The organism is Streptomyces sp. NPDC058195 (genome assembly GCF_042883525.1).
Lineage (GTDB): Bacteria > Actinomycetota > Actinomycetes > Streptomycetales > Streptomycetaceae > Streptomyces.
This window is the reverse complement of record NZ_JBHVVM010000036.1, coordinates 1-56,934: the sequence shown is the minus strand read 5'-3', so window position 1 is coordinate 56,934 and position 56,934 is coordinate 1. Positions and strand designations below refer to the sequence as shown.

Annotated in this window: 45 protein-coding genes (1 of these 45 only partly in view); 20 read left to right on the top strand and 25 right to left on the bottom strand. The window is 72.6% G+C overall.

Annotated elements, in window-relative coordinates; all coding sequences use genetic code 11:
- A protein-coding gene (locus ACFVWY_RS31660) for a CPBP family intramembrane glutamic endopeptidase (RefSeq protein ID WP_389878345.1) crosses the window boundary here: on the top strand, window positions 1–412 show its 3' portion. The gene continues 368 nt to the left of window position 1, outside the view; the window shows 412 of its 780 coding nt (coding positions 369–780); its start codon lies off the left edge, out of view; the stop codon is at window positions 410–412.
- Window positions 413–433: 21 nt separating this feature from the next.
- Here ACFVWY_RS31660 and ACFVWY_RS31655 read toward each other — a convergent pair whose 3' ends face one another.
- The gene (locus ACFVWY_RS31655) at window positions 434–1,255 is read right to left on the bottom strand and encodes a PhzF family phenazine biosynthesis protein (protein ID WP_389878344.1); all 822 of its coding nucleotides are present in this window, start codon (window positions 1,253–1,255) and stop codon (window positions 434–436) included.
- Window positions 1,256–1,379: 124 nt separating this feature from the next.
- Here ACFVWY_RS31655 and ACFVWY_RS31650 point away from each other — a divergent pair, with 124 nt between their 5' ends.
- A complete protein-coding gene (locus ACFVWY_RS31650) occupies window positions 1,380–2,036 on the top strand; it encodes a maleylpyruvate isomerase N-terminal domain-containing protein (protein WP_389878343.1) in 657 nt (218 codons plus the stop codon).
- Here the strand turns inward: ACFVWY_RS31650 and ACFVWY_RS31645 are convergent.
- Window positions 1,954–2,874: a maleylpyruvate isomerase N-terminal domain-containing protein gene (locus ACFVWY_RS31645; RefSeq protein ID WP_389878342.1), complete on the bottom strand. Its 921-nt coding sequence runs from the start codon at window positions 2,872–2,874 to the stop codon at window positions 1,954–1,956. The genes ACFVWY_RS31650 and ACFVWY_RS31645 overlap by 83 nt on opposite strands.
- Window positions 2,875–3,040: 166 nt before the next feature.
- On the opposite strand from ACFVWY_RS31645, the gene ACFVWY_RS31640 reads away from it, so the two are divergent.
- On the top strand, window positions 3,041–3,574 hold the full coding sequence (locus ACFVWY_RS31640; RefSeq protein WP_389878341.1) for a GNAT family N-acetyltransferase: 534 nt from the start codon (window positions 3,041–3,043) through the stop codon (window positions 3,572–3,574).
- A gap of 147 nt (window positions 3,575–3,721) precedes the next feature.
- Here ACFVWY_RS31640 and ACFVWY_RS31635 read toward each other — a convergent pair whose 3' ends face one another.
- Window positions 3,722–4,780 carry a phosphotransferase gene (locus ACFVWY_RS31635; protein WP_389878340.1) on the bottom strand — a complete coding sequence of 353 codons (1,059 nt, stop codon included), beginning with the start codon at window positions 4,778–4,780 and terminating at the stop codon, window positions 3,722–3,724.
- 851 nt (window positions 4,781–5,631) lie between these two features.
- A complete protein-coding gene (locus ACFVWY_RS31630) occupies window positions 5,632–6,210 on the bottom strand; it encodes a DUF4240 domain-containing protein (RefSeq protein WP_389878339.1) in 579 nt (192 codons plus the stop codon).
- Window positions 6,211–6,578: 368 nt separating this feature from the next.
- On the opposite strand from ACFVWY_RS31630, the gene ACFVWY_RS31625 reads away from it, so the two are divergent.
- Complete coding sequence (locus ACFVWY_RS31625; protein WP_389878338.1) at window positions 6,579–7,205, top strand: PadR family transcriptional regulator; 627 nt, start codon at window positions 6,579–6,581, stop codon at window positions 7,203–7,205.
- Between the two features lie 71 nt (window positions 7,206–7,276).
- Here ACFVWY_RS31625 and ACFVWY_RS31620 read toward each other — a convergent pair whose 3' ends face one another.
- Window positions 7,277–7,708: an SRPBCC family protein gene (locus ACFVWY_RS31620; RefSeq protein ID WP_389878337.1), complete on the bottom strand. Its 432-nt coding sequence runs from the start codon at window positions 7,706–7,708 to the stop codon at window positions 7,277–7,279.
- 61 nt (window positions 7,709–7,769) lie between these two features.
- Window positions 7,770–7,991, bottom strand: a complete 222-nt coding sequence (locus ACFVWY_RS31615; protein ID WP_389878336.1) for a hypothetical protein — start codon at window positions 7,989–7,991, stop codon at window positions 7,770–7,772.
- 245 nt (window positions 7,992–8,236) lie between these two features.
- Here ACFVWY_RS31615 and ACFVWY_RS31610 point away from each other — a divergent pair, with 245 nt between their 5' ends.
- Both ACFVWY_RS31610 and ACFVWY_RS31605 read left to right on the top strand, forming a co-directional pair.
- Window positions 8,237–8,806: a Clp protease N-terminal domain-containing protein gene (locus ACFVWY_RS31610; RefSeq protein WP_389878335.1), complete on the top strand. Its 570-nt coding sequence runs from the start codon at window positions 8,237–8,239 to the stop codon at window positions 8,804–8,806.
- A gap of 120 nt (window positions 8,807–8,926) precedes the next feature.
- Window positions 8,927–9,937 (top strand): DMT family transporter, encoded by a 1,011-nt coding sequence (locus tag ACFVWY_RS31605; RefSeq protein WP_389878334.1) that lies wholly within the window; start codon window positions 8,927–8,929, stop codon window positions 9,935–9,937.
- Between the two features lie 88 nt (window positions 9,938–10,025).
- Here ACFVWY_RS31605 and ACFVWY_RS31600 read toward each other — a convergent pair whose 3' ends face one another.
- Window positions 10,026–10,718 (bottom strand): pyridoxamine 5'-phosphate oxidase family protein, encoded by a 693-nt coding sequence (locus tag ACFVWY_RS31600; protein ID WP_389878361.1) that lies wholly within the window; start codon window positions 10,716–10,718, stop codon window positions 10,026–10,028.
- Between the two features lie 35 nt (window positions 10,719–10,753).
- Here ACFVWY_RS31600 and ACFVWY_RS31595 point away from each other — a divergent pair, with 35 nt between their 5' ends.
- Window positions 10,754–12,085 (top strand): aminotransferase class I/II-fold pyridoxal phosphate-dependent enzyme, encoded by a 1,332-nt coding sequence (locus ACFVWY_RS31595; protein ID WP_389878333.1) that lies wholly within the window; start codon window positions 10,754–10,756, stop codon window positions 12,083–12,085.
- Here the strand turns inward: ACFVWY_RS31595 and ACFVWY_RS31590 are convergent.
- Complete coding sequence (locus ACFVWY_RS31590; protein WP_389878332.1) at window positions 12,076–13,125, bottom strand: DMT family transporter; 1,050 nt, start codon at window positions 13,123–13,125, stop codon at window positions 12,076–12,078. The genes ACFVWY_RS31595 and ACFVWY_RS31590 overlap by 10 nt on opposite strands.
- Window positions 13,126–13,198: 73 nt before the next feature.
- Between ACFVWY_RS31590 and ACFVWY_RS31585 the strand changes: the two genes are divergently transcribed.
- The gene (locus ACFVWY_RS31585; RefSeq protein WP_389878331.1) at window positions 13,199–14,107 is read left to right on the top strand and encodes a LysR family transcriptional regulator; all 909 of its coding nucleotides are present in this window, start codon (window positions 13,199–13,201) and stop codon (window positions 14,105–14,107) included.
- A gap of 247 nt (window positions 14,108–14,354) precedes the next feature.
- Here the strand turns inward: ACFVWY_RS31585 and ACFVWY_RS31580 are convergent, their stop codons facing one another.
- Entirely contained in the window at window positions 14,355–14,813 is a 459-nt protein-coding gene (locus tag ACFVWY_RS31580; RefSeq protein WP_389878330.1) for a pyridoxamine 5'-phosphate oxidase family protein, read from the bottom strand.
- Between the two features lie 111 nt (window positions 14,814–14,924).
- Here ACFVWY_RS31580 and ACFVWY_RS31575 point away from each other — a divergent pair, with 111 nt between their 5' ends.
- Window positions 14,925–15,569: a cysteine hydrolase gene (locus tag ACFVWY_RS31575; RefSeq protein ID WP_389878329.1), complete on the top strand. Its 645-nt coding sequence runs from the start codon at window positions 14,925–14,927 to the stop codon at window positions 15,567–15,569.
- On the opposite strand, the gene ACFVWY_RS31570 is transcribed toward ACFVWY_RS31575, so the two are convergent.
- A complete protein-coding gene (locus ACFVWY_RS31570; protein ID WP_389878328.1) occupies window positions 15,559–16,044 on the bottom strand; it encodes a Rieske (2Fe-2S) protein in 486 nt (161 codons plus the stop codon). The genes ACFVWY_RS31575 and ACFVWY_RS31570 overlap by 11 nt on opposite strands.
- Window positions 16,045–16,165: 121 nt before the next feature.
- Between ACFVWY_RS31570 and ACFVWY_RS31565 the strand changes: the two genes are divergently transcribed.
- Window positions 16,166–16,603 carry a hypothetical protein gene (locus ACFVWY_RS31565; RefSeq protein ID WP_389878327.1) on the top strand — a complete coding sequence of 146 codons (438 nt, stop codon included), beginning with the start codon at window positions 16,166–16,168 and terminating at the stop codon, window positions 16,601–16,603.
- 1,018 nt (window positions 16,604–17,621) lie between these two features.
- Here ACFVWY_RS31565 and ACFVWY_RS31560 read toward each other — a convergent pair.
- From ACFVWY_RS31560 to ACFVWY_RS31550, 3 genes are all read right to left on the bottom strand, one after another.
- Window positions 17,622–18,614: an ABC transporter permease subunit gene (locus ACFVWY_RS31560; RefSeq protein WP_389878326.1), complete on the bottom strand. Its 993-nt coding sequence runs from the start codon at window positions 18,612–18,614 to the stop codon at window positions 17,622–17,624.
- Window positions 18,611–19,513: an ABC transporter ATP-binding protein gene (locus tag ACFVWY_RS31555; RefSeq protein ID WP_389878325.1), complete on the bottom strand. Its 903-nt coding sequence runs from the start codon at window positions 19,511–19,513 to the stop codon at window positions 18,611–18,613. Before ACFVWY_RS31555 ends, ACFVWY_RS31560 begins: the two co-directional genes overlap by 4 nt.
- Window positions 19,514–19,591: 78 nt before the next feature.
- Window positions 19,592–19,774, bottom strand: a complete 183-nt coding sequence (locus ACFVWY_RS31550) for a hypothetical protein (RefSeq protein ID WP_389878324.1) — start codon at window positions 19,772–19,774, stop codon at window positions 19,592–19,594.
- Between the two features lie 110 nt (window positions 19,775–19,884).
- Here ACFVWY_RS31550 and ACFVWY_RS31545 point away from each other — a divergent pair, with 110 nt between their 5' ends.
- Both ACFVWY_RS31545 and ACFVWY_RS31540 read left to right on the top strand, forming a co-directional pair.
- Window positions 19,885–21,027: a sensor histidine kinase gene (locus ACFVWY_RS31545; RefSeq protein WP_389878323.1), complete on the top strand. Its 1,143-nt coding sequence runs from the start codon at window positions 19,885–19,887 to the stop codon at window positions 21,025–21,027.
- 11 nt (window positions 21,028–21,038) lie between these two features.
- Window positions 21,039–21,692, top strand: a complete 654-nt coding sequence (locus ACFVWY_RS31540) for a response regulator (protein WP_389878360.1) — start codon at window positions 21,039–21,041, stop codon at window positions 21,690–21,692.
- 261 nt (window positions 21,693–21,953) lie between these two features.
- On the opposite strand, the gene ACFVWY_RS31535 is transcribed toward ACFVWY_RS31540, so the two are convergent.
- The gene (locus ACFVWY_RS31535) at window positions 21,954–22,505 is read right to left on the bottom strand and encodes a hypothetical protein (RefSeq protein ID WP_389878322.1); all 552 of its coding nucleotides are present in this window, start codon (window positions 22,503–22,505) and stop codon (window positions 21,954–21,956) included.
- 283 nt (window positions 22,506–22,788) lie between these two features.
- On the opposite strand from ACFVWY_RS31535, the gene ACFVWY_RS31530 reads away from it, so the two are divergent.
- Entirely contained in the window at window positions 22,789–23,061 is a 273-nt protein-coding gene (locus ACFVWY_RS31530; protein WP_389878321.1) for a DUF6225 family protein, read from the top strand.
- 479 nt (window positions 23,062–23,540) lie between these two features.
- Here ACFVWY_RS31530 and ACFVWY_RS31525 read toward each other — a convergent pair whose 3' ends face one another.
- The 3 genes from ACFVWY_RS31525 to ACFVWY_RS31515 all read right to left on the bottom strand — a co-directional run bounded on the left by ACFVWY_RS31525 (window position 23,541) and on the right by ACFVWY_RS31515 (window position 27,850).
- Window positions 23,541–25,541, bottom strand: coding sequence for an alkyl/aryl-sulfatase (locus tag ACFVWY_RS31525; protein WP_389878320.1), 2,001 nt, complete (start codon window positions 25,539–25,541; stop codon window positions 23,541–23,543).
- Between the two features lie 390 nt (window positions 25,542–25,931).
- A complete protein-coding gene (locus ACFVWY_RS31520) occupies window positions 25,932–26,579 on the bottom strand; it encodes a DCL family protein (protein WP_389878319.1) in 648 nt (215 codons plus the stop codon).
- Between the two features lie 644 nt (window positions 26,580–27,223).
- A complete protein-coding gene (locus tag ACFVWY_RS31515; RefSeq protein WP_389878318.1) occupies window positions 27,224–27,850 on the bottom strand; it encodes a TetR/AcrR family transcriptional regulator in 627 nt (208 codons plus the stop codon).
- A 122-nt stretch (window positions 27,851–27,972) separates the two neighbouring features.
- On the opposite strand from ACFVWY_RS31515, the gene ACFVWY_RS31510 reads away from it, so the two are divergent.
- Genes ACFVWY_RS31510 through ACFVWY_RS31500 form a run of 3 tightly spaced genes read left to right on the top strand, consistent with a single transcriptional unit; the run spans window position 27,973 to window position 29,533 of the window.
- Complete coding sequence (locus tag ACFVWY_RS31510; RefSeq protein WP_389878317.1) at window positions 27,973–28,212, top strand: hypothetical protein; 240 nt, start codon at window positions 27,973–27,975, stop codon at window positions 28,210–28,212.
- Between the two features lie 19 nt (window positions 28,213–28,231).
- Window positions 28,232–28,720 (top strand): hypothetical protein, encoded by a 489-nt coding sequence (locus ACFVWY_RS31505; RefSeq protein WP_389878316.1) that lies wholly within the window; start codon window positions 28,232–28,234, stop codon window positions 28,718–28,720.
- A gap of 60 nt (window positions 28,721–28,780) precedes the next feature.
- Window positions 28,781–29,533 carry a thioesterase II family protein gene (locus ACFVWY_RS31500; RefSeq protein ID WP_389878315.1) on the top strand — a complete coding sequence of 251 codons (753 nt, stop codon included), beginning with the start codon at window positions 28,781–28,783 and terminating at the stop codon, window positions 29,531–29,533.
- Window positions 29,534–29,607: 74 nt separating this feature from the next.
- Here the strand turns inward: ACFVWY_RS31500 and ACFVWY_RS31495 are convergent, their stop codons facing one another.
- The 7 genes from ACFVWY_RS31495 to ACFVWY_RS31465 are packed head-to-tail and all read right to left on the bottom strand — an operon-like array spanning window position 29,608 to window position 49,550.
- Complete coding sequence (locus tag ACFVWY_RS31495; RefSeq protein WP_389878314.1) at window positions 29,608–31,653, bottom strand: beta-ketoacyl synthase N-terminal-like domain-containing protein; 2,046 nt, start codon at window positions 31,651–31,653, stop codon at window positions 29,608–29,610.
- Window positions 31,650–34,958 (bottom strand): amino acid adenylation domain-containing protein, encoded by a 3,309-nt coding sequence (locus ACFVWY_RS31490; RefSeq protein WP_389878313.1) that lies wholly within the window; start codon window positions 34,956–34,958, stop codon window positions 31,650–31,652. Before ACFVWY_RS31490 ends, ACFVWY_RS31495 begins: the two co-directional genes overlap by 4 nt.
- A gap of 5 nt (window positions 34,959–34,963) precedes the next feature.
- Window positions 34,964–38,914 carry an amino acid adenylation domain-containing protein gene (locus ACFVWY_RS31485; RefSeq protein WP_389878312.1) on the bottom strand — a complete coding sequence of 1,317 codons (3,951 nt, stop codon included), beginning with the start codon at window positions 38,912–38,914 and terminating at the stop codon, window positions 34,964–34,966.
- Window positions 38,911–43,647, bottom strand: coding sequence for an amino acid adenylation domain-containing protein (locus ACFVWY_RS31480; RefSeq protein WP_389878311.1), 4,737 nt, complete (start codon window positions 43,645–43,647; stop codon window positions 38,911–38,913). Before ACFVWY_RS31480 ends, ACFVWY_RS31485 begins: the two co-directional genes overlap by 4 nt.
- Complete coding sequence (locus tag ACFVWY_RS31475) at window positions 43,647–44,696, bottom strand: MupA/Atu3671 family FMN-dependent luciferase-like monooxygenase (RefSeq protein ID WP_389878310.1); 1,050 nt, start codon at window positions 44,694–44,696, stop codon at window positions 43,647–43,649. The genes ACFVWY_RS31480 and ACFVWY_RS31475 overlap by 1 nt, the downstream gene beginning before the upstream one ends.
- Window positions 44,681–48,217, bottom strand: a complete 3,537-nt coding sequence (locus ACFVWY_RS31470; protein WP_389878309.1) for an amino acid adenylation domain-containing protein — start codon at window positions 48,215–48,217, stop codon at window positions 44,681–44,683. Before ACFVWY_RS31470 ends, ACFVWY_RS31475 begins: the two co-directional genes overlap by 16 nt.
- Window positions 48,201–49,550, bottom strand: coding sequence for an MFS transporter (locus ACFVWY_RS31465; protein ID WP_389878308.1), 1,350 nt, complete (start codon window positions 49,548–49,550; stop codon window positions 48,201–48,203). The genes ACFVWY_RS31470 and ACFVWY_RS31465 overlap by 17 nt, the downstream gene beginning before the upstream one ends.
- A 323-nt stretch (window positions 49,551–49,873) precedes the next feature.
- Between ACFVWY_RS31465 and ACFVWY_RS31460 the strand changes: the two genes are divergently transcribed.
- Both ACFVWY_RS31460 and ACFVWY_RS31455 read left to right on the top strand, forming a co-directional pair.
- Window positions 49,874–50,260, top strand: coding sequence for a hypothetical protein (locus tag ACFVWY_RS31460; protein WP_389878307.1), 387 nt, complete (start codon window positions 49,874–49,876; stop codon window positions 50,258–50,260).
- Window positions 50,261–50,584: 324 nt separating this feature from the next.
- Window positions 50,585–50,956, top strand: a complete 372-nt coding sequence (locus ACFVWY_RS31455) for a hypothetical protein (protein ID WP_389878306.1) — start codon at window positions 50,585–50,587, stop codon at window positions 50,954–50,956.
- Between the two features lie 86 nt (window positions 50,957–51,042).
- Here the strand turns inward: ACFVWY_RS31455 and ACFVWY_RS31450 are convergent, their stop codons facing one another.
- Window positions 51,043–53,946, bottom strand: a complete 2,904-nt coding sequence (locus tag ACFVWY_RS31450) for a BTAD domain-containing putative transcriptional regulator (RefSeq protein ID WP_389878305.1) — start codon at window positions 53,944–53,946, stop codon at window positions 51,043–51,045.
- Between the two features lie 392 nt (window positions 53,947–54,338).
- Here ACFVWY_RS31450 and ACFVWY_RS31445 point away from each other — a divergent pair, with 392 nt between their 5' ends.
- Both ACFVWY_RS31445 and ACFVWY_RS31440 read left to right on the top strand, forming a co-directional pair.
- Window positions 54,339–55,700, top strand: coding sequence for a helix-turn-helix domain-containing protein (locus ACFVWY_RS31445; protein ID WP_389878304.1), 1,362 nt, complete (start codon window positions 54,339–54,341; stop codon window positions 55,698–55,700).
- A gap of 100 nt (window positions 55,701–55,800) precedes the next feature.
- The gene (locus tag ACFVWY_RS31440; protein ID WP_389878303.1) at window positions 55,801–56,727 is read left to right on the top strand and encodes an ornithine carbamoyltransferase; all 927 of its coding nucleotides are present in this window, start codon (window positions 55,801–55,803) and stop codon (window positions 56,725–56,727) included.
- Window positions 56,728–56,934: the final 207 nt, after the last annotated feature.

Sequence of the window (56,934 nt, the reverse complement as noted above, 5' to 3'; positions counted from 1 at the left end):
GGGCCTGGCCTTCTACCTGGCGGCACGCGCCACCGGATTCAACCTGACCGTGGTCCCGGAGTCCCTGCCCGACGTGTGGTGGAAGTTCCCGGTGCTGATCCTGTCCGCGATCCAGAACTCCGTCGTGGAGGAAGTGATCGTCGTCGGGTACCTGCTCCGCAGACTGGGGCAGTTGGACTGGTCACCGATGGCCGCGCTGGCCGCGAGTTCGGTGCTGCGCGGCTCGTATCACCTGTACCAGGGGATCGGCGGCTTCATCGGCAACATGGTGATGGGCGTGGTGTTCGTCCTGCTGTACCGGCGCTGGGGCCGGGTCGGACCGCTCGTCGTGGCGCACACGCTGCTCGACGTCGGTGCCTTCGTCGGCTACGCGCTGCTGGCCGGGAAGGTGGGATGGCTGCCCACGCCGTGAGGCCGGCCCGGTGTGCGACGGTCAGAGCGCCGTGAGCAGTTCGCCGTCGATGACCGTCACGGCGTCGCCGGTCAGCAGCGTACGGCCGCCGCGCAGGGCGGTGCGGACCAGACCGGAACGGGCGGACGCCTGGAGCCCGGTCAGTTCGTCGCGGCCGAACCGGGCCGCCCAGAAGGGGGCCAGCGCGGTGTGTGCGCTGCCGGTCACCGGGTCCTCGTCGATTCCGACACGCGGGAAGAAGCCGCGCGAGACGAAGTCGTAGCCGAGCGAGGGGTCCGCAGCCGCGGCGGTGACGATGACCCCGCGCCGGGAGACCTCGGCCAGGACGGCCAGATCGGGCGTCAGTGCCCGCACGGTCGCCTCGTCGGACAGTTCGACGAGCAGGTCGCCGACGTGCGGGCCGGTGTCGTGGACGCAGAGCGGTTCGGCGCCCAGCGCGGCGGCCAGACCCGCCGGGACCGGTTCCGGGGCCAGCGGGGACGTGGGGAAGTCCAGGGTGATGGCGCCGTCCGGATGGGCCGCCGCGGTGAGGACGCCGCACCGCGCTGAGAAGCGCACCGTGCCGCTCGCCGCTCCCGTGGTGTGCAGCACGTGTGCGGTGGCGAGCGTGGCGTGCCCGCACATGTCGACCTCCATGGCCGGGGTGAACCAGCGAAGCGCCCAGTCGGCCTCGCCGCCCGGGGGCAGGGGGTGGGTGAAGGCGGTCTCCGAGAGGTTCAGCTCCATGGCGATGTGCTGGAGGCGGTCGTCCCCGGGAAAGGCGGCGGAGTCCAGTACCAGGACTCCCGCCGGATTGCCGGTGAAGGGGCGGTCGGTGAACGTGTCGACGATGCGGATCCTCATGCCGCGACCCTACGAGCGGTACGGCGCCCGGGGCCAAGGCCAATCCGGGCCCACTGGCCCCTGAGGCGCCGCCGGTGCCGCCGGGTGCTTGTCCGGCTCCGCGACAGCGCACTAAATTGCCGGAGTGGATCTCTTCTCGCGCTCCTGGACCGCCCTGCGCACGGCTGTCGCGGGCCTTGGCGACGAGGATTTCGCCCAGCCGTCCGGCTGCGCCGGCTGGCTCGTACGGGACCTGGTGTGCCACCTGGTCATCGACGCCCAGGACATCCTGATCACGCTCGCCACCCCCGCCGACGCGGAGCCCACACGCGACGCGGTCACGTACTGGGAGACGGCCGGGGAACCACCGGCCGGTGACGATCCGCTGGACGCGCTGACCGTCCGGCTGGCCGCCGCGTACGAGGACCCCCGGCTGCTCCTCTTCCATCTGGACGACGTCGGCTCCGCCGCGGGCCGCGCCGCCGCCCTCGCGGACGTGGACCTCCGTGTCGCTACCCGCGGCCAGGTGCTCACGGCGGGCGACTACCTCGGCGCGTACGTCCTGGAGTGGACGCTCCATCACCTCGACCTGGTCGCGCACCTCCCCGGCGTGCCGGGGCCGCCCGCGGAGGGACTCGCCCGCACCCGCGAGATCCTGGAGCGCATCGCCGGTACGCCGCTGCCCTCCTCGATTCCGGACCGGGACGCCCTGCTGGTCGCTACCGGGCGCCGTGCCCCGACCAGCACCGAGCGGGCCGCGCTCGGTGGCCCGGCCGCGAGGTTCCCGCTCCACGTCGGCTGAGCCGGGGCTCGCCGGAGAGTGACCGGCTCACACCCGCGGCATTGCCCGCACTCATGTGCCGGAGCTTCCTCGTCCTCCGGCTCCCGCTCCTGGAGCCGGTGGAGGACGCGCTGGTCTCCGTCGATCGCCAGGGAGCCCACCGGAACCCGGCCGTACAGGGTGAGGACCAGCGCACCGGCCGTGCCACGGGCCGAGACGGCCGGGAGGCGGCAGAGCCCCGCCGGGAGCGGGAAGGCGGGTGACCCGTGCGCCGTCGGCGCTGAGCGAGAGGCGCCAGGAACGGCCCTCGGCGGTGTGGAAGCCGGCGTCGGCGGGCTCGTGGGGCCAGACACTCGTCGTCGCGCAGCAGGTGTGCGGGAACTCGTCCACACCGTCGAGTGCCGCTAGTCCGGCAGCGGCTGCGGGGCGCCCGCGGCGAGCTGGGCGTCGTAGGTGTGCGCCGAGCCTCCTGGAGCTGGTGCCGGGCGACGGCACCGGACGTCTGCGGCGACTGCGACGCGCCCCACCAGGTCCAGCACCCGCGATCCGGCCCGGTCTCGCGCAGCGCGTGCAACAGGAGCCTCGTCGGCTCGGCCGACGAGGCCAGCAGCGCCGCGTGCTCGCGCGGAGGGGGGCGGGGCGGACTGGGCCTGGGGCGCGGAGGCGGGCCCCGCGGCGACCTTGGCTGCCCAGTGGCGGTGTACCCCGCCCGGTGGTGCACCAGGTCGGCCCGTGTGCACCCGGGGCAGGTCGGTACCGGTACGTCGAGGCTGGGCGCGGAGTCGGCCGCGGCCCGGAACGCGACCGGACGTTCGTCGAACAGCCGGAGCAGGGTGGCGCATTCCTGTGCGAAGGCCACCGCGCATCCCTATCAGCACGCCCCGGCGGCCGGGCACCGGTTCTCCCGGCCGGTACGCATCCCGTGGAACGTACGGCGGCCGAAAAATCCGTGGAGGGTCCGGCCACCCCATGTGATACCTCTCCCTGCCATGAGTGATTCCATGCGTGACTCCACGAGCGATGCCATGAGTGATTCCGTGCGCGATCTGGTGACAGCCCGGCTCGCGCTTCATCCGATGACCGCCGCCGACGCCGGGCGAGTGGTGGCGGGCGAGCCGGACAGCGACACCCGATGGGCGCCCGGATACCCCGGCACGGGCGATGTGTTCGCCGCCCGGAGACTCCTGGAGACCTGCGCGCACACCGGGGATCCCCGGCCGTTCGGCAACTTCGAGATCCGCCGTCGCGAGGACGGCCTGGCGATCGGCGGCATAGGCTTCCACGGCCCGCCGGACGAGTCCGGCGACGTCACGATCGGCTACGGCCTCATCCCGTCGGCGAGGGGCAGGGGGTACGCCACCGAAGCCCTCCGCGCCCTGCTGCTGTTCGCGCGCTCGTGCGGCGTCGCCCGGGTGAAGGGCGACGCCGACCACGACAACATCGCCTCCCAGCGCGTCATGACGGCGGCGGGCATGCGACCGGCCGGACAGGGCGAGCACGTCCGGTACTTCGAGATCACCTGGACCAGTACCCCGGACGAGACCGGCCCGCGGCCCTGACCGTTCATTCGCTGATCTGTCCCAGCGGGGTTCCGCGCATCGCCGCGAAGAGGAGCGGATGCCCGCTCGTCTCGCCGAAGGCTGGGAGCCTGCCCGGCCTTCGGGCCCGGGGGCGCGGCGGAAGCTGCTGTCACGCGCTTGCGGCGATCAGTACCAGGGGCGGGCGTCGGGTGCGGGCAGTGGGCGCAGCGTCGGCCAGCGTTCGAGGAGGCGGTCGGCCAGGGCGGAGCTGAGGCGGCCGACGGCGTGCAGGTGATCGTGGTCGCGGGTCATGCCCGCGACCACGCCCAGGCGGTGGACGAGCCGCTCACGAGCGGAGATGTAGCCCCACTCGAAGTCCTCGGCGGGCACCCGGGCGAACTGGTCGACCGTCCTGCGGTGGGCCCGCTCGACGAGCGCGTCCCCTTGGATCAGCCAGCCCGCGCACGCGTCGGCGAGGTCACCCGGCACGTCCTTCCCGGTGAGGTCGCGCCAGGTGGTCCGGTAGATGTCCTCGACCTCCTTGAGCGGGGCCGCGGTGACCGACATGGCACACCAGCAGGTGGGGAAGCCGATGCGGAAGTAGGCGAGTTCGATCAGTCCGTTGCCGAGCGAGGCCCCTTCGAAGTCGACGAAGCGGACGCCTTCGGCGGTGCGCAGATCATTGCCGGGGCAGGGGTCGCCGTGCAGCAGCGCATGGTGCGCGGTGGGGTCCAACCGCTCCAGGAGACCGGCGAGTTCATGGGAAACCGTGGGCGGTACGGGCACGTCGAGCGCCCTGGCCAGGGTGAGGAAGGACTCCGCGTCGGTGGCGGTGGGCCCCGACCAGACCGGCAGCGCGCCCGCGTCGGCGGGCCCGGTCAGGGAATGCAGCCGGGCGAGCGACTCGGCGTACCCCGGCATCCAGTCGCTCGTCTCGCCGAGGTCGTCCACGTGCTCAAGGACCAACACCCGCGAGGAGGGGTCCGTGGCGAGCACCGCGGGGGCCACGGCGGGACCGGAGGCCCGCCCCGCCAGGCGCAGTCCGGCGACCTCCCGCGCGAAGCGCGTGTTCGCGTCGGCGCTCGTGTCCCCGTCGTCGGTGATCTGCTTGACGATCACCAGCCGCTGGTCGGCCAGTTGCACCCGCCACACCCGTGACCGCGGGCTGCTGTCGAGGAGTCTGGTCAGCTCGGGAATGCCTACGGTGGAGAGAAGCGCCTCATTGAACGGAACACGGTTCGGCATGCCGACCAGCGTAGCCATCACTTCGCGTGAGCGCCCCGTCAGCCGGTCATCGAGCCACGGGGCCCCGGACGACTGGTACCACGTCCCCGGATGACCGGCGCCGAGACCGTCAGCGTGCACTGAGACAGACCGTCACGCACCAGACTCCGCTGATGCGGGTCATTCGCCACTGACCTGTGACAGTGCTCGTTGATCGGTTGCCGGGAATGGTTGGTCAAAGCTGCGCTGCGTCAGAGAAGGCGACTCATCGGCCGTCTGCGTAAGAGAAGGCCGACCCCTCGGCCATCTGTGTCCGCGAAGGCTGACCGTTGTGTGGTGCCATCCTGCGATGGCTGGTCTGTCTCGATGCAGGTCGGCTGCCTTCAGCGAGGGGGTGTACGTGCCGGAGCCGCTGGAGTGCCCAGGCACGTAGGGGTGAACGGGCTCTGGCGCTGACCTCGTGGCCGGGCTGGATCCCGGTGCTCTCGCACGGGGTGCGTGGTCGTCCGTGTCTCCCGAACGCGCGGCCGTGAAGAGCTGGTCGCCTTCCTGCGTGACCCGCACAAAGAGTTCTGTGTCCGGGGCCACGAGTCAGGAGAGCGGCACCCTGGACGACTTCCCGGAAGCGCTTGCCGCACGGGTGCACGACTCACCGGGCGCGTACCGGAACGCAGGTGAGCAGATCCCGCCCGACGGCGATGGGACCTTCATGGCCCGAGCCCTCCGCGCGGCCACCCGCTCCGCGTAGGGCAGAGCCCTGCACCGCTCTGGTGCGGTACAGGACCAGCGGCAGAGCCGGTGAACGTGCTCACGCGGATGGCAGGCCCGAATCCCAGGCTCTCCGGTCATGGACGCCGACATCGCGTCACTGATCAGGAGCTGGCTCCTGCAGGGAAGAGGGCGTCGAGCCGGGGCGTCCCGGTTCTCACCGCGGCCTCTGGGGTGTCGGTCTCCTCTTCGGGCGTCGCCCACGTCTCCTGAACGGCTTCCAGGGCCTCGTAGAACGCGTCCCCGCAGTCCCCCTCCTGGCCCGTCAGCTCGTCGAATACCTCCTGGGCCACATAGTCGAGTTCCTCCCATTCCGGCCAGTCGTCGTCACGCCACTCCCGTGTATGCCGTCCTGCCAGGGCCCGCACTTCAGCAACGTCGGCGAGGGCGTCCGGATCAGCGAGCACCGCCCTGTACGTTCCCTGCCCCTGGGACACCAGCCAGAGCGCGAAGTAGTCGAAGCCGTCGTCGGAGCACAAGCCGCCCTCGATCCGGCTCACCGCCCGCCACAGTGCGTCCGTGGCGACCGCCTCGCACGCGGCCTCCAGGCGTGCCTGAAACTCCACCCACTCCGCAGCCGGCCGGCACCGCAACTCCCCGCGCAGCCACTCCAGCCGTTCGTGCCGGTCACCGGGGCGACGGTTCAGCTCGTCCATGAGTACCCAGAAGGTCCTGTCGTCCATGCCGCACAGGATCGCAGCCAGCACTGACAGGCCCGAGAGACGGGGATCGGCGAGCGGCTTGGCTTCTACCGGGATGCCGCGGAAGACGCATGCTGTCGGCCAGCGGCGTGCTCCGGGCGAGAGCGACCGCTCGATGCAGGCCACTCTCCGGCAGGCAGAGGAACAGAGCTGGTGACCTCGTCGGCGCCGGTGAGGACGGCGTCCCCGCCAGCTCCGAGGAGCTGGCGGGCGTTGAGCGCCCTTCAGCGGCAACCGGCCAGCGGTCACTGTCACAGGGCAGCCACGCTCGATCGAAGGGGTTGTTGGGCGATCGGTTCCGATATATCGTTGACGCATCGCGACAGATCAATGATGAGAGGAGCGCGTCGATGCGTTCGCATGGGTACGAGCAGGGATTCGGGCACGGGCGTGGGCACTGCGGGCCCGGTCAGCAGGAGCACGGGGACTTCGAGGGGCGGCGGGCGGCCTTCGGGCCGTTCGGCCCGCCGTTCGGGGGCGGACCGTTCGGGGGCGGGCCCCTCGGCGGGGGGCGCGGCCGGGGTGGCGGCAGGGGGAGGGCGCGGCGCGGTGATGTGCGCGCGTCGATCCTGGCGCTGCTGAAGGACCGGCCGATGCACGGCTACGAGATGATCCAGGAGATCGGCGAGCGCAGCTCAGGGGCCTGGCGGCCCAGCCCGGGCTCGGTCTATCCGACCCTCCAGATGCTGGAGGACGAGGGGCTGATCGTCAGTGCGAGCGAGGGTGGCAAGAAGCTGTTCACGCTCACCGGCAGCGGCCGCGCCGAAGCGGAATCGGGGCCCGAGGCGCCCTGGGAGGATGCCGGTCGCGGCGTCGACTGGGAGGGTCTCAATGAGGTCCGGCAGGCGGGCTTCGGCCTGATGGAGGCGTTCGGTCAGGTCTGGAAGACCGGTTCGGCCGAGCAGCGCCAAAAAGCCCTCGCGGTCGTTGGCGAGGCCAGGAAGAAGATGTATCTGATCCTCGCCGAAGAGGGCTGAGGCCCGTGACGGTGGGCGGTCCAGGGCCTCGCGGTTGTGCCGCGAGGCCCTTTCCCGTGTGCGGGGTGAGGTCAGGCGGTGACGAGCCCCTCCAGTTTGCGCAGTGATTCGACGAGCGCGGCCGTCGCCGAGTCCTTGAGCTTTCCCGCCATCAGGGAGACCGCGGCTCCGGTGAACTCGCCGTCGATGCGGACCGTGGTGGCCTCCCCGTCAGGGGTGAGTGAATACCGCATGGCCAGGTTGACGCCCATCGGGCCCTTGCCTTTGGTGGTCAGGAGCCGGGCGGTCTCCAGTTCCGCCACCGTCCAGGTCACCTCGGCGGGGAAGCCCATCAGCTTCATGTTCTCCTCGTAGGTGGCCGCGAGCTCCAGTGCCGTCGGACCTCCCTTGGGGAAGCTGGTGTGCGTGGCGTTCCATTCGCCGTACGCGGTGAAGTCCGTCAGCTGGGCCCACACCTTCTCGGCCGGTGCTTCGATGCGTGCCTCTGCACTGACTTCGGCCATGCGACCACCCCTTCTCGACGGGTTCCGGTGTCGCGGAACGTAGCCGCAGTGACTGGAACATTCAATACTGATGAACCGTCAGGTCCATGGGACCGGGGTCGCCCGTGCCCGCGCGCCAGATCAGTGCGCCGTCGAACCTGTCGAAGGCGCGCGGGTGCGGACCGTCGTCGTGGCAGTGGAAGGCGGACCAGAAGAGATCGGCGCGCAGTGCGTCGGGCGGTGCGTGGACCCGGTACACGTATTCGCGTCCGTCAAGCGCGGGCAGGGCGACTAGCCAGGACATGACCGCGCACTCCCTTCCGGCCTGTCGGGTGGGGTATGGCCTGTGGGACGTAAGGACCAAGGATTCCGGTTGCTTGGGGAGCGCGTGGCAAGGCGGCGCGCGCCCTTTTTCCGATCGGATCCGGAATGGGCGGAATCTCATCCGCAAGGAGGAGGAACCGTTCGGGTGTGCCCACCTTGCGCGGGATGACTGGATGGGCCCCTCCGGGGATGTATCGCCGCCGCAGGGCTGATGAGGTGGGAAGCGTGCGATATCGGATGCCGCGGATTCCCCAGCAGCCCGTCCCCGGTCCTGCCGGGCGCCACGCCACGCTCACCCTGGAGCTGGCGGACGTGGTGGCGGGCGCCCGCAGGCGTGCGCTGCGGGACGCCGACCGGCAGATCGACACGGCGCATCTGCTGCACTCCCTGATCGAATCGGACCCTGCGGTGCGGGCGGTCTTCGAGGGCGACTCCCAGCTCGCCAGGGTGCTCGGCTACCTCGTCCAGCGCAGTATCGGCTACGGGCTCCGCTGGCAGGGTTCGGTGGAGGACTCCGGGGCGCTCCCGGTCGTCTCGCGACGGGACCTCGCGGTGCGGGATTCCGGGATGGGCGGCTGGTCGCCCTCGGCTGCCGCGGCGATGTCCGGAGCGCTGGACCGGTCGGCGGGGCGCGGTGACGTACGGACCGGCGGGCTCGACCTGCTCGCGGTACTGGCCGTGGACCGCGAGTGCCGGGCCGTCGAAGTACTGACACGGGCCGGCGTCGACGCGGGCCGACTGGCCGCCCGGATCGCTGACGTGCGCGACCGGGGAGTGCGTGAGGCGAAGGGCTGACCGTCAGGCGTCCCCGCCTTCCGGCCGCCCGGGAGGCGGGAGCGGAACATCATGGTCCGCTGCGCTCATGTCAGGGGTGACCGGGGTGGCGCTGCTGACCCCGGCTGTCATGATGGGCCGATGCACGCGTCTCAGGGGAGAAGCGCCAGCCTGGGACTAGCCCTGGTCTCGGCGTTCGCATTCGGCGGTTCGGGAGTGGCGGCCAAGCCGCTGATCGAGGCGGGGCTCGACCCGCTCCATGTGGTGTGGCTGCGCGTGACAGGTGCGGCGCTCGTCATGCTGCCGGTGGCCTGGCGCCACAGGGGCCTGGTGCGCAGCCGCCCCTTCCTGCTGCTCGGCTTCGGGCTGCTCGCCGTCGCGGGTGTGCAGGCCTTCTACTTCGCGGCGATCTCCCGCGTCCCGGTCGGGGTCGCGCTGCTGGTCGAGTATCTGGCGCCCGCGCTGGTGCTCGGCTGGGTCCGGTTCGTCCAGCGCAGGCCGGTGACCCGGCGGGCCGCGGCCGGGGTGGTGCTCGCGGTGGGCGGACTGGCGTGCGTGGTCGAGGTCTGGTCCGGGCTGAGCTTCGACGCGGTGGGGCTGCTGCTCGCGCTCGGAGCCGCCTGCTGCCAGGTCGGCTACTTCGTCCTGTCGGACCAGGGGAGCGGCGACCGGGCGGAGGGCGAGGAGCCGCCGCACCCGGTGGGCGTCATCTCCTACGGGCTGCTGACTGGCGCGCTGGTGCTCACCGTGGTCGCCCGGCCCTGGGGCATGGACTGGTCGCTGCTGGCCGGTACCGCCAGCATGGACGGCCGTGGCGTTCCGGCCTGGTTGCTGCTCGGCTGGATCGTGCTGCTGGCCACCGTGATCGCGTACGTCACCGGGGTGATCTCGGTGCGGCTGCTGTCTCCGGCCGTGGCGGGCGTGGTCGCCTGCCTGGAGGCGGTCATCGCCACCGTGCTCGCCTGGGTGATGCTCGGTGAGCACCTGTCGGCCCCCCAGCTCCTCGGCGGTGCCATCGTGCTGTCCGGTGCCTTCATCGCCCAGTCGTCGACACCGCGGACGCCCTCGGGCCCCGTCGCGTCGGGCGCCGGGGCTGGTGAGGCCGCTGTGCTTGCCGGAGGGGAACTCTCCGCGGGTCGCACCGTGGGGTGACTGCCGCTCGTGGCCCCGCCGCCCGCTGCCCGCTGCCCGCTGCCCGCTGCCCGGTGATCCGGAGCGGCGGGCGGTTGCCGTTGTCCGCTCAGAGCGCCGTGACGTAGTCCGGCACCGCGATCGCGGGGTCGAGATCGTCCGCGGGGAGCGGCTCTGCGTATCCACGGGCCAGCGGGACGACACCCGCCCAGTGGGGGAGCGCGAGGTCGCGGGCTTCGTCGTTGGGCCCGCCCGTGCGGAGCTTGGCGGACACCTCCCGCAGGTCCAGCCGGATGACCGCCGTGGCGGCCAGTTCCTTCTCGTCGGCCGGCCGTGAGTCGGCGGACCGGCCCGGCACCACATGGTCGACGATGGCGTCGAGGGCCATGCGCCGCTCCTCCCGGTCGGTCACCGTTCTTGCGATGCCGTGGACCACCACGGAGCGGTAGTTGACCGAGTGGTGGAAGGCCGAGCGGGCCAGAACCAGGCCGTCGACGTGCGTCACCGTCAGGCACACGGGGAGTCCGGGGTCGGTCCGGCCCGCTTCGCGCAGCGGCCGGGAGCCCGTCGAGCCATGCACGTAGAGCCGGTCGCCGACGCGGCCGAAGAGCGTCGGCAGGACGACGGGCGCACCGTCGCGGACGAATCCGAGGTGGCAGACGTAGGCCTCGTCGAGTATCGCGTGGACCATCTCGTGGTCGTAGGCCGCGCGCTCGCGGGAGCGGGTCGGGACCGTGCGCTCGGTCGGCTCGTATGCAGCGGCCTCCGGGGCTGCGGTCTGCGGTGAGGAGGTGTCCGGCATTGCGTACTCCATTGCACTAGTGCATAATCTTGTTTGTGCTAGGAGAGTATCTGATTGTGGGGCGGCGCGCATCGGAAATCGCCGCCAGCGTGGAGAGCGGGGTCGGGTCCGGTGCGCTCGAACCCGGCCAAGTGCTGCCTCCGATACGAGAGCTGGCCGAGCGGTTGGGCGTGAATCCCAACACCGTGTCGGCCGCCTATCGCATCCTGCGGGAGCGCGGGGTGATCGAGACGGCCGGGCGCCGTGGCAGCCGGGTACGGCCGCGCCCCGCGAGCACGGCACGCGGTTCGCTGCGGGTCGACGCGCCTGAGGGGGTGCGGGATCTGGGGGCGGGCAACCCTGATCCGGCCCTGCTGCCCGCGCTGGGTGAGGTGTTCGCGGCGGTCGCGGCGGAGTACGACCGGGAGCCCGGGATGTACGGACAGCCTCCGGTGGACCCGGAGTTCGCCGCGCTCGCCCGCGCCGCGCTGGACGCGGACGGTGTGGCGCCCGGCGCCGTGGTCGCGGCCTCCGGGTCGCTGGACGCGATCGAGCGTGTGCTGGCTGCCCACCTCAGACCCGGGGACGCGGTGGCGGTCGAGGACCCCGGGTGGGGCAGCATGCTGGATCTCGTCCCGGCCCTGGGCCTGCGCCCGGTGCCCGTCGCGGTGGACGACGAAGGTCCGGTGCCCGACGCCGTCGAGCGGGCGCTGCGGGCCGGTGCCCGCGCGCTCGTGGTCACCGACCGCGCGCAGAATCCGACCGGGGCGGCGATCGGCGCCGGTCGCGCGGTCGAGCTGAGGGCCGTTTTCGCCGGGCATCGTGGGGTCCTGCTCATCGAGGACGACCACGGACACGGCATCGTCGATCTGCCGCTCCACCCGCTGGCCGGTGCCACCGACCGCTGGGCCTTCGTGCGGTCGGTGGCCAAGGCGTACGGGCCGGACCTCCGGGTCGCCCTGCTGACCGGCGACCCGGTCACGCTGGACCGGGTCGCCGGGCGGCACCGGCTGGGTCCGGGCTGGGTCAGCCGACTGCTGCAACGGACGGTGGTGCACCTGTGGCGTGCGGGCGCCGTTGACCCGGTGGAGGTGGCGCGGGCGTACGCGATGCGGCGCGACGGCCTGGTGCGGGCGCTGGCGGAGCGGGGCGTGGCGGCTCACGGGCGCAGCGGGATGAACGTCTGGGTTCCGGTCACCGACGAGACCGGAGCGGTGGCGCGGCTGATGCACTCCGGCTGGGCGGTGGCGCCCGGTGCGCGGTTCCGGATGGCCGCGCCCCAGGGCGTCCGGCTCACGGTCTCCTCGCTCACCGAGGCCGACATCGGGCCGCTGGCGGATGCGGTGGCGGCGGCGGTGGGGCCGGTGAGACCGCTGTCCTACGGGTGACCCCCGGCCCCGGCTTCCGTCCCGGCCCGGCCGTCTGCCCTGGCCCCGGCGCGCCGGGCGGTGCGGTGCGGGGGCCGGGATCTGCTCTGGGTGAGCGCCGCTCCTGCCAGGACCACCAGGGCGCCGACAGGGGTGTTCCAGCTCAGCCGTTCGCCGAGCACGAGAACCCCGGCGGCGGTCGCGATGACCGGGATGAAGTAGGTGACCATCTGTGCGGTCGTCGGCCCGACCTCCGCCACCAGGCCGTACTGGACCAGAACCGCGAACCCGGTCCCGAGGGCCCCGAGGGCCACCACGGCCAGGGTGGGGAGCAGCGGGAAGCTCGTGGGTGACGAGGTGAACAGCGGTGTCACCGCGGCGAGTTGTACCGTGCCGAGCAGGAGCTGGCTGCCGGTGAGTGACAGCGTCGACGAGCTGCTGTCCGCCAGCGTTCTGCGGACGTAGATCCAGCCGACCGGATAACTGAGGGAGGCCAGCAGCGCCATCGCCGTACCTCCGACGTCCAGACCGGAGAAGCCCTGCCAGGCGCCGAGAACGGTCAGCACGCCGAGAAAACCGAGCCCGAGTCCGGCGACCCGGCGTCGGGTCGGCCGGTCCTCGGAGAGCGCGACAAGCGACAGTGCCATACCCCACAACGGCGAGGTCGCGTTGCAGATGCCGGCCAGCGTCGAGGGAACGGTCAGTTCGGCGTAGGCGAAGAGCGAGAACGGCAGCGCGTTCAGGAAGAACGCCGCCACGGCCAGATGCGCCCAGGTGCGGGCGCCCCGGGGCAGCCGCTCGCGCCGGACCACCATCGCGACGGCCAGCACCGCCGTACCGAACAGCAGGCGGCCGAGGGTGACCTGGAACGGGGCGTACCCCTCGGTGCCGACCTTGATCAGGAGGAAGCTGAAGCCCCAGATCAGCGAGAGCGCCCCGAACCGGATCCGCCAGTCCAGCGCCCGGGGCGAACGGACGGAAGGGGGAGCGGAGGGAGACGGGGCGGAGGGGCCTGCGGACGGCCGGGCCGGGGGTGTGGCCCCGGTTCTGGTGACGCTCATGGGTCAACCATGGCGAGCGAGACGGCGTAGGACAAGCGAGAGTTCGTGCGCAGCTCTGCGTAGCATTCCTTATATGTTGAACCTGGAGCGGCTACGCACCCTGGACGCACTGGCGCGGCACGGCTCGGTGAGCGGCGCGGCCACGGGGCTGCACGTGACCACATCGGCGGTCTCCCAGCAGATGGCCAAGCTGGAGCGAGAGGTGGGCCAGCAGCTGCTGGCCAGGAACGGCCGCGGAGTCAGGCTCACCGACGCCGGCCGGCTGCTCGCCGACCACGCTGCCCGGATTCTCTCCCAGGTGGAGCTGGCCCAGTCGGACATCGAGGCGCAGCGCGGTGAGGTGGTCGGCGAGATCCGGATCTCCGCCTTCCCTACCGCGGCGCGCGGACTTCTCCCCGCCGTGTTCGCCACACTGCGCCGGGACCACCCCGAACTGCGGGTGCACGTCAGGGAGCTGGAGCCCGAGGACGGCATCCGCGCGGTGATCAGGGGAGACACCGACCTCGCGGTGGTGCTGGACTGGAGCAACAAGCGGCTTCCGGTGCCGGGCGGGCTGACCAGGGCCGAGCTCCTGGAGGACCCGCCGGACATCGCGATGCCGGTCGGTCACCGGCTCGCCGGCCGGGAGGAGGTGGACCTGGAGGACTTCGCGGACGACGACTGGGTGTCCTGGCCCGAGGGGGAGTTCTGCTACGACTGGCTGATGTTCACCCTCCGCTCCAAGGGCATCGAACCGCGCATCCCGCATCTGGCCGGTGAGCACCATACTCAGCTCGCCCTGATCGCCGCCGGGATGGGTGTCTGCGTGGCGCCACGGCTCGGCCGTGGACCGGTGCCGGACGGGGTGCGGCTCGTGCCGGTACGGCAGCGGATGCGGCGCCATGTGCACGCCGTGTGGCGTACCGACGCGGACCGGCGCCCGTCGGTCAGGGCGGCGGTGACGGCCCTGCGCCTGGCCGGCCGGGAGGCGGAGTCCAGCTGACCTGTGCCCGGCCCCGAACCAAGGCCCTGGGGAGCATCCGGCGTATGCCCGCGGTGTCGCGGTGTCCGGCGCGCACGCTCGCTGCGGTGCCGAAACGCCCGCGCGGCTCCGCCGGGAGGGCGCTCCGGCGTCTTGCGATCGCACACACCGGACACCGTTTCCTCCCTCGCTCGGATGCCGGACACAACGAGGCCGCGTTCCTGCTCCAGCTGTCCGGCTCCTTGCCCCGCTCGGGTGCCGGACACTCCTAGAGCTTCCGGAAGTCCCAGGAGGTGATGGCCTGAGGGGTCAGTCGCAGCCAGGCGTGACGGCCGTCGTGCGGCATGGTGTCCATGCCGAAATACTTGGCCGCGAACAGCCTTTCCGGTACGAGGAGTTCGGCGCACGGCTCGCCGGTGCGCGGTGCCTCGCCGACCGGGACGGCCTCCCCGGACAGCTCGATGCCGCGCAGCTCTCCGTACTCCACCCCGTCGTCCATGACCACCGCTATCCGTGGATCGCGCCGCAGCTGGGACCAGCGCAGACTGCGGGTGATGGAGTACAGCCAGAGCGACTCCCCGTCCCAGGTGAACCAGAGCGCGCCGATGTGCGGGCGGCCGTCCCCGGCCACCGTGGCCACGCGGCAGGTGCGCTGATCGGCGAGGTACGTGTCGCGCTCCGCGTCCGTCATCATGATCCGGCGGCCCCGGCGCTGAATGGCGGCCATGGCATCCCCTCTCATCATCTGACTAGGTGTCAGAGATCATGCGGCCTCTTCCCTCATCACGCAATGGCGGATAGCCTCGCGCGCCCCGTCCACCGTGGAGAAGGGGCAGCCGTGCCGTCGAAGAACCAGCTCGCAGAACAGCTCGATCCGGCGACCACCGCCCTGCTGACGGTGGAGTGCCAGCAGGGGGTGGTGGGGCCCGGGAGCGCGCTGCCCGAACTGGCCGAGGAGGCCCGGTCGTCGGGTGCCCTGGACCGGGTCGCCCTGCTGGTCGCGGCCGCGCACCGGGCGGGCGTCCAGGTGCTGCACGCCGTGGCGGAGCGCCGCCCCGACGGGCGGGGGGCCAGCGGCAACGCCCGGCTGTTCCGGGCCGCCGGGCGTCTGCCGGTGCAACAGCACAGCGGCACCGAGGCGGTACGGGTGGCCGCGCCGATCGAGGTGGCAGCCGAGGATCTGATCGTGCGCAGACTGCACGGCCTCTCGCCGCTCGCCGGTACGGACGTGGACGCGCTGCTGCGCAACCTCGGCTGCCGGACCCTTGTCGTCACCGGCGTCTCCGCCAACGTCGCCGTCCCCAACGCCGTGTTCGACGCGGTGAACCTCGGCTACACGGCCGTGGTGCCGTCCGACGCCATCGCGGGCGTTCCGGCCGACTACACCCCGGCGATGATCCGCAACACCCTCGCCCTCGTCGCCACGATCACCCGCACCGACGACATACTGGCCTGCTGGCCGGGCGGCCCGGTCAGGGAGTGAGTGCGATCGAGCCGCCCGCGACGGTGATCCGCTTGGCCGGCAGCGGCCTGGTCGCGGGGCCGTGGACGACGGCGCCCGTCGACGCGTTGAACTTGCTGCCGTGGCAGGGGCAGTCGATGGTGCCGTCCGCGACGCGCGAGACCGTGCATCCCTGATGGGTGCAGGTGGACGAGAACGCCTTGAACTCACCGGCCTTTGGCTGGGTCACCACCACATGCTGGGCGGCGAAGACCTTGCCGCCGCCCTCGGGAATCTCGGCCGTGTCCGCCAGTACGGTTCCGGACCCGGTGGTGGCGGTGGCGGTGGCGGCAGTGGTCGCGGCGGCGGTGTGCGCGGACGGTTCGGCGGTACCTGAACCGCTCGTCTTCTCCGTGTTTCCGCAGGCGGTCAGTACGGCGGCCACCGAGGCGGCTCCGGCCGCGACGACGACGGTCCGGCGCCCCGGGTGGTCCCCGTGATTGCGCGATGTGTTCATGCTGGCTCGTCCTTCCGTAGTGATTCCGGTAGTGAGGCTTCCCGCATCCGGTCATCGGCAGATGCGTGGACCGGCATGAGTGTCAGAAGGACTGTCAGTGCCGTCTGCGAGGCTGAAGGGCATGACACTGAACAGCTTCGGCACACTCGAACGGGCCATTCGCGACAGCTGGGGCGCGGACACCACGACCCCGGCCCACCGCCCGCACTGGACGCCGGACAATCCCGCGCGCGACCAGTGCGGAGTCACCGCGCTCGTCGTGCACGACCTGCTGGGCGGCGACCTGGTCCGCGGCGAGGTGCACGTGAACGGTGAGCGCGTCGATTACCACTGGTGGAACCGGCTGGGTATGGGCGTCGAAGTCGACCTCACCCGCGAGCAGTTCGCCCCGGAGGAGGTTGTCGTCGGCGGCGAGGTGATCGTCCGGCCCGCGGAGATCGTCCGGCTGCGCGGAGAGTACGAGCTGCTCCGCGGAAGAGTCGAGGCGGCCCTGCGCTCTGACGGCGCCTTCGCCCCCGCCCTCCAGGACGTGTTCGCTGATCATGTGGCTGCTGTGTAGTCGTGTTGTTGACGGGGAGACGGGGAGACGGGGGTGGGGGATCTGAGTGACGCGGAGTGGGAACGGCTGCGGCTGTTCCTGCCGGTCAGCGACAGGCGTGGTGGCAGGTGACGGGATCACCGGCAAGGGCGATCGACGGGGTTCCGCAGCAGTTGCGGACCGGCGCTGAGCGGGGCGGCCTGCTCGGTCGGCCGGCCGACGCGCGGGGCGGGTTCACCACCAAGCTCCGCCTGAGCGCGGGCGGTTGCTGCCTCCGGCTCTCCCTGGCAAGGCCGACAGCAGCGGTCCGTGCCCGGAACGGCTCGGGTGCCGGGGCATCCGGCGCGCACGATGTCGGAGAAGACCGTCAGACAGGTCGCCCGCCTGCGCGATCGCGGCTCATGTCCAGCACCCGGGCCAGCCGTGCCGACCGGCTCCGCACCGTCCCCGCCGTTCTGCGCTCTTCGCGGCGTCGCTCTCCCGGGCGGCCGCACGGTGGTGACGGAAAGCGGAGCCGTCGTCGCGCACAGCGCCGGTGCCAGAGCGGCCTGGGCCTGATGGCCCGAACTGGGGGAGGGGCGGCTCACCGGCGTGCCGCTCAGCCCTCGGTGTGCGTCGCTGCTGTCGGTGACCGGCCAGTGGCGGCTGCCGTGTCCAGCACCTGGCGGGCGGCATACGGCAGGGACTCGACCCGGTCACGGCGTTTCCTGTCCCTCCAGCGACAGCGACAGCGACAGCGGCCACGGCCACGGCCACGGCCGCTGTCGCTGTCGCTGTCTCACCCGTTGTCCTTGCCGAGCCGGAGCGGCCTGTCTCCCGCGCCGACGTGGAAGGCCGGTCACGGTCCCCGCCGTTGCGGACGTACGTGAACCCCTACGGCCGGTTCGAGCTGTACGCGGCCCTGCGGACCGCAGGGCCGGGACCAGGCAATCCCCGAGGGCGAACCGGCCTCCGCCCGGGTGTGAGGGGCTGTCCCGGAGCCCGGCCAGTGCCGGACAGGAAAGCCCCGGCGGCGGAGGATTCCGCAGCCGCGCCGACGTCAGTTGAGGCGGCTGCGAATCCGCCAGAGGCTCAGGACCGCCAGGATCCCGGCGAGGGCCGTGAAGATCGCGGTCTCCAGCCACTGGAAGGTCCAGTAGCGGCTGGCCGGCTGCTCGGAGACATCCACGTGGAGGTTGCCCTTCGCCAGGCAGCCCGGCATCTCGGTCAGCGACGTGTTGTTGGTGCAGTCCTGGAACCACGCCGTGCGGCCGACCTCCTCGCCCCTGGAATCGAGCATGGCAGAGGTCTCCACCACCCAGGGCCCGCCGGGCACCCGCAGCCCGCCGATGTCGCCGTACGTGCCAATCTTCGTCAGGCCGCTGATCAGCTGCGCGGTGAGCGGCACCGAGGTACGGACCGGGGACTCATAGTGCGGCCGGATCGCGGTGGGCACGACGATCTGGAGCACGGCGAAGATCACCAGGGTCGCTCCCATGGCGGGTACGGTGCGGCGGACGAACAGCCCGAGGGCGGCTCCCAGCGCGAAGGCGAAGGCCGCGTAGCCCAGCGGCGCGATGTTGCGCGACGCGAACAGCACCGGTTCGAAGCGGTTGTTCAAAACCGTGTTGACCGGGCCTGAGGCCCAGGTCAGCAACAGGCTGTACAGCCCGGCCACGGCCGTGCTCAGCAGGCCGACCACCCCCAGCTTGACCGCCAGCCACCGGCTGCGGGTCATGCTCTGGTTCCACACCAACCGGTGGGTTCCGGCCTCCAGTTCACGACTGATCAGCGGAGCGCCCCAGAAGACGCCGATGACGCCGGGGACCACCAGCAGCAGGTAGCTGAGGAGGTCGACCTGGAGGCTGTAGCTGTCGGCGAAGGCGCCCAGTGCGCTGGAGCAGCCGCCGCGGCCGGTGCAGTGCGCGAGCGTGTCGGCGTAGCCGCTGTGGATCTGCCGGCCGAGGATCACCAGACAGATCCCGAGCAGCAGGAGGGCAGCGAAGCCCACCAGCGCCTGAACACGGAACTGGCGCCAGGTCAGCCAGATCATCGCTGTGCCCCCGTGACCGTCGGGGCGGGCTGGGCGGCGGCCTCGTTCGCCCGGGTCATATAGGCCAGGACCAGTTCCTCCAGATCGGGGGTCTCCACGCTCCAGGCGCCGTCGGCGAACCGCCGCTGATCCGCGCGCACGATCGCCGTGCTCTCCCGCGGGGCGTGTTCGACACGGATCACCTCCACGTCCGCCGGAAGCTCACCGATGCGCTGGCGGCCTCCGACGAGCCGGTGGTGGTCGGCCAGCAGTTCGGACACATCGCCAGCCACCTGGATCCGGGAGCCGGACAGCACGATCAGGTAGTCGCAGACCCGCTCCACATCGGGGAGCGCGTGCGAGGAGAGGACGGCACTGGCCCCCAGGTCGGTGACGAACTCCATCAGGTTGTCCAGGAAGCCCGCGCGGGCCAGCGGGTCGAGTGCGGCGGCGGGCTCGTCGAAGATCAGCAGCTCCGGCCGCTTGGCCGCCGCGACGGTCAGGGCGAGCTGGGCGCGCTGGCCTCCGGAGAGACGGCCCGCCTTGTGCTTGGGGTCCAGTCCGATCTGGGCGATCCGCCGCTGCGCGAGCGACCCGTCCCAACGAGGGTTCAGCTTGGCGCCCATGCGCAAGTGGTCCGCGACCGACAGATCGGCGTACACCGGTGTGTCCTGTGCGACGAAGCCGACCCTCGCCAGGTGGGCCGGACCTGCGGCGGGCTCAGCGCCCAGCACGCGGATCGTGCCCGAGGTGGGCCGGGTCAGCCCGCAGGACATGTTGAGCAGCGTCGACTTCCCGGCGCCGTTGGGACCGACCAGGCCGATCACGCGGCCCTGGGGGATGTTCAGGTCGCAGTCGCTCAGCGCCTGGTGGCGGCCGTAGCGCTTGCCCAGCTTCACGGCTTCCAGTACGGGTGTCATGTGTTCCTCGATCGAGGTGGAGAAGGGGTGGGACGTGGTGGGGCCGTGGATCTCGCGGCCTGGGGGCGGACGGCCCGGTCAGCCGCCCGCCTCTCGGCTGGCGCGCCACTTCTTGACCCCCCGGTGGACGGCGCAGACAACCCCGGCGAGGACGATCAGGTTGAGGGCCCACCAGGCGTACAGCAGAGGACTCCGCGTGGTCTTCTCGGCCAGCGCCGAGACGGCGAGGACGTGGGGAGCGGGAGAGAGGAGATCAGCCATGTCCTCAGCATGCTGAGGAGGCGTCGGCCTTCGTCCCGGCCGAAAGGACACTCCGGCTCGTACTTTCGGCCGGTACGGCGGTCCGTGGGTGATCGCGTAGCGTGAATTCGGTGAATTCCGCACTTCGACCGGCCTGGGGGCCGACGGCCGCAGTCAACGCGGCGCTGGGGGTCTTGTTCGCCGCGGTGCTGTTGTTCATGGCCGTTCAGTACATGAGCCAGGGCCGCCCCTGGATCTTCGACACCGGCGTCGGTCTCGCCGTGTGCCTGGTCGCTCTCGGGCGTGCCCGGCACCGGGGCTGGGCGGCGGCCGTCGGCCTGGCCCTCGCGGGTGGCGCCGGTCTCGTCGCCCGGCTCACGCACCTGCCCGGCGAGCCGGGCCCCGGCGCGGTACTGGCGCTGCTGGTGCTCGGCGGCTCCGCGATCCGGGCGCTGCCCCGCTGGCAGGCGACAGCCGTCGCGGCCGCCGGGTTCGCGCTGATGGCCGTCGGCCGACTGACCACAGACGCTCCCAGCACTCCGTTCCGGGTCGGTACGGATGTCTGGATCCTCGCCCTCGGGACCGGTCTCGGCCTGCGTTTCCTGGACTACCGCCGCCGGATGGCCACCGAGGCCGTCCGGCGCGACGAGCGCTTGGCCCTGGCCAGGGAACTGCATGATGTGGTCGCCCACCACGTCACGGGCATCGTCGTGCAGGCCCAGGCCGCGCGGATCGTGGGCAAGCGGCAGCCCGAGAAGCTGGACCAAGCCGTGGCAGGCATCGAAGAGGCCGGCAGCGAGGCGCTGGCAGCGATGCGCCGCGTGGTCGGCCTGCTGCGCGATACCGACGACGCGGCGACGACTTCTCCCGCCACGCCGGGACCAGAGCAACTGGCCGAGATCGTCCGGCGGTTCGAGGGGCACGGACCGGACGTGGAACTGCGGCTGCCCGAGGACCAGGCGTCCTGGCCGCCCGAGGTCGCCACCACCGTCTTCCGGATCGTCCAGGAGTCCCTGACGAACATCGCCCGGCATGCCTCGCACGCCCGCTTGGCCACCGTCGACATCGCCCAGGACCCGGCCGGCGTCACCATAAGGATCACCGACGACGCACCTGCCGCTCATGCCCGGCACCTGCCGAAGGGCGGGTTCGGCCTGATCGGCATGCGTGAGCGGGTCGAGGCGCTCGGGGGCACCCTGACCGCGGGGCCCGGACCCGGAGCCGGCTGGTCGGTGCGCGCCGAGGTGCCGGTGCCCCTGAAGGAGGGCCGGTGACGATCAAGGTCATGCTGGCCGACGACCAGGCGATGATCCGCGGCGGTCTGAAGCTCATCCTGGAGGATCAGGAGGACATCACCGTGGTCGGCGAGGCCGCCGACGGCGCCGCAGCGGTCCATCTCGCCCGGCGGCTGCGCCCCGATGTCTGCCTGATCGACATCCGTATGCCGCTGCTGGACGGCATCGAGGTCACCCGCGCCCTGGCCGGGCCGGGCGTGCCGGACCCTCTGAGGGTGGTCATCGTCACCACCTTCGACCTTGACGAGTACGTCTACGGCGCGCTGCACGCCGGGGCGGTCGGCTTCGTCCTCAAGGACGCCGGTCCGGCCCTGCTGGTCGAGGCGGTCCGCGCGGCGCGTGCGGGCGACGCCCTCATCTCTCCGTCGGTCACGCTGCGGCTGCTGCGCACCCTCGTGCCGGCCCGGGGAGCGGCCGTGCCGGGGCCGAAGCAGCCACTCTCGGAGCGGGAGAGGGAAGTGATCCGGGCCATCGGGAGAGGCCGCACCAACCAGGAGATCGCCGCCGAGCTGTTCATCTCGCTGAGCACGGTCAAGAGTCACCTGGCGACGATCCAGAACAAGCTTCAGGTCCGCAACCGGGTCGAGATCGCGGCCTGGGCCTGGGAGAGCCGGCTCATGGACGATGCCCGGCGACCGTACTGAGCTCGATGGCCAGGTGATCGCGGCGCCGCGGGACCGGTCCCGAAGAGGTCAGCGCCCCGCATCCGTCAGACTTTCCGGCTTGGCCCGCGTCCAGCGGTTCTGCCACAGCTTCCGTGCCGGACCGCGCTGTGCCATGGCTCGGTGCTGACAAGAGCTCACGTGTTCTTCAGCCTCGGAGCCCGAACGAGTCCTCGTACGTGGGCCCCCGGACTGGCAGGTCTTGGTTCCGGGCACGGAACGGCCTGCGCGCTGGCGGGGTGCTCAGCCGGCGGTTCGTGAGGTGTCCAGGGACCGGGCGAAGGCGGCGAGCGCGCGGAAGTCGTTCTCCTTCAGGCCGATCCGCGGGTTGACGTGGTGCAGGAGTCCGATCCCTCGATGGCGGGCGGTCACGTAGGTCTGATCCAGCTCGCTCTGCTCGTCGTCCACCCAGGCGAAAGGACGGCCGCCCGCGTAGTCCACCAACGGCCCGGTCTTCCAGTGGACTCCATCAGGGCGTTCTTGGAGCAGGACATCGCCGAAGTCGACGAAGGGAAGGTCCGGAAGGCCGAGGACGGGTGCGATCCACCGGTTGGCGTGGTCCATCCAGGTGGTGGCCCAGCACAGCTCGAAGCCAAGCTGGAGCAGGAAGCGTCCGTGTTCTGGGTTGAGCCAGACACGTAGGGGGCGCCGCCGGGAGGACAGGCCCCTGCCGTCCTCATGGGCGTCGTTCCGGGGAACTCTGAGTGTGGTGTAGCCGACGGGACGTCTCTCCGGCTGGGCCGCATAGGGGTTGAGCGGCCCGTCCACATCGAGGAACAGCAGCGGTCGGTTCACGGATTCCCCCGGTCTTGCCCATGGTGGACTGCGCTGATCAGCGCAGCTTCGGGATTGTCCCGGCAGGGCGCTGGCAGCCGCAATGACGGGGGACACGGGTGCTGCGGGATCTCTGGCTCTCCACGCGTGCGTCCTTCACCCGCGGCATGCCTGGCGGTGACCGCCAGCCCGCGGCCGGGCCCGCGCCGCTCGGGCGCCGTGGCCATGCCCCGGATCGGTGCTCTGGACCGGCCCGTAGCCGTGTCTCCGCCAGGAGCGGGGTCTGGTCCGGCACTCTGTGCTCATGACTGACGTCTTCGAGCACACCCCGCAGGTCTGGAATGTCGCGCAGCTACGCGGCGCGCTCCAAGGCCTGCCCGACGACGCGCCCGTCCGCATCGGCGTGGCAGACGACCCCGGCGACTTCGACGGATACCGGGACTTCGTTCTCGTGGACGCGCAGCATGTGGAGAACTGGTGGCCAGCCACCCCCACGGCGCCGGAACGCACCGAGACGACGGAGGCGCTGACACTGTTCGCCGACTGGGAGCCGGGCGCGTACGACCGGCTGGACTGAACCGGGGCCCACCGCGGCGCCTCGCCCCGGCAACCCGGTCTCCGCCGGGGCCGCCCGCCGCGCCGAGCGCCCCGGGCCGCGCTCACCCGCTGACTCCTGGCGCGCCGCGCCGCGAACGCGACCGGCCGCGCCGACCCCGCACGGGTGTCCGTGCACGGCAACCACGGTGGCACCCCGACGCGAGGGCGGTCCTTCCGTACCGGCCCGCCGGGACCGCCGCGCAGCCGTGCGGAGCGCGTCCAGGAGTGAACGCCGGGCTCGATCGAGCCGAGGGCCGGAGCCCGCCTGGCTGATTCGGATACGGAACCGGCTTCGAGGCATGGCGATGTCCACGTCCAGCCCCACCCCCTGCTCCGCCTGCTCAGCCACCGCGACCTCGGCGCATTCGGCCATCCGGCCCCGCGTCGGGCGGGAACGGACGCACCGGGGACCGTGGTTCCGGGCCGCGCGGGCGGCCCGGAACCACGGCCTCACGCATGTCAGGGGGTCGTGAGGCCGAACCAGTAACCGAAGGTGTCGAGAAGTTCGTTGAGGGCGTTGAGCGGTGCCAGGCCACCGGATTCCACGGTGAGATCGCCGGAGTTCAGCAGATCCTCGGGGGTGGCGGCGGAGACGGCCAGTTCGTTCAGGCCCTCCCGGGTGATGGTGTAGAGGGCGTCCGTCTGCACCGCGTCAAGAGTGTTCGGGAACTGGACGAGTACACCGTTGCGTACCTGGAGGGTGTAGGCGCTCGGGTCGCCCGCGATGCCCCCGGTGATGTGGAAACCGACGGCGACCGGCACCTCGGCGGCCTTGGGGCCGTTGAGGCGGATGCCGAGGTAGTCGAAGAGCATGTCCAGTGGCATGGCCGCCAGCACGGGGGCGGTGATGATGTCGGGCGAGGGAAGGCCGACCACGCCGTCGGCGGGGCGCACGCGCAGTTCGTTGGCGGCGGCCAGGTAGAAGTTCCGCCACGGGCCGCTCTCGGCCTGGTATCCGAGCTGTTCGAGGATATTCGCCTGAAGGCCGCGCGCCTCGGTGTTCGTGGGGTCCGAGAAGACCACGTGGGTGAGCAGTTCGGCCGCGAACCGGTAGTCCTGTTGGCTCTTGGCGTTGTCGAAGGTGCTCTGGGCGATCGCGACCACCACGTCGGCCCCGCCGAAGGCGTCCACGTACCGGGCCCCGGACTGCTCCGGCGGAAGGGTGTGCAGGTGGGCGGCGTTGCCGTCGTACCAGCCGAGGTAGCGCTGGTAGACCGCCTTGGCATCGTGATTGACGGTGCCGTAGTAGCCCCGGTTGAACCACTTGCCGGTCAGGGAGTCCGGCATGGCCCCGTCGAGTTCCTCGGCGATCTCGGTCATGGTGCTGCCGTGGTTCGCCAGTCGCAGCGACTGGTCGTGCAGGTACCGGTACTGGTCCGCCTGGGACGTCAGGAAGGTGCGGATCGTGTCCGGGGCCTCGGCGGTGTTCCAGCGCGGCCAGAAGTGGGAGGCGAAGAGGGTGTCGGAGCGGTCCGCGAACCACTCGACGGACTGACGCAGGTACTCCGACCACGCCTTGGCGTCCCGGACCTGGGCGCCCCGCAGGCTGTAGAGGTTGTGCAGGGTGGGGGTGGCGTTCTCGGCCATGCACACCGTGCGTACATCGGGCAGGTAGAAGTTCAGCTCGGCCGGGGCCTCGGTGCCGGGCGTCAGCTGGAACTCGATGCTGAGCGGCCCCACCTTGACCGGCTTGCCGCGGACGGCGTCATCCGTGGTGATGGTGCGGGTCGGGGCGAGCAGACCTGAGGTGCCCATGGAGGTGGTCTTGCCCAGGCCGGCGTCCACCTGGCCCTGCGGGGAGCGCTCCAGGGCGTTGCCGTACATGAACTGGGCGCGGCGCAGCATGGCGTTGCCCGCGTAGACGTTCTCGCTGACGGCGTGTTCCAGGAAGCCGTCCGGGGCGATGATCTGGACGTCCCCGGGGCAGACCCGGTCCTCCCACAGGCCCAGCACACCGGCGTAGTGGTCGACGTGGGAGTGGGTGAAGATCACCGCGCGGATGACACGGTCCTCGCCCCGGTGCACGCGGTAGAGCTTCAGTGCCGCGGCGGCGGTCTCCTCGCTGATGAGGGGGTCGACGACCACGATCTCCCGGGAGTTTCCGGTGGGGTCCTCCAGGAAGGAGATGTTGGACAGATCCATGCCCCGGACCTGGTAGACCGCGTTCTCCACAACCTCGTAGAGGCCGGTGTTCATGTTCAGCTGGGCGTTGCGCCACAGACTCGGGTTGACGGTGTCGGGGGCGTCCCCGGTCAGGAACTCGTACGGCTTCAGGGACCAGGCCGGGATCTCGCTGTTCTCCCTGTCGACGGTGAAGTCGGCGGGCAGAGCGGCGATCTGCCGCTGGGCGGCGAATAACCGCTCGGAATCCGAATCCGGGGCGGGAATTTCCACGGTCGAGTTCAGATACCGGGTGAGGTCGGTGGCCGGCTGCGGAACGGGGCGTACTGCGTCGGTCATGGGCGGAATCCCTCCGAAAGGCCGGAGCAAGGTAATCCGGCACGTGTGGCAGCGGGGTGCTTATCGAAAAGGCCGGGTGTGAAGTGGGCCTTGACGGTGGTCACCGAATGCCGCTGCGTCTCGATTGAAATTCGATCATCACAGTGTGGGCGGTCGATCGCCAGAGCGGAAACAGGCCAGCGGAAAGAAACGTGGGCGGCACGCACATGGGCGCACGGATTCGACGGTTCGGGCCGGGACCGCGCCAAGCGCGCCGGGTACTGGCGGATCCAGAAAAAGGCGGGGAGTACGTGGTATGCGGGAAGGCGTTCTGTCAGAGGACCGGCACGACCGTTCCGGCACGGTGCCGCACCTCGGACCGCGCGGTTTCGCAGCCGGCCCCGCGCCCGCTCAGTGCGTACGCCGCAGGTTCTCCTGCGGAGTCAGCAGACCGAGCACCGCGTGTTTTCCGTGGTGACGGGTCCACCGCTCAGCCAGGGAACGGTCCCTGAACTTTCCGGCGCCAGCGTCCCTCGACGAGGTCAGATCCACGGATTCCCAGCCGCCGATCTCGTCGGCGAACCAGGTGGCGATGTCGACGAATGCCGGTCCCCGGAAGTAGCTGACGTGGGCGTCGGAGGAATCAAGCGGGGTGCCCGACAGATCGGAGCGCAACGAATTCCCCGCGGCCCGTGAGGCGAAGTAGGCGCTGACGTTCTCGGTGATTTCAGCACGCATCGCGTTGAGAACCTGCTGGCGATGGTGGGGTGGAGACAAACAGGCCAGGTACGAAAAGTCAATCTCGGTTCCGTCGGTACGGATGATTCTGAACCCCGAGTGCCTGCCGCGGAGGGGCCGGTCGATGACGAACGCTTCGATGCCGCATCCGATCTTTTCGGCGGCGTGCTCGTGGAGGTCGATGAGGTCGCGGAGCAGCTTGTGGTCCTCGACCTGATCGACTGCCGAGCCTACGGGGTAGCGGTCGCGGATCTCTCGGATCGCGTCACCGGCCGCGCCCTTGGTGCGGTACTGGCGGTGTCCGATCCTGAACGCGGGCACGTTGCGGGTTCTCCCTCACGCTCGGGTGCGGTGCGGTACCTGAGCATCGTGCCGGTCGGCACGCGCCGTTGGCGGGACAAAGGCACAGGGAGACTGAAAGACGCCGGTGCGCCACCTTTGCGGCATCGCGCGGTCCACAACAGGGGGCAGTGCTGTGCGCAGGGGGCAGGCCGGCCTCCCCGCCCCGGCCCCGCAGGGGCCGCGGGCGGTGGACGAACTGCTCCGTGAGCCGGTTTCGTCCGATGGTGACGGTGCGCCGACCCGCAGGTCACCGCCCCCACGTGCTCCGTGCGGGCGGCGTCACCGGGAACCGCCGCGCACAGCCCCCGGCATCACCGGCACAGGGCGCGGACCGGAGTCCTGCCGCAGCCCGGCCACGAACTCCTCGAAGCACTCGAAATCCGGCCGCATCCACTGCGCCAGCCGCCCGCTGGCGTCCGCGACACCGGTTGGCGGGCCGCCGACTCCTTGCCGCGCAGCGCCTCGGCGGCCCGGCGGGCAGCCGCCCTGCCGATCGGCTGAGACCCTTCGCCCCGGCGGACCGGCCGGACGACCGGTCACCTCACGCGTCATCGGCTCGCTCCTGCCGGGAGCCCAGGGCCCGCACCGGCAAGCCCGCCTTCCGCGCGGGGGAGCCGCCGAAGTCAGGACCCGAGCACGCCGCTCGCCAGGCCGAGTTCCCGCTCCGCCGTGCGGACCGCCATGCCCGTGACCGCCTCGGGGCGCTCATCGGCCGGGGTGTTGGCGTGCGCGCCGAGTCCGTCGATGACGACCAGGATCCGCATGGTCGCCACATACGGGTCGGCGGTGCGGAACTCGCCGCTCTCGGCCCCGTCACGGATCACCTCTTCCAGCCGCCCGCGCCACAGGGCCTCCTGCCGGCCGACCCGGTCGCGCAGCACGGGGCGGTAGCGGCTCAGGTGCCGGGCGTTGATCCACAGCCGGCTGACGTCGTCGTACGCGGGCCCCGTCGCGAGCGCGAAGAACCGCTTCAGCCGCTCCGTCGGCCGCTCACCCGTCCGTTCCGCGGGCAGCAGCGTGTCCAGTTCCCCGCTGGCCGCCGTGCCGAAGGCCTCGGCGACGAGCTCCTCGACCGCGGGGAAGTAGTGGCCGATGAGACCGGGACGGACGCCCAGTTCCTCAGCGATCCGCCGCAGTGTGACGCACTCCAGCCCCTCGGTCAGGGCGATGGCCGCCGCCGCCTCGACGATCTCCGCACGCCGGTCCGACGGGGATTTGCGGATTCGCTTGTGCTGCACGCTCGACGCCATGACGGCAACAGTAATCGGTGGGCAGAGCACCGGAAACCGCCGCCGGTTCTGCCGGTTGCCGCATGGCGTCGGCCCCTACGGTCGTTTCTTGCACGCACGTACCGACGCCATGGAGGACAGGTATGAACAACAACATCCGTACGGCCGCAGCGGCCGCCGCCCTCGTCGCCGGTCTCGTCACGGTCAGCGGCACCAGTGGTGCCGCTGCCGCCGAGCGGCCGGACCGGATCACCAGCCAGGAGCAGCTCGCCCAGTCCCTCGCCCAGGCGGTCGCGGCCGAGCAGGAGCGTGGCGCCGTCACCAACGGGGTCATCGGCGGCATGGTGACCAACGTGCCGTCGGACGTCCGCGGCCTCTGCTGACGAAAGGGAGGTGAGCACCGTGGACAGCACTGCGGACCACGCCCCCGACGGGCACGAAGAACCCCTCAGGTGGTGCCCGAGCGGTGATGCCAGCCGCCCGGAGACCGTTGTCCTCGGCGTACGTTCCGGGGAACACGATCAGGTTGTCTACCTGGCCGAACCGGTCCCCGCCGCCGATGTTCTCGGTAGCATTCCGGAGGGGATCGCCCCCAACCGGGTGCTCCGGTTCGCCTCGCACTGCGTGTCGGACTGCGCGAACCGGGTCGGCGAGGCCTGCGGGCTGATCGAACGGATCAGGACCGTACCGGCCCAGCCCGGTCCGGCCGCTGTACCACGGTGCCACCTCCGCCCGCACTGCAAGTGGTGGAACCAGGCCGGTGTCGAGGCCTGCCACCGCTGTCCTGCCCTCACGACACTGGAGCCCCGCGACAACGAACTCGCCGTTCTCGTCGCGGACCCGGCGACCACCCGGGAACAGCTGGAGAGCTGGATCGCTGCCGAAGGCTGAGCGGAGACAGACCTATTCGTCCGGTCATGGACCGGACGAGAGCACGAGAGAAGGGATGTCGTGAACAACTGGATACGGTGCTTCCACCCAGCCCCCGAAGCCGGAGCGCAGCTGGTGTGCTTTCCGCACGCGGGTGGTTCGGCCAGTGGCTATCACGCGCTGACGGCCGCTCTCGCGGGGTCGGCGGAAGGACTGGTCGTGCAGTACCCCGGGCGGCACGACCGCATCGCCGAGCCGTTCACCGAACGGCTCGGCGATGTCGTGGACGCGGTCCTGCCCTCGATCCCGGTGAGCGGGGACAGGCCGCTGTTCCTGTTCGGGCACAGCATGGGAGCGCTCCTGGCACACGAGACCGCGCGGCGGCTCGCTGCCATGGGGCGCGAGCCGGCGGCCCTGTTCGTCTCGGGCAGCGAGGCACCCTCGCTGCCCCGCCGCGTACGGCTGCCCAGCCCCGCCAGCGACGAGGATCTGATCGGGGAGATGCGGCTGTTGTCCGGCACGGACGACGAGCTGCTGATGCATCCGGAGATCCTTCAGCTGTCGCTGCCGCCGCTGCGCGCCGACTACGCCATGCTGTCCGCCCGCGTCCACGTCCCCGGGCCGCCGCTGAGCTGCCCGGTCTTCGCGCTGACCGGTGACAACGACCCACGGGTCACCCTTGAGGGCGCGCAGGCGTGGGAGCGGGAGACCGAAGGGGCCTTCGAGCGGCACGTGCTGACCGGCGGTCACTTCTTCGTCAACGACCATCTCACGTATGTGGCGGAACTGATCTCCGCGCAGGTGCCCGGCCGGACGGTCTCCACCGGCGCCTGACATCCCGCACCGCACGACGGGCCCGGCCCCGACCCCCTTTCGGGTCGGGGCCGGGCCCGTCGTGCGCGACGCTCTCACTCCGCCTCGAACTCCGAGAGCAGGGCGTCCAGGGAGTTGTCCCCCTCGCCGGTCGCGATGATCTGCCGGGCCATCTCGTGCAGGGTCAGCTGCTCCAGGAACAGCGTGATGGGAACGTCGAGACCGAAGTCGTCCCGGAGGCAGCCGACCAGGTGGACGGCGGTCAGTGAATCGCCGCCCGCCGCGAAGTACGTCATCTCCGGGTCGTCGGCGTCCGCCGGACCCAGCCCCAGCGCCTCGGCGAGCAGCGCGCGTACCCCCTGCTCCAGGCCGGCGGAGGGGTCGCGCTGTTCCGTCTCCGGCCCGCCCGGCGCCACCGCGCCGAGCCGGTACGCGCCGTGGCTCTCCCCGGCGAAGGGGTACGAGGGCAGCGCGACCCGACGGCCGCCGCCCTCCCGCGCCACCGGCCCTCCGGCCAGCCACGCCTCGCCCAGCGGGTCGGGTCCGCCCAGGCCGCCCGGACCGCCCGCGGCCAGGCCGTCCAGCAGCTCCGCCGCCCCGGCCCGGTCCCCGGCCCGCACGTAGCCGCGCACGGCCAGCGGGGCGCGGCCCCGGTGCAGGGTGTACGCGGTGTCGGCGAGGGACGGCGCGTCCGGCGCCCGCAGGGCCTTCGCCAGCCGTCCGGCCAGCACGGACAGGTCCTCCCGGGTGCGGGCGGACAGCAGCAGCACCTCCGCACCGCCCCGCGCGTCCGGCTCCCCGGCGGCGGCCCGCGGCGGCGCCTCCTCCAGGACCACGTGCACATTGGTGCCGCCGATGCCCACCGAACTCACCCCGGACCGTCGCGGACCGTGCTCCGGCTCCGGCCAGGCGGCCGTCCGCCCGATCAGGTGGAAGGGGGAGTCGTCGAAGCCGAGCTCGGGGTGCGGGCGGCCGGGGTCGGCGTTGGGCACCAGGGTCGCCCGCTCCAGCATGAGCACCGACTTGATCAGCGCGGCGACGCCCGCCGCCGCGTCCAGGTGCCCGATGTTCGACTTCACCGAGCCGATCCCGATCCGCCCCGTGCCGAGCGCCCCCTTGAACGCCGCGGTCGCCGCCGCCGCCTCGATCCGGTCACCGAGCGCGGTGGCCGTGCCGTGCGCCTCCAGGTACTGGGCGTCGGCCGGGTCGAGCCCGGCGGCCGTCCACGCCTCCACGACGGCAGCGGTCTGCTGGTCCACGCCGGGTGCGGTGAACCCCACCTTGGTCGCCCCGTCGTTGGTGACGGCGCTGCCCCGGATGACCGCCCGGACCGGATCGCCGTCGGCGAGCGCGTCGCAGAGCCGTCGCAGTACGACGACGCCCACCCCGTTGCCCGGGACGGTGCCACCGGCCCGCTCGTCGAAGGGGCGGCAGCGGCCGTCCGGCGAGTAGATCCCGCCCTGCTGGTGGACATAGCCCCGCTTGTGCACCGCGTCCACGGCCACGCCCCCGGCCAGCGCCGTGTCACAGTCGCCGAGCAGCAGCGACTGCACCGCGAGGTGCACCGCCGTCAGCGAGGTCGAGCAGGCCGTCTGCACGGTCATGCTCGGGCCCTCCAGGCCCAGCCGGTAGGAGATCCACGGGGCGAGGAACTCCCGGTCGGTGAGGATGCGGACCTGGAGCGCGCCGATCGACGCGGCGAGCCGCGGATCGGTCTGCGCGGCCAGCATGTGCTCGGTGGGACCGCCGCCGACGTACACCCCGGTACGGCTCGTGCCGCCGAGGGGGCTGCGGCCGGCGTTCTCCAGTGCGGCCCAAGCCGTCTCCAGGAGCAGCCGGTGCTGGGGGTCGAGGGCCGCGGCCTCGGTACGGTTGAAGCCGAACAGCTCCGCGTCGAAGCGGTCCGCGTCCGCGAGGTGGCCCTTGGCCGGTACGTAGTCGCGACCGCGTATCTCCCGCGCGTCGGCGCCGTCGGCGATCAGCTCCTCCTCGGTGAAATCGGTGACCGAGCAGAGCCCGTCGAGCAGATTGGCCCAGTAGGCGTCCAGGTCGGGTGCGCCGGGGAACCGGCCGCTCATCCCGACGACCGCGACCGCGGAGTCGGCTGCGAGGGGCTCGGCGGCGCTGGCGTTCTCGGTCATCGTGTGGAGCCTTTCCGGGAGGTGAGACGGCGGGCGGCGGCGGTGCGTCGTGCGTGCCGGTCACCGCCGCGCGCGGCGGCCGTGTCGGCGGGAGCCGCGGGGACGGGAGCCCCCGCGGCGGTCTCGTCGGCGGTGACGGCCGAACGGTCGAGGAACGCGGCGAGGGAGCTGACGGTGGGGTGGCGGAACAGGTCGACCAGGCTCAGCTCGCCGTACGTACCCCGCTCGCGCAGGGCGGACAGCACGCTCAGCAGGCGGATCGAGTTGCCGCCCAGGTCGAAGAAGTGGTCGGTGACGGCGACGAGTTCGACGTGGAGGACGCGGGCCCACAGCCCGGCCACCAGCTGCTCGGTCGGGGTGCCCGCGACACTGGTCGAGCCGTCGGGGAGGCACCGCACGGTGGCGGGCTCCGGGAGCCGGGCCCGGTCGATCTTGCCGTTGCTGCTGAGCGGCATCTCGTCCAGGCGCACGAACACCTCGGGCACCATCGACCCGGGCAGCCGCCGGGCGAGGTGGGCGCGCAGCTCCGCGTCCGGCGGAGCCTCGCCGTCCCGGCCCACGACGTACGCCACCAGCCGCTGGGCGGTGCCCGTGCCGCGTACGGTGGCCGCGGCCAGGGCCACGCCGGGCGCGCCCGCCAGCAGGGTCTCGATCTCGCCGAGCTCCACCCGTACACCGCGCAGCTTGACCTGGAGGTCGGAGCGGCCGAGGTAGTGGATGAGCCCGTGGGCGTCGATCCGGCCGAGGTCCCCGGTGCGGTACATCCGGGTGCCGGGCGCGCCGTGCGGATCGGCGACGAAGCGTTCGGCGGTCAGGGCCGGGCGGCCGATGTACCCCCGCCCCAGCGAGGCACCGGTCACGTAGATCTCGCCGGCGGCCCCGGCGGGGACCGGCCGCAGCAGTTCGTCGAGCACGTAGACCCGGGAGCCGGGCACCGCCCCGCCGAGCGCCACGGGCTTGCCGGGGGAGAGGTCGCCGGTGGTGGAGTAGACGGTCACCTCGCTGGGGCCGTACGCGTTCACGATCCGGCGGCCGGGTGCGGCGAGCCGCTCCACCAGTTCGGCCGGGCAGGCCTCGCCGCCGACCGCGACGGTCCGCAGATCGGGCAGTTGCCCGGTCAGGTCGGGCAGCAGCATCGCGGCGGACGGCGGCAGGAAGACATAGGTGATCCGGGAGTCCCGCAGCCGCTCCAGCAGGGCCTCCCCGATCCGCTCGTCCTCCTTGGGGACGTGCAGTTCGGCACCGGCGACCCAGGGGAAGAAGAGGTCGGACACGGCGACGTCGAACCCGAAGGACACGAACTGCAGCACCCGGTCGTCGGCGTTCACCGGGAAGGAGTGCCGGACCGCCTGGGTGAGGTTGAGCAGCGCCCGGTGCTCGATCGCGACGCCCTTGGGAACACCGGTGGAGCCCGAGGTGAACAGTACGTAGGCGAGATCCCCGGGGCCCGGTACGGTGCGGCCCTCGGGGAGACCGGCCGGGGGCAGCGGGTCGGTGCCGGCCGGGCGGTCGGCCCGGATGCACGGTACGTCCAGGCTCTCGCCGCGCTCGGCGGTCTCCTGGACGGTGACCAGGAGGCCGGTGCCGGAGGCCGTGACCATGTGGCGCAGCCGGTCCTGCGGGTGGGCCTGGTCCAGTGGGACGTACGCCCCGCCCGCCCGCAGCACGGCGAGGGCCGCGATGCCCTGTTCGGCCGAGCGGGGCAGGAGCAGACCGACCCGGAAGCCCGGACGCACCCCGGCGGCGCGCAGCCGGGTGGCCAGCGCGTCAGCCCGGGACAGCAGCTCGGCGTAACTGAGGCGGAGGTCACCGAAGACCAGCGCCGTGGCGTCGGGCTGTTCAGCCGCCCGGTCGGCGATCAGGCCGGGCACCAGGCGGTCCGGCGGGGCGGCCTGCGCGAGGCGGTCGGCGCCCGCGATCGTCCGGCGGCGCTCGTCGGCGGGCACCAGCTCCACGGTGGACAGCGGCGCCGACGGGTCGGCCAGCAGACCGTCCAGCAGGGTACGGAAGTTGACCGTCCAGCGGCGGACCGTCGCGGCGTCGAACAGGTCGCTGCGGTAGATGAACTGGGCGGCGAGTTCCTCGCCCCACCGCTCCATGAACAGATGGAAGTCGAACTTGGCGGTGTCCAGGGCCAGCGGGAGCCGTTCGGTGCCCGCCCCGGCCAGCCGCAGCTCCGGCACGCCGTCGTCCTCGAAGCTGAGCGCCACCTGCACCACCGGGTCGTGGCTGGTCTCCCGGACCGGGGCGAGGGTGTCGACCACCGCCTCGAACGGCGCGTCCAGATACGGCCGCGCCGCCAGCATCGAGGCCCGGACCCGGCGGGTCAGCTCGTCCAGGGACGGGTCGCCCGACAGGTCCACGCGCATCGCCAGGGTATTGGTCAGCATCCCGACCATCTCCTGGAGTTCGGGCCGCTCACGCCCCGCCGCCGGATAGCCGACGACCAGGTCCTCGCCGCCCGAGAGCCGGGAGAGGAACGCGGCGTACGCGGCGAACATGGTCATGAACGGGGTCGCTCCCTGCGCCGCCGCCACCTCGGCCAGGCGCTCCCCGACCCCGGCACCGAGCACGAACCGCTCGGCGCCCCCGGCGGCCGTGCGGACCGGCGGACGCGGCCGGTCCAGCGGCAGTTCCGTGGTGGCGGGGGCGCCGCGCAGCAGTTCCACCCAGTGCTCCACGGACGCCTCGAACGCCCCGTCCCCGGCACGTTCGCGCTGCCAGGCGGCGTAGTCGGGGAACTGGAGCGGCGGCTCGGCCGGACGGTACGGCCTGCCCGCGGACTCCTCCCGGTACCCCTCGGAGAGCCCCTCCAGCATCAGGTTGAGCGACCAGCCGTCGCACACCAGGTGATGGGCGACGAGCAGCACCCGGTGGCTGCCGTCGTCGACGGCGAACACGGTGCAGCGCAGCAGCGGCCCCGCCCCGGTGTCGAAGGGGAGGGCGGCCTCGGCCCCCACCAGCGCGTCCGCCTGGTCGGCGGGAACATCCCGGCGGACCGTGAACGGCACCCGGCCACCGGCCGAGACGTACTGCGCGGGGGCGCCGTCCTCGGCGGTGCGGAAGACGGTCCGCAGCGCTTCGTGCCGGGCCACCAGCGCGTCCAGGGCGCGGCCGAACGCGGCCGTGTCGAACGGCCCGCGCACCGCGAAGGCGACCGGCACGTTGTACTGCGGCGAGCCCGGATTCAGCTGGTCGAGGACGAGCAGACGGCTCTGCGCGTCGGAGGCGGGAAACTCGTACTCCTCGTTCCCGCCGCCCTCCGCGGTGTACGAGTCGATGAGATCGACGGTGTCGACGGTCATGGCTTTCAGTCCCCTCGGAGGGCGGATTCGAGGGCCGCGGCGACCACGGCCGCCGGGCCCGGAGCGAGTACGTCGCTGTGACCGCAGTCCAGTTCACGCACGTCGAGCGCGGCGGTCACGCGCTGCCATGCCTCGGTCTTCTCGGCCGTGGTCGGCCAGGCGTCGTGGGTCGCGGAGAAGAGCGTCAGCGCGCCGTCGTAGCCGGACGGGTGCCACGCGCGGACCAGCCGGGTGTGGTGCGCCCCCGTGTCGACGAGGGTGTGCAGCTGCCCGGTGGTCAGTCCCTCGAAGGCACCCGGACCGGCGGCGGACAGGACGTCCCGGGTCAGCGGGCCGTCCGGCAGCGGCACTCCGGGTGCGTGCGAGTGGTACAGGATGCGCAGCATCTCGTCCTCGACGGCGGCGGGGTCCGGCGCGGTGCCCCGGTTCTCCCGCGGCATCGGCATGGCGTCCACCACGGCGAGCAGCCGCACCTCCTCGCCCGCCCGGCGCAGTCGCACCGCCAGCTCGTAGGCGAGCGGACCGCCGAAGGACCGGCCGACCAGCAGATACGGTCCCCTCGGCTGGAGCGCGCGCACGCTGAGCAGATACTGGTCGGCCAAGGCGTGCAGCGTGTCCGGGAGCCGGTCCACGCCCGCGAGCAGGGCCGGGCTCTGCAGCGCGTGCACCGGACGCTCCGGGTCCAGGTGCGGCAGCAGGTTCACGTACGACCAGCTGAGGCCGAGGCCCGGGTGCACGCAGATCAGCGGGGTGCGACGGCCGCCGGTCCGCAGGGTGAGCACCGGCTCCAGACTGTTGTGGTGCGGCTGCGTCGGCGCCGGCCGCGCGGCGCGGCCGGCCGCGGCCCGCAGCGGTGCGCGGGGTGCGACCGCGGCGGGCGCCGCGTCGAGCAGCGCGGCGAGGGCGGCCGGGGTCGGCGCGTCGAACAGGGCGGAGACCGGCAGCCGGACGCCCAGCACCGTCTCGATCTTCGACTTCAGCCGCAGCGCGGTCAGCGAATGGCCGCCCGCCTGGAAGAAGTCGGTGTCCGGACCGACCGAGGCGACGCCGAGCACGGTGCCGAACACCGCGCACAGCTCCCGCTCCCGCGCCGTGCCCGCCTCCCGCCGGGCCACCGGCTCCTCGCGCGGTGCGGGGTCGGGGAGCGCGGCCCGGTCGGCCTTGCCGTGCCGCGTGAGCGGGACCTCGTCGATCCGCTTCCACAGCGAGGGCACCAGATGCGCGGGCAGCCGCCCCGCCGCGTGCGCCCGCACCCGCTCCAGCGTCCGCTCCCAGGGTTCCGCCCGGTCCGCGGGCCCGTCCGTGACCAGCCAGGCCGCCAGCAGCTTGCCGCCCGCCGCGTCCCGCCGGGCGCCGACCACGGCCCGCGCCACCCCGGGGCAGTCGGCCAGTACGGCCTCGACCTCGGCGGGTTCCACCCGGAAGCCCCGCACCTTCACCTGGTCGTCGGCCCGGCCCGCGAACTCCAGGAGCCCGTCCGGCGTCCAGCGCGCCAGGTCGCCCGTGCGGTACATCCGGCAGCCCGGGGGCCCGTACGGATCGGCGACGAACCGCTCCGCGGTGGCGGCCGGCCGCCCCAGATAGCCCAGGGCCAGGCCGGTGCCGCCGAGGTACAGCTCACCGGTGGCGCCCGCCGGGACGGGGCGCAGCCGCCCGTCGAGCACCCGGGCCCGGGTGTTGTCCAGGGGCCGCCCGACGGGGACAACGCCCGGCTGGTCCGTCAGGTGCCCGGCGGCCGTGTACGCGGTGGCGAACACGGTCGTCTCGGTGGGGCCGTACCCGTTGACGACCACCGTGTCCGGGCAGTGCTCCCGGATCCGGCGCACCGTGTCCGGGGCGAGGACATCGCCGCCGGACCACACCTCGCGCAGCCCGGACAGCACGTCGGGCGCGATCTCCGCGACGGTGCGCAGCAGTTCGGGGGTGAGCATCAGCGCGGTGACACCCCGTTCCCGGACCACCCGCTCCAGCAGCTCCGGGGTCGGGGGCCCCGCCCGGGCGGCCACCCCCCGCCCCCCCGGCGGGGGGGGGCCCCCCCCCACGATAGGGGAGGCGGGGGAGGTGTGGGGGGTGTGGAGAACCCCCCCCGCGTGCGAACCGCCCGCGAAGCGGCTGTCGGCGGCCAGTTCGGCGATCGCCCGCTGCGGTACCACCACACCCTTGGGCTCCCCGGTGGAACCCGAGGTGTACAGCACGCAGGCCGGGCAGCTGGCGGGGACGGGGACGGCGGGGAAGGGCGCGGTCCCCGACCCCTCGGTGACGTCCAGCAGCGGGGTACCGGCGGGCAGCCGCCCGGCGGCCGGGTCCGCTCCCGCGACGAGGACCAGGGCGGGCCTGGCCGCGGACATCAGCCGGGCCAGCCGCGGCGCCGGGTGCGCCGGGTCGAGGGGGAGCCAGCAGGCGCCCGCCTTGAGGACCGCGAGCTGCGCCACGACCAGTGAGGCGGAACGGGGCAGCAGCAGGGCCACGGTGTGCCCCGGCGCGACGCCCGTCCCCGCGAGCCGGGAGGCCAGCCGGTCCGAGGCCGCGTCGAGTTCGGCGTAACTCAGCACCTCGCCGTCCACGTCCACGGCCGGGGCGCCGGGGGTACGGGCCGCCTGGGCGGCGAAGCCCTCGGCGAGGGAGGCCGGTGCGGCGGGCGCGCGGACCGGGCCGTCGGCCAGCGCCAGCAGCCGGTCCAGCTCCGCCGGGGGCAGCGCGTCGATGTCGTCGACCGCCGCCCGCGGCTGACCGGCCAGCCGCTCCAGCACGTGCGCCAGGCGCGCGCCGATGCCCGAGGCGGAGAGCCCCCGTCGGCAGCTCACCGACAGCAGCAGCTCCTCCTCGACGACCGCCGCGATCGTGACCGGGTAGTGCGTCGCGTCGGCCACCTTCGCCAGACGGACGGCACCGGGGCCCTGGCCGTCGGACCGGTCGTTGCGGGGGAAGTTCTCGAAGGCGACGACCGAGTCGAAGAGTTCACCGGCGCCCACGGCGCGCTGCACCTCGGCGGTGCGCGCGTGCTGGTGCTCCAGCAGCCGGGACTGTTCGGCCTGGACACGGCGCAGCAGTTCCTCCACCCGTTCGCCCTCCCGCAGCCGGACCCGTACCGGCAGGGTGTTGATGAACAGGCCCACCATGGACTCGACACCGGGCAGATCGTGGGGGCGCCCGGAGACGACCGCGCCGAAGACCAGGTCGCGTGAGCCGGTCAGCCGGGCCAGCACCAGCGCCCAGGAGACCTGGACCAGGGTGTTGAGGGTGACGCCCGTGTCGGCGGCCCGCCGCACCAGCGTCGCGGTGAGCTCGGCGGGGAGCCACACCCGGGCCCGGTCGGACGCCGTGTCCGGTCCGGACGGGGCCAGCAGCGCGGGGTGCTCCAGGCCCTCCAGGGACTCGGTCCACGCGGCCTCGGCCTTGTGCCGGTCCTGACCGCCCAGCCACACCAGGTAGTCCCGGTAGGGCGCGGCCGGGGGCAGCGGCTCGCCCGCCACGAGCGCGGCCAGATCGTGCTCGACGACCGCCATCGACCAGCCGTCCAGCAGGATGTGGTGGAAGGACACGACCAGTTCGGCGCCGTCCGCGTGCCGGAGGAACGTGGCCCGCACCAGCGGGGGGCGGGCCAGGTCGAAGCGGAGCGCCGCGTCCTCGCGCAGCACCTCCTCGGTACGGTCCCGCGCCGCGTCCGGGGACAGGTCCGCCAGGTCCACCTCGGTCCACGGCACCCGGACCGCCTCCGGCACGACCTGGACCGGCCGGTCCAGGCGCTCGTAGCGGAAGCAGGCCCGCAGATTGGGGTGCCGGTCCAGGAGCGCGCCGACCGCCTTCCGGGCCGCCGCCGGGGTGACCGCGGGGCCGGTCACGAAGCGGGCCTGGACCAGATAGGGGTCGGGGCCCCCGGTCTGCCGGGCCGCCTGGAAGAGCAGCCCCTCCTGGAGCGGGGAGAGCGGCAGCACGTCCGCGATGCGCGCGTTCATCGCCGCCCCTCCTCGTCACCGGTGGAGCCGTCGGCACCGAACCCGGCGCCGCCGAGGCCCGCGTCGTCGGGATCGCCGAAGTCCATGTCCTGGCCGAGCAGTTCCAGCTGGTCGCCGGTCAGGTCGACGAGCGGGAAGTCCGACGGGCTCTGCGCGGCCCCGCCGTCCGGCCCGCAGTGGTCGGCGAGCACGCCGAGCGCCTCGGTCCACGCCCCGGCCAGCGCCCGCATCCCGTCCTCGGTGAACGCCCCCGCCGGGTACGAGAAGCTCGCCTCCACGACCGGCTCCCCGTTCTCCTCGCGGGCCAGCACGTCCACCTCCAGGGTGTGCGCCAGCGGCACGGCGTCCGGGCCGGGTTCGAGCAGCCGCCCGCCGGAGGCGTCGCCACCGGCGAACCGTCCCAGATAGTTGAAGCGGACATCGGGCGCCGGGAGGGCGGCGAGCGCCGGGCCGTGCTCCGGGTCGAGGTAGCGCAGCAGACCCCAGCCGAGCCCGCCGCCGGGCACCGCCCGCAGCTGCTCCTTGACGTTCTTCAGGGCCTCGCCGGGCTGCCCGCCGGGGGTCACCGACGCGGCGCCGAGGTCCAGCCGTACGGGGTACTGGGTGGTGAACCAGCCGATGGTGCCGGAGACGTCGGCCTGGGCGGAGACGGTCTCCCGGCCGTGGCCCTCCAGGTGGACCAGGAGCGCCGAACCGGTGCCCCGCCGCTGGACCGCCGCCGAGGTCAGCGCGGCCAGCATCACGGCGTCGGGGCGGCAGTTGAAGGCGGCCGGAAGGGTGGAGAGCACGGTGCGGCTGAGGGCCGGACCGAGGGTGAAGGTGAGGGTTCGCCGCCGTCCGCCGTCATCCTCGCCACCCGCTTCCCCGCCGTCGGTCAGCCGGGCCGCTGGTTCCGTCAACTGCCGTTTCCACCAGGGGAGTTCATTGTGGCGCAGCCGTGCCTCACGGGAGAGGAGCCGGGCCCACCGGGCGAACGAGGCACTCCTCGCCGTGACGGGGCCGTCCTCGCCGCGGCCCGCCAGCGCGGCGGACAGCTCCTCACCGATCACCCGCCAGGAGAATCCGTCCACGGCCAGGTGGTGCACGACCAGCAGCAGGGCGCCGGGCCGGGCGGAGCCGGGATCGAGCCACACCGCCCGCACCATCTCCCCGTGCTCGGGCCGCAGGGACACCGTGCGGGCCAGCTCCGTGGCCCGGACGTGGAGATCGGCGTCCGCGTCCACGGCCAGCCGGACCGCCGCGGGCTCGCCGGGCGCGCCCTCCTCGGGCACCTCCAGCTCCCAGCCGGTGTCCTCGCCGCGCACCAGGCGCATCCGCAGCGCGGCGTGCCGCCCGGTCAGCGCGGCGAGCGCCTCCCGGATCGCCGCGAGGCCGGTGCCGGGCGGCAGCGGGAAGAGCATGGACTGGGTGAACGCCGCGGTGTCCCGCACCCGTTCGCGCCACCAGTGCATCATCGGCGTCAGCGGGAGCCGCCCGGTCCCGGTGTCGGCCGCCGCCTCCGCGCCGCCGTCCTCGGGAGTACGGGCCAGCACGGCCAGCCGGGCCGGGGTGCGGACGGTGAACACGTCGTGCGGGGAGATCACCAGACCCGCGGACCGGGCCCGCGCGGCGAGCTGGATCGCCATGATGCTGTCCCCGCCGAACCGGAAGAAGTCGTCGTCCGTACCGGCCTGTTCGAGACCCAGGAGCTCCGCGAAGAGACCGCAGAGGACCTCCTCGCGTGCCGATCCGGGCAGCCGGACGGCGCCGTCGGCCCGTACGGGGGGCGCGGGCAGGGCCGCCCGGTCGAGCTTGCCGTGCGACGACAGCGGCAGCGCGTCCAGCACCACCACGGCGGCCGGAACCATCGCCGCGGGCAGCCGCTCCGAGGCGTGCAGCAGCAGCGCGTCCTCGTCGATGCGGGCCCCCCGCGCGGGCACCGCGTACGCGACGAGCTGCGCGCTGCCCCGGTCGTCGCGGACGAGGGCCACCGCCCGCTCCACAGCGGGGTGTTCCGTGAGCGCGGCGGCTATCTCGCCCGGCTCGATCCGCAGACCGCGCAGCTTCACCTGCTCGTCGTCGCGCCCCAGGTAGTACGTCGTTGCGCCGTCGTCGCGGTGGACGAGGTCACCGGTGCGGTACATGCGGCTGCCGGGCGGACCGTAGGGGTCGGCGACGAACCGTTCGGCGGTGAGCGCCGAGCGCCCCAGGTAGCCCCGGGCCAGCGCGGGCCCCGCCAGGTACAGTTCGCCGCCCGCCCCGGCCGGGACCGGCCGGAGCCGCTCGTCCAGGACGTAGGCGGTGGTCCCCGCCACCGGGGTGCCGATGGGCGGCACCGCGCCGTCGGCGGCCAGCGGCCCGGACACGGTGGAGATGACGGTCGCCTCGGTCGGCCCGTACCCGTTGAGGAACCGCCGGCTGTCCGACGCCCAGCGGGCCACCAGCTCCGGCGGGCAGGCCTCGGCGCCGACCAGGACCGCGCGCAGATCCGGGTACGGCCCGGCCGGTACGGTCGCCAGCACCGACGGGGGGACGAACGCGCAGGAGACCCGCCGCTCCGTCAGGACCGCGCCGAGCTCCTCGCCGACCAGCGGACCCGGCCCCGGCAGCACCAGGGTTCCGCCCGAGCCGAAGGCCAGGCACATCTCGCCGACGGAGATGTCGAAGGACGGCGGCCCGAGCTGGAGCACCCGGCTGTCCGGGCCCAGCCCGGTCCCGTCCACCAGGCTCCGGGTGAGCGCGGCCACCCCGGCGTGCGTGACGAGCACGCCCTTCGGGGCGCCGGTGGAGCCCGAGGTGTGGATCACATGCGCGACGTCGTGCGGGGCCGGGCCGATGAGCGGCAGTGGCGCGCCGGACCAGGCGTCCGCGTCGAGGACCAGGACCGGAAGTCCGCTCCCGGAGGGCGGGGCGCCCGGTTCGGTGACGAGCAGCACCGGCGCGGCCCCGGCCAGCACCCGGCGGATCCGCTCGGCCGGGTGGGCGGGGTCGACGGGCAGATACGCGGCCCCGGCGCGCTGCACCGCCAGCGCCGCGACCGGCCAGTCGCTGCCCCGGGGCAGGGCCAGGGCCACGGTCCGCCCCGGACCCGCCCCGAGGTCCGCCAGACGGCCCGCCAGCCGGGCCACCCGGTCGTCGAGTTCCGCGTAGGTCAGGGAGCGGCCCGGCCCCTCCACGGCCGGGGCGTCCGGGGTGAGGGCCGCCTGCCGGGCCACCATCGCGGGCAGCGGGAGCGGGGCGGGGGCGGCGGGCCCGGCGGAATCGGCGAGCAGCCGCTCGCGCATCACCCGGGGCACCAGGTCGATGTCCCCGACCAGCGCGTCCGGTTCGGCGGTGATCCGCCGCAGCAGCTCGACGTAGCACTCCGTCCAGCGGGCCACCGTCTCCGGGGCGAAGACGTCGGTACGCAGCCCGAAGCTGCCCTCCATCCCGTCTCCGCTGTCCTTCACCACCCCGACCAGGTCGTGCTCGCCGCCGGTGTGGATGCGCTCGGGCTCCGCGAACTCCTTCATCACCGAGACGCTCGGCTGCTGCGTCAGGTGCATGAACACCCACTGGTACAGCGGGGCCCGGCCCGCGCTGCGCTCGGGCGCGGCGGCCGACACGATCCGGCCCACCGGGACATCCGCGTTGGCCATCAGATCCGGGAAGTCGACGGCGAACCCGGCGAGCAGGTCGGCGAAGGACCGGTCCGCGGTCACCTTCCAGCGGGTCGGCACCGCGTTCATGACGTACCCGATGACCCGGTCCAGGCCCTTGGCGGACCGGTTGGCGATGGGGGTGCCGATCACCAGGTCGTCGGCGCCGCTCACCCGGTGCGCCAGCACCGCGAAGGCGGCCATCAGCACCACGTAGACGGAGGCGCCGCGCTCCCGGGCCAGCGCCCGCACCGCCGCGGTGGTCGGCGCGTCGATACGGAAGGGGATCTGCGCGATGCCGTCACCCTCGGAGACGGAGGCGCTGCCGCCGGGCACGGTGAGCGGACCGGGCGGGTCGGTCAGGTAGCGCCGCCAGAAGTCGAGGCGGCTCGCGAACACCCCGGACTCCGCCAGCTCGCTCTGCCAGGACGAGAAGTCGGCGTACTGGACGGAGGGCCGGCTGAGCGGCGGCTCCAGGCCGTCGCGCAGCGCGCCGTACGCCAGCGCGAACTCGTTCTGCAGCACGTCGAAGGACCACCAGTCGCTGATGGTGTGGTGCAGGCTGAGCATCAGGGTGGAGCGCCGCTCGTCGACCCGGACGAACCGGGCCCGCACCAGCTTGTCCCGGCCCAGGTCGAAGGGGCGGCTGCGGAAGGTCTCGAAGGCCTCGTCGATGGTCCGCGCGGTGCCCCGCAGATCCTCCCGCTCCAGGTCGAAGGCCGCGTCGTCGTGGAACTCGACGTGCAGTTCGCCCGCCGGGTCCGTCACGATCCGGGTCCGCAGGATGTCGTGGTGGCTCTGGAGCAGCGTCAGCGCCGCCGTCAGATGCGCCGGGTCGACGGGCTGGTCGAAGTGGTAGGCGGCGCACAGGTTGAGCGCGGGGGTGCCGGGATACAGCGAGTCGTACACCCACAGGTCGTGCTGGGCGGGGCTGAGCGGCACCCGGCGCGCCGGGTCGCGCGGCGGTATGACGGACGGGATCTCACGGGACCGGCCGGCCTCCAGCATGCGGCGCATCAGGCGGACCCGCTGTTCCCTGCCGAGCGCGGTGAACCGCTCGGCCATGGACGGGGGCGTCGCACCCGGGACGGTGCGCGAAACGGTGGGGGCGCTCATCACAGGTTCTCTTTCAGCTCGGCCAACCGGTGCAGTCCGGCCAGTACGTCGTCACGTCCGATCCCGAAGTCGATGAAGCAGGCGACCTCGTCGACGCCCAGCTCGGCCAGATCGGCGAGCATCTTGGCGCAGTGCCCCGGGGAGCCGAGGAGGCTTCCCCAGTTCAGATAGCGTTCGAAGGCGAAGTCGGTGAGCATCGCGGTCTGCGCGTCGCTCAGCTTCGCGGTGGTGCGGTCCGCCTTGTTCGCGGCGGTCTGGCGGACGTACGAGGCGAGGTAGCTCTTCAGCGGGGCGCCCGCCATCCGGCGGACCTCCGCGTCGTCCGCGCCGACGTAGGTGTGGACCATCAGGGTGACCCGGCCGTGCGCGTCGGTGCCCCGCTGGTCGGGGGCGGCGGCGCAGGCGGCGCGGTACAGGGCGATCCGCTCGGCCAGTTCGTCGCGGCTCTGCCCGACGGTCGCGCCCAGGACCCCGGTGCGCAGCCGTCCGGCCGCCTCCCAGGTCTCCGGGCTGCCGGATGTGGTGAGCCAGAGCGGCAGGGTGTTCTGGACGGGGCGGGGCTGGGGCGTGAGGGAGACCGGGGTGCCCGTGCCGTCGGAGTACTCGGCGGGCTCACCCGCCCACAGCGCGCGCAGCAGGGGGATCGTCTCCAGGGCGGTGCGGCGGCGGTCCGCGTACCGCTCCGGGGCGATCGCGAAGTCCTTGGAGTGCCAGCCGGTGGCGACGGAGAGCCCCACCCGCCCGTGCGACAGGTTGTCCACGACGGCCCAGTCCTCCGCCACCCGCAGCGGGTGGTGGAGCGGCAGGACGACGCTCCCGGCGCGGATGCCGATCCGTTCGGTGGCGACGGCGAGCGCCGCGCTGAGCACCGGCGGACTGGGGAAGACCTGCCCCACCTGCTGGAAGTGGCGCTCGGGGGTCCACAGCGAGTGGAACCCGAGCCGGTCGGCGGTCCTGGCCACGGCGAGGATGTCCTCGTACGTCTCGGTGTGCCGGGCCTCGCCGGTGGTGGTGCTGTCGGCACCGAAGAACATCACGCTGAGGTCCACTGCCACTCCTCCTGCTGCTTCTTGCTGGTCTGGGTCTGGGCCGGTGCGCGGCGCGGCACCCGGGGGCGGCGCGGGATGGGGGACGCGGCGGCGGAGCCGGGACGGACGGTGGACCGTTCGAGTTCGGCGGCGAAGGCGGCGACCGTCGGCGCGGCGAACAGCTGGGCCACGGTCACCGCCCGTCCGGCGTTCAGCCGGGCCACGGCCCGCACCGCGCGCAGGGAGTTGCCGCCGAGGGCGAAGAAGTCGTCGTCCAGTCCGGCGCTCGGCACACCGAGGACCTCGCACCAGACGGCGGCGGTCTCCTGCTCCAGCGCGGTCATCGGGCGCTGCGGGGAGGCGGGGGCGCGACGCCGGGCCGGAAGCGCGATCCGGTCCTCCTCGCCGGCCCGCCGGGGCGGATCGGTGAGGCCCAGCCGGGACAACGGGGTGTCGGGGGAGGCCGTCAGGGCCTCCAGGGCCTCGGGAAGGGCCCGCGCGAGCCACTGGACGAACACCGCCTCCAGCGCCTGGCCGCGGTACTCGAACGTCAGCGTCAGCCCGTCGGGTTCGCCGCTCGCCGAGGTGGAGTCCGTGACGTCCACGAGGAGTTCGAACCGGGCGGCACCGGTGCGCACGATCTCCACACCGTGCTCGGCGCCGGGCAGCGAGACCTCGGCCCGCGCGTTGTTCTGGAGCGCCAGCACCACATCGGTGAACGGCTGGCGGCCCGGCGGGCGCGGCGGGTTGAGCTCCCCGACCACGTCCTCGAACGGTACGTCCTGGTGGCTGAACGCGGCGAGGTCCGTCTCCCGCACCCGGGCGAGCACCTCGGCGGGGGTGGGGTCGCCGGACAGGTCGGTGCGCAGCACCAGCATGTTGACGAAGAACCCGACCGCGTCCTCGACGCTGCCGTCCCCGGCGCGCCCGGCCACCGGGGCGCCGATCGCCAGGTCCTCGTCCGCCCCCGCCCGCAGCAGCACCGTGGCCAGCGCGGCGTGCAGTGCCATGAAGAGCGTGGCCCCCCGGGCACGTGCCGACTCCACCGCCCGGGAGTGCGCCGCCGCGTCGAGACGGCGCACCTCGGTCCGTGCCTGCGGGCCGGGTACGGCGGGGCGCCCGGTGCGGCGGGGCAGCAGCGGCCCGCTGGCCGCCAGTCCGTCCAGCTCCTTGCGCCAGTACGTGAGCTGGCGGGCGGCGAGGGCGTGCGGGTCGGACGCCGAACCGAGCAGCTCCCGCTGACGACGGGCGTGTTCCGCGTACGGCACGGCGAGCGGTTCGAGTCCGGCCGCTCCCTCGCCCCGGGACCGTGCCCGGTAGGCGCGGGACAGGTCGCGGAACAGCGGCCGCAGCGACCAGCCGTCCCCGGCGATGTGGTGGACCAGCACCAGCAGCGCGTGCTCGTCGGGCCGCTCGGCGCGTGTGAACAGGGTCGCCCGCACCGGGAGTTCGGCCCGCAGGTCGAAGCAGCGGCGGGACTCCCGCTCGATCTCCCGGTCCGCCGACTCCTCGCGGACACGCAGCCGCCGCAGCGGGGGCCGGGCGGCGTCCCCGCTCAGCACCCGTCGTACGGGGGAGCCGTCACGCTCCTCGAAGAGGGTGCGCAGGACCTCGTGACGGTCGGCGACATCGGCCAGCGCGCGGGCCAGCGCGTCCGCGTCGACCGCGCCTCGCAGCTCCACCAGCATCGGCAGGTTGTACGCCGCGCCCGCCCCGGTCCGGTCCAGGAACCAGAGCCGGTGCTGCGCGGGCGACACCGGCAGCACCCCGGACCCGGCGCCGGACCGGGCGGGGGGAGCGGGCGGCGCCGGGGGAGCGGTGTCGACGAGCGGGGCCAGCAGCGCCGGGGTGGGTGCCTCGAAGAGCGTACGGATGTCGATCTCCACGCCAAGCGCGGCGCGGACCCGGCCCAGCAGCCGGGCGGCCAGCAGCGAGTGGCCGCCGAGCGCGAAGAAGTCGTCGTCCGGGCCGACCGCTCCGGCGCGCAGCACCTCGCAGAAGAGCCCGCACAGCACGGCCGCGGTGCCCTCGGGAGCCGCCCCGGCCGGACCCGCGGCCGCCCGGGACCAGGGCTCCGGCAGGAAGGCCCGGTCCAGCTTGCCGCTCGGGGTCAGCGGCAGCGCGTCCAGCGGTACGAAGGCGGCCGGGACCAGGTAGTCGGCCAGCACCTCGCGGGCGTGGGCGCGCAGCCCGTCCTCCCGGAAGTCCTTCCGGAGGCCGTCGCGCAGTACCACGTACGCGGTCAACTGGCGGTCGCCCGCCGGGTGTTCGTGGGCGACGACCGCCGCCCGGTCGATGTCGGGGTGCTGGGTCAGCACGCTCTCGACCTCGCCCGGCTCCACCCGGAAGCCCCGGATCTTCACCTGGTCGTCGGCCCGCCCCAGGTATTCGAGGACTCCGTCGGCGCGGCGCCGCCCGAGGTCGCCGGTGCGGTAGAGCCGCTCACCCGACGGGGCGGCGACGAATCGCTCGGCGGTGAGCACGGCCCGTCCCCGGTACGCGTGGGCGAGGCCCGCCCCGGCGGCGTAGAGCTCACCGGTGCGGCCGTCGGGCACCGGCCGCAGTTCCTCGTCGAGGACGTACACCCGCTTCCCGGCCAGCGGGCGGCCGATCGGCACCGGGCCGGCGCCCAGTTCCGCGCGGGTGACCGGGTGGACGGTCAGGAAGACCATGCACTCGACGGGCCCGTAGCCGTTGCTCAGCCGCAGCCGCGGCACGCGCTCCAGGGCGCGTGCCGCGTGCGGCGCGGACAGCGCTTCGCCGCCCACCACGAGCTCCCGCAAGCCGTCCAGGACCTGGGGGTACTCATCGACGACGACGTTGAAGAGGGAGGAGGAGAGGTACATCGAGGTGATGCCGTGCGCGGCGGCCAGCCGTGCCATCACGAAGGGGTCGGGCCGCGCCCCGGGGTGCAGGACACAGGTCCCGCCGCTCATCAGCGGGCCCCACAGCTCCAGCGCGAAGGCGTCCCACGACAGGGGCGCGCACTGGAGCCAGACCGAGCCGGGGCCGAAGGAGGCGAAGGTCTGCCCGGTCAGGGTGGCGGTGACCGCCTGGTGCGGGGCGGCGATGCCCTTGGGCCGCCCGGTCGAGCCGGAGGTGAACATCACACAGGCGAGGTCGTCGGGCCGGACCGTGACGGCGCCGCGCGGCAGGGGCCGCGCCCCGTCAGCGTCCTCGACGTACACCTGGTCCGTGCCGGGCGCCCCGGACGCGGCGGCGCGGGCCGTCACGACCACGGTGGCCGCCGCGTCCCCGGCCATCGCGTCCAGCCGGGCGGCGGGGAAGCCGGGGTCCAGCATCACGTAACCGGCACCGGCCTTGAGGATGCCGAGCACCGTCACGACGAGCGCGACGGAGCGTTCCAGGTGGACCCCGACGGTGTCACCGCGCCGGACGCCCCGCTCGGCCAGCAGCCCCGCCAGCCGGGCCGCCCGCTCGTCGAGTCCGGCGTAGTCGATCCGTTCGCCGTCGTGGATCAGCGCGGTCGCACCGGGCGTCCGGGCCGCCTGCTCCTCGAACCGTTCATGCACGCACCTCATCCCGCTCACCTCCCAGTTTCTCGTTGTCCCCGGCCGGCTCCTGCGGAGCGTCGAGGTCGGGCAGCAGGGTGTCGATGTCCCGGATCGAGCGGCTGGCGAGACCCCACAGGGCCACCGCGGTCCCGCCGATCCCGGCGAGCAGCAGCATGGCCGCCATACCGCTGCCCCGGCCGTGGCCGACGAGCGGCCCGATCAGGGCGAACAGCCCGGAGTCCCGGGCGGCCAGCGGTTCGAAGACGTGGTCGGCGAGCGGCCCGGAGACCGCCATGGCCAGCGGCACGGAGATCTGCGAGAGGAACATCACCGCGCCGAAGACCCGGCCCTGCCACTCGTGGGGGACCTTGGTCTGCACGATGGTCTGCATCGAGGCGTTGACCACCGTCATCAGCAGGGCGCCGACCAGGATGGCCGCGCACCAGCCGGGCACGCCGCGCACCACGCTCATCACCAGCAGCGCGGACAGGCACATGCCGACGATGCCGAGCATCATGCCCCGGCCCCGGTTCGCGGGGCCGCCCCACGCCGCCATGAGCAGCGCACCGGCCACCCCGCCGACACCGACCGAGGTGTTGACCGCGGCCAGCGCGCCGTTCCCGGCCCGGAGCAGCACCATCGGCGAGATGATCGCGAAGCCGAAGACCATGACCAGGTTGACGACGCAGAAGTTGATGATCAGATCGCGCAGGCTGGGTATCCGGAACAGGTAGCGCAGCCCCTCGACCGCGTCGGAGGTGATCCGGCGGCGCGGCGCGGCGGCGTCCTTCTCCGGCACCCGGTCGCCGTTGAACCGCACGATCCTGATGCCGATGAGGGCGAAGGCGTAGCTCGCCACGTCGACCAGGAGCGTGGGGCCGATCCCGAAGAGCGCGACGAGCAGCCCGCCCAGCGCCGGACCGCCGATCCCGGCGGCACTCTTCGCACCGGCCAGCAGCCCGTTGGTGCGGTCCAGCTGGTCCTTGCGGACCAGGAGCGGGACGGCGGAGGACAGCGCCGGGAACTGGAAGGCGGCGCAGACACCCAGCAGTACCGTGGCCGGATAGACCTGCCAGGCGTGGAACGCGCCGAGGTAGTGGAGCGCGGCCAGTGTGCCGACGACGAGCAGTCCGCCGATGTCGGCTATCTGGAGCGCGCCGCGCTTGGTCATGCGGTCGACGATCGCACCAGCGAACGGACTGCACACGGCCTGGGGCAGCATGGCGCACAGCGAGAGCACCGTGACGGCGGTCGCGCTCCCGCCGGAGGTCCACACCTCGACGATGAAGGCGAACCGGACCGCGGCGCTCCCGGCCAGCGACACCGCCTGACCGGACCAGACGAGCAGGAAGGGGCCCATTCCCGAGAAACGACCGGGAATATCCTTTGATATCCGGGCGCCCATCAGGAATCGAATCCCTTGCGCACCGGCACCCGGCACTTCGTGCCAGAGCCGTCGAACGGTGTGGTTGCCACGCCTCAATCCCCCAGGATGTCGTATCCGTTACGGATCTCCGCTGATCCCTGTCCGAGTCGAACGGGGCTCATCATGCGGTGACCGATTACCGCTGCGTTCCCTTGGCGAACGAGCGAACGGGAAGGAAACGGGAACGGATCGGGAAGGAACCGGGAGCCCGGACGGCAAGAGTCCTCCGTGTAGTTGTCTGCAGAAGGAGTACTCACGTGAAGGACCCCAGGGATCGTTCCCCCGACGGGGCGGAGCTGCGCCAGGCCTTCCAGGACCTGTCCACCGTCGAACGGTGGGCCGAGCGCGTGGCGTGCGGCGCCCTGTCCCACCCGTATACCGCTGCGGAGCCCTGGGAGGGGCCTCAGCTGAGCGTGGAGACGAGGACCGAGAACGGCATGCACATGGTGGCCGGGATCGTGGAGTGGCCGCCCGGGTCCGACACCGGGGTGGCGGTTCTGGACGAGACGCAGCGCGCGGTGCTCCGGTCCCTGGTGAGATCGCTGCTCGATCTGGCCGGTCATGAGTCGGGGACCGCGCGCACCCGGGTGGTGCTCACCCCGCTCGGACCGCGGGTCGCCTCCTGCCAGTTGCAGACCGACTAGGGCCTCTCGTTTGGATCATGCCGGGCTCGCGGGGGCCGGCACGCACATCTGCCGCGTTGTCGTCAGTCACCGACGCTCCGCGTCGGCTCCTTCCTCCGCCTTGCAGCTGCACGCACCAGCCCCCGCTCCCTGATCCAGCCTGATCCAAACGAAAGACCCTAGGGCCCCCGGCAGGGGGTGACCTGCTGATTCCGGTCCGTTCCCGCGGCAGTTCCCGGCGGCGGGATCGGGGCAGGAACGGACCGGGAACGCCCGCCAGCAGTATCTGTGGTGTCAGGAAGCGGAACACCGCAAACCTCACAAACACCACTTAGGGGCGGGACAATGGGACGCAAGCTTGCTGGGATCTTCGGAATCGTCGCCGCGGCACTGGCCTTCGGCATCGGCGCAGCCGCCGAGTCGGGTCACTCGTACGGTTCCGGGGTCACGCAGCAGGTTGTCGCCGACGACAAGGGCCCGACCGTCATCGGGACCACGGGCACCGACGACGACAAGGGCCCGACCGTCATCACCACCCACCTGCTCGCCGACGACAAGGGCCCGACGATCGTCGGCACCCTCGGCACCACCGGTACGGACGACGACAAGGGCCCGACCGTCATCGGCACCACCGGTACGGACGACGACAAGGGCCCGACCGTCATCGGGACCACGGGCACCGACGACGACAAGGGCCCGACCTCCCCGGTCATGTGATCGCCCCTCCCCTCCCCTCCCCCCCGCGCGAGAGCCCCGCACCGTTGACGGTGCGGGGCTCTCCGTTCGGTACGCGTTCCTGGGTGTCAGTTGCGGCGGCGGTTCGCGGGGACACCCAGCTCGGTGAACAGCTGCTCGGCCTCCGCCCGGTACCCGGCCGCGTCCGGGTCGTCCCCGAGGGCGTCGGCCATCCCGGCGAGGGCGTAGGCCTGCTCGATGCGGTAGCCGAGGGAGGCGGCGAGCCGGTAGGCGTGCGTGTGCAGGCCGAGCGCCGCCGCCGTGTCGCCCTGTCTGCGGCGCAGCCGGCCCACCACGTTCTCCACCTTGGCGCGGCGCAGCGGCGAGGAGTTCGTCCGCATCATGTCGAGCGCCTGCTCCGCCTGGTCCGGATCGCGGACCGGCTTGCCCAGCCGCTGTTCCACATCGGCGGACAGGGCCAGGGTCAGGGCGCGGTTCGCCTCGTTCCCGGCGTCGCCGTACAGGGCGCGCGCCTCCGTCAGACAGCGGTCGGCCTCTTCGTAGGAACCCAGTCCGACATGGGCGAAGGCGAGGTCGGTGACGGCCCCGGGGAGCCCTTCGTGCTGGCCCAGCTGACGGCTCAGATCGGCCGAGCGCTGGGCCGCCTCCCGGGCCTCCTCGTACCGGCCCCACTGTTCGTACAGCGTGCTGAGGATGGTCAGGCTCTCCGCCTCCGCGCGGGGCATGTCCAGGTCGCGCTCGTGCGTGATCGCCGTCTCCATGTGCTCCAGGGCCGCGGAGAAGTCGCCGAGCAGGCTGCTGAACTGGCCCAGGATGCTCTCGCTGTGCGCCTGGGTGTGGAGATCACCGAGCTCGACCGCGACGTCCCGGCTCTTCCGGGCGGCTTCGAGACCCTCGGCGAGCCTCCCCAGTTTCCAGCAGGCGACGCCCAGATTGGACAGACTCACCCCGAGCAGCGCCAGGTCCTGGAGCCGGTCGGCGGCGGCGACCGCGACCCGGCTCAGGACGCCGAACTCCTCCAGCAGCCCGAGGTCGTTGAGCTGGAAGACGAGGTTGCGGGCCAGGCACACCACATAGCGGTCGTGGCCCCTGCGCTCGGCGAGCGTCACGGCCGCGAGCAGCGAACTCTGCTCGCGCCGGAACCACGCCCGCGCCCGCTGCGGGGTGTCCAGGGCGGGCAGTTCCGAGGTGGAGGGCTCGATCCCGGTGCTGCGCCGACGCCGCCCGGAGTACAGGAGGTCGCACGCCACCTCGGTGGCGGTCAGGTAGTAGCGGAGCAGCCGCTCCACCGCACCGGAGTCCTCGGGGGCCTCGGAGAACAGGCTCTGCGCGAAGCTGCGGACCAGGTCGTGAAAGGTGTAGAGACCGATCTCCGGCTGCTGCACGAGATGGACGTCGAGCAGCATCTCCAGCAGGTCCTCCGCGTCCCGGGCGGAACAGCCGAGCAGCGCGCCGACGGCGTGCGCGTCCATCTCGTTGCCCGGGTGCAGCGACAGGGTCGAGAAGGCGTGGCGGCATTCCTCGTCGAGGGCCTGGTAGGACAGGCGCAGGGTGGCGGAGACGCTGCGGGCGCCGGAGCTGAGCTCGTCCAGCCGCCGGGTCTCGTCGCGCAGGCGTTCCGCCAGGTACTGAAGGGTCCAGCGCGGGCGGTTGCGCAGCCGGGCGGTGGCGATCCGCAGGGCGAGGGGGAGATGACCGCAGAGCCGGGCCAGTTCCGCGGCGGCCTCGGGCTCGGCGGCGACACGCTCGGTGCCAAGCGTCTCGGCCACCAGCATCGCGCTGTCCTCGGGCGACATCTCTCCGATGGAGATCCACTGCGCGCCGTCCAGGTCGACCAGCCGGGCCCGGCTCGTGACCATGACCAGGCAGCCGGGGGACAGCGGCAGCAACGGGCGGATGGCGGCGGCGTCGGCCGCGTTGTCGAAGAGGATCAGCAGCCGCTTGCCGAGCAGGGTGGACCGCCACAGCGCGGTACGGGCGGGAACGTCGTCGGGGATGAGCTGTCCCGGCACGCCGACCGCCCGGAGCAGGGTGTCGAGCGCGATGCCCGCGCTCACCGGCTGGTCGCCCGGGGTGTGTCCGCGCAGATCGAGGTGGAGCTGGCCGTCCGGGTAGTCCTCGGCGAGCCGGTGCGCGGCCCGCACCGCGAGTGAGGTCTTGCCGCAGCCGCCCATGCCGTCGATCGCCACGACCAGCGGGCCCTGCTCGCTGCCGCGCTTGGCACCGTCGAGGATCTCCGCCAGTTCCTGGTCGCGGCCGGTGAAGTCCGCGAGATCGTAGGGCAGGGTGCTGGGCGGCTCGGCGGGCAGGGCCACCGCCACGACGTGAGCGGCGGTGGTGGCGGGTTCGGGACCGGCCAGTTCGGGGCTCTCCCGCAGGATTCCCTCGTACAGCTTGGTGAGGTGGGTGCCGGGGTCGATGCCGAGTTCGTCGGCGAGGAGCTCGCGGACCTTCCCGTACTCGTCCAGGGCCTCGGCCTGCCGGCCGGAGCGGTACAGGGCGAGCATCAACTGGCCGCGCAGGGATTCGCGCAGCGGATGCTTCTCCACCAGCTCGCGCAGCTCCACGACGAGCTCGGCGGTGTCACCGAGTGCGAGGTGCAGGTCGAAGCGCTGTTCCGCGGCCGTCAGCCAGCGTTCCTCGAAGGAGGTGGAGGCCCGCTCGATGACCGGGCCGCCGCCTCCGGCGAGGACTGGTCCGCGCCAGAGGGCCAGGGCGTTGCGCAGTATTTCCGCGGCCTCGGCCGTCCGGCCGTCGGACGCCGCGAGCTTGGCATTACGTATGAGTAGACCAAATTCGGCCACGTCGATTTCGCATTGCTCCTCGACGACGCGATATCCCGGACCATCGGTGACCAGGACTTCGGCGCCCCCGGGTATCCGTCTTCGGAGATCCGCGACGGCCTTGCGTACTTGGTGGGAGGCGGTGTTCGGGGGGTCCTCGTCCCAGGCCGCCTCTACCAGACGGGAAACTGGGAGGACCTTGCCCGGCTCCAGTAGCAGAGTGGCCAAAACTCGTTCCTGGATGACTCCGCCCAGTCGGAGTCGCTCCCCGTTGGACCAACCCTCAATCGGGCCAAGAATGTTGAAGCGCAGCCGAAACTCCTCTGCAGTTGACACGCTTCCTCCCCCTCAGTTTTGTGCAGCCGCAGCGCTCCACCAGCGCGAGGCGATCGTATCCGCTGCTGAGGGAACTGGCGGTATCGCACCGGGAAGAGTTCGGGAATGGCTCGATGGAGTCTGTTCATCGACGGCGGGCCTTCGCTGCCACGGAGAGTACTGAGCGCACGGAGCGTGAGCGGACCGGAAAGATCCCGTTCAGGGTCATGCGTTCCGGACAGTCCTGGACGGTCAGGTACCCGGACATTGCGTTTTCTGAGCATGTGGAGACCGAGGAGATAATGATGAATTCCCAGCCCGCACCCGGGCTCGACGTTCTGCTGCAGAATGCGCGCAAGCGGGCGGGACTCACCCAGGAACAGCTCGCCGGGCTTTCCACGGTGAGCGTGCGTGCCATTCGGGACCTGGAACTCGGGCGGGTCCATCACCCGCGCAGGGAAACACTGAAACTGCTCGCCAATGCCATGCGGCTCAGTGACGCACGACGCGTCGAACTCGAACTCGCCGTCGACGCGAAGGCCGCAGGCCGCGTCTTCCAGGACATCTACGGTACGGGCCTCGCCACACCGCCCCCCGCGCTGCGCCCGCTGATCGGGCGGCGCGCGGAACTGGACGCGCTGACCGTCCGGCTCCGCGCGGACCATGAGCGGCTGCTCACCCTGGTCGGTCTGCCGGGAGTGGGAAAGTCGCGGCTCGCCCAGGAAGCCGCCGGGGTGATGCACGCCCAGTACGGCGTCCCGGTCCTTTGGGTCGATCTGGGGGCTGACGCCGACCCCGTCGACACCACTCCCGGCAATCCGCAGGCGACCGTGACGGGATGGGTTCGCGCACTTGTTCGTGACGGAGAGGAATTCGAGGAACTGGCGGCGCTCATCGGGTCGAAGACCACCCTGATCGTACTCGACGGTCACGATGCGTCACCATCCGTCACCCCTCGGCTGCTGAGTCTGCTGCGGGTCTGCGAGCGCCTGAAAATACTCACCACCACCGACCGGCCCGTTCAACTGCCTGGCGGGCGGCTGCTTCCGCTGGCCCCGCTCGCGGTGCCGACCGCCGCCGATCTCGCCGCCGAACCCCTGGGCGGATCGCTCGTCGCGGACCGGCACGCGGTCGAGCTGACGCTCTCCCACGTCAGCTACATGCGGCCCGACTTCCTGCCCACCGACTCCGTCGTCACCACCGTGGCCCACATCTGCCGCGCCCTGGACGGCATGCCCCAGGCGCTGGAGTCCGCCGCCTCGTGGCTGCTGCTCTACTCCCCGCAGCAGCTCCTGGACATCGCCCGGACCTCCCCGCTGGTCCTGCTCGACGGGGTCACTCCCGCCGCGCCCGGCTCCGGACCGACCCTGGGGGAGCGGCTCACCGCGGCCGTGACCGGGCTCGACCCGCAGGCCGCCGCGCTGCTGCGCACCCTGGCGGAGCTGGAGGACCCGTGGACGATGGACGGTGCGGCACGGGCCTGCGGCACCTCCCTGGCCCAGACCGCCCGCGATGTGCACGGCCTGCTGGTGCGCGGACTGATCCGGCGGCTCCCCGCCACCACGGGCGAACCGGTCGGCTTCACCGTGCTCAACCTGGTGCGCGCCGCGCTCGACGCGGAGCCCGCGACCCGGCCCGCCGAACTGGCCGGGGCACTCGCCGACTGAGTTCCTCCGCCCGACGCCCGTGCCGGTCACGCGTCACACGCCCCTGACTCCCGTTCCCGTACCGCCGCCCGCTCCCGCCCTCCCGAAAGGCACCCCATCCATGCGCAACCTGATCTCCCTCGCCGACCTGACGCCCGCCGAACTGGACCACCTGGTGCGGCGCGCCGTCACGTTCGGCCGCGACGGCATCGTGCCGAAGCCCCTGGCCGGACGGCAGGTCGGAACGTACTTCCACAAGTCCTCGACCCGGACCCGGACGTCTTTCTGGACCGCGGCGACCCGCCTGGGCGCCGACGTGATCACCTTCGGCCCGAACGAGCTCCAGCTCACCACCGGTGAGACCGTCGAGGACACCGCCCGGGTCCTGGGCCAGTACCTGGACGCGCTCGTGGTCCGCACCAACGGGGACATCGAGGAGATCCGCCGGCTCGGCAGCAGCGAGGACCTGGCCGTCGTCAACGCCCTGACCCTGGACGAGCACCCGACCCAGGCCATCGCCGACCTCACCACCCTGGCCGAGGAGTTCGGCTCGCTCGACGGACTGCACCTGCTCGTCGTCGGTGAGGGCAACAGCTCCGGCGCGGCGCTCGCGCTCGCCGCCGCCCTCACCCCCGGCCTGCGCCTCACCCTGCTCTGCCCGCGCGGTTACGAGGTGCCCGAGGAGACCCTGTCCCTGGCGGCCGAACTCAGCGGCGGCAAGGCGCAGGTGAGCCAGGTCGTGACGGCCGACGCGGTCGAGGGGCCGGTGGACGCGGTGTACACCAGCCGCTGGCAGACCATGGGGGTGGAGAAGGCGAACTCCGACTGGCTGAAGGACTTCGAGGGCTTCCAGATCAACCGTCTGTTCATGGACCGCTTCTCCGGTCCGCGCACCGTCTTCCTCCACGACCTGCCCGCCGTGCGTGGCGAGGAGGTCACCGACGAGGTGCTCGACGGTCCTTCCAGCCGGGCCTGGCGGCAGGCCCACCACAAGATGACCGCCGCCGCCGCGGTCCTGGAGTGGTGCGTCCTCGGCATCCAGGACTGACCTCGCTCCTCCCCACAGGCTCCCGGCCGGCACGGGTTCATCCCGAGGTCCGCCGGGAGCCCGTGTGTTCCCCCGCCGCACCACCGGAAACGGGCAACGGCACACGCCGACGGGAACGGGGCAAGGAGAAGAGGGGAGACGCACGGGAGAGGGGACGGGAAGCGGGCAGAAGGAGAGGAGGGCGGGTGCGGGGCGCTGTGCCAGCGC

Coding starts and splice junctions, on each gene's coding strand:
- ACFVWY_RS31655 (WP_389878344.1), bottom strand. CDS start 1,255: ATGAGGATCCGCATCGTCGACACGTTCACCGACCGCCCCTTCACCGGC.
- ACFVWY_RS31640 (WP_389878341.1), top strand. CDS start 3,041: ATGAGTGATTCCGTGCGCGATCTGGTGACAGCCCGGCTCGCGCTTCAT.
- ACFVWY_RS31635 (WP_389878340.1), bottom strand. CDS start 4,780: ATGCCGAACCGTGTTCCGTTCAATGAGGCGCTTCTCTCCACCGTAGGC.
- ACFVWY_RS31630 (WP_389878339.1), bottom strand. CDS start 6,210: ATGGACGACAGGACCTTCTGGGTACTCATGGACGAGCTGAACCGTCGC.
- ACFVWY_RS31625 (WP_389878338.1), top strand. CDS start 6,579: ATGCGTTCGCATGGGTACGAGCAGGGATTCGGGCACGGGCGTGGGCAC.
- ACFVWY_RS31620 (WP_389878337.1), bottom strand. CDS start 7,708: ATGGCCGAAGTCAGTGCAGAGGCACGCATCGAAGCACCGGCCGAGAAG.
- ACFVWY_RS31615 (WP_389878336.1), bottom strand. CDS start 7,991: ATGTCCTGGCTAGTCGCCCTGCCCGCGCTTGACGGACGCGAATACGTG.
- ACFVWY_RS31605 (WP_389878334.1), top strand. CDS start 8,927: ATGCACGCGTCTCAGGGGAGAAGCGCCAGCCTGGGACTAGCCCTGGTC.
- ACFVWY_RS31600 (WP_389878361.1), bottom strand. CDS start 10,718: ATGCCGGACACCTCCTCACCGCAGACCGCAGCCCCGGAGGCCGCTGCA.
- ACFVWY_RS31590 (WP_389878332.1), bottom strand. CDS start 13,125: ATGAGCGTCACCAGAACCGGGGCCACACCCCCGGCCCGGCCGTCCGCA.
- ACFVWY_RS31585 (WP_389878331.1), top strand. CDS start 13,199: ATGTTGAACCTGGAGCGGCTACGCACCCTGGACGCACTGGCGCGGCAC.
- ACFVWY_RS31580 (WP_389878330.1), bottom strand. CDS start 14,813: ATGGCCGCCATTCAGCGCCGGGGCCGCCGGATCATGATGACGGACGCG.
- ACFVWY_RS31570 (WP_389878328.1), bottom strand. CDS start 16,044: ATGAACACATCGCGCAATCACGGGGACCACCCGGGGCGCCGGACCGTC.
- ACFVWY_RS31565 (WP_389878327.1), top strand. CDS start 16,166: ATGACACTGAACAGCTTCGGCACACTCGAACGGGCCATTCGCGACAGC.
- ACFVWY_RS31560 (WP_389878326.1), bottom strand. CDS start 18,614: ATGATCTGGCTGACCTGGCGCCAGTTCCGTGTTCAGGCGCTGGTGGGC.
- ACFVWY_RS31555 (WP_389878325.1), bottom strand. CDS start 19,513: ATGACACCCGTACTGGAAGCCGTGAAGCTGGGCAAGCGCTACGGCCGC.
- ACFVWY_RS31550 (WP_389878324.1), bottom strand. CDS start 19,774: ATGGCTGATCTCCTCTCTCCCGCTCCCCACGTCCTCGCCGTCTCGGCG.
- ACFVWY_RS31540 (WP_389878360.1), top strand. CDS start 21,039: ATGCTGGCCGACGACCAGGCGATGATCCGCGGCGGTCTGAAGCTCATC.
- ACFVWY_RS31530 (WP_389878321.1), top strand. CDS start 22,789: ATGACTGACGTCTTCGAGCACACCCCGCAGGTCTGGAATGTCGCGCAG.
- ACFVWY_RS31525 (WP_389878320.1), bottom strand. CDS start 25,541: ATGACCGACGCAGTACGCCCCGTTCCGCAGCCGGCCACCGACCTCACC.
- ACFVWY_RS31515 (WP_389878318.1), bottom strand. CDS start 27,850: ATGGCGTCGAGCGTGCAGCACAAGCGAATCCGCAAATCCCCGTCGGAC.
- ACFVWY_RS31510 (WP_389878317.1), top strand. CDS start 27,973: ATGAACAACAACATCCGTACGGCCGCAGCGGCCGCCGCCCTCGTCGCC.
- ACFVWY_RS31495 (WP_389878314.1), bottom strand. CDS start 31,653: ATGACCGAGAACGCCAGCGCCGCCGAGCCCCTCGCAGCCGACTCCGCG.
- ACFVWY_RS31490 (WP_389878313.1), bottom strand. CDS start 34,958: ATGACCGTCGACACCGTCGATCTCATCGACTCGTACACCGCGGAGGGC.
- ACFVWY_RS31485 (WP_389878312.1), bottom strand. CDS start 38,914: ATGAACGCGCGCATCGCGGACGTGCTGCCGCTCTCCCCGCTCCAGGAG.
- ACFVWY_RS31480 (WP_389878311.1), bottom strand. CDS start 43,647: ATGAGCGCCCCCACCGTTTCGCGCACCGTCCCGGGTGCGACGCCCCCG.
- ACFVWY_RS31470 (WP_389878309.1), bottom strand. CDS start 48,217: ATGAGGTGCGTGCATGAACGGTTCGAGGAGCAGGCGGCCCGGACGCCC.
- ACFVWY_RS31465 (WP_389878308.1), bottom strand. CDS start 49,550: ATGGGCCCCTTCCTGCTCGTCTGGTCCGGTCAGGCGGTGTCGCTGGCC.
- ACFVWY_RS31455 (WP_389878306.1), top strand. CDS start 50,585: ATGGGACGCAAGCTTGCTGGGATCTTCGGAATCGTCGCCGCGGCACTG.
- ACFVWY_RS31445 (WP_389878304.1), top strand. CDS start 54,339: ATGAATTCCCAGCCCGCACCCGGGCTCGACGTTCTGCTGCAGAATGCG.
- ACFVWY_RS31440 (WP_389878303.1), top strand. CDS start 55,801: ATGCGCAACCTGATCTCCCTCGCCGACCTGACGCCCGCCGAACTGGAC.